This window comes from Embleya sp. NPDC127516 (assembly GCF_044765325.1).
Classification (GTDB): Bacteria; Actinomycetota; Actinomycetes; order Streptomycetales; family Streptomycetaceae; genus Embleya.
The window spans coordinates 1-56,034 of record NZ_JBIWJT010000015.1 but is presented as its reverse complement, the minus strand read 5'-3'; the positions used below and the strand labels follow the sequence as shown (position 1 = coordinate 56,034).

Here is a 56,034-nt window from a genome sequence, read left to right as displayed (position 1 = left end):
ACCCGATGGTGCGGTCGAGAAGCTCGTCGAACAAGCGGTGCCGGACTGGACGTTCCTGCGCCCGCACGGCTTCATGGCCAACGCCTGGCACTGGATGGCCGACCTGCGCGCCGGCGAAAGCGTGCAGGCGGCCTACGGCGCTGCCGCGACGGCCCCGATCCACGAAGCCGACCTCGCGGCAGTGGCGGCACTGGCATTGACCGAGCCGCACCACAGCGGACGCCGCTACGTCCTGACCGGCCCTGCGGTGATCACCCAGGCCGAACAGCTCGCCGCCCTCGCGGAGGCAACAGGACTTCCGCTGTCCTGGGAGGAGCTCTCCCCCGCCGCGGCACGCGAACGCATGCGGGCCGTGGGCCGGCCCCCACAGGTGGTCGACAAGGTCCTGGACTATCAGGCGCGACGAGTGCAGTTTCCCGAGGAAGTGCTGCCTACCCTGGCAGAGTTGACCGGCCGCCCAGGCCGCACCTTCGCCACTTGGGCCGCCGAGCACACCCCAGCCCTCCGCGCCGCGCTCAAGGGCTGACGGGTGACGGGTGACGGGTGAGGGGTGACGTCGACCGTCGGCGATCGACCGGGCCGGCACGACGCCCCGAAGGAAGCAAGGCCGATCGGATCGGGAGCGTGGTGGAAGCGGCCGTGACGCTGCCCGGGCTCCCCCGGACGGTGTACATGTGGCGCCCCCGGCCGGCCCGCACCGGCGGTGACGGCGGACGGCAAACGGCGGACGGCGGACGGCGGCTCCATCGCGGCCACCGGAGACGTGCGACGCTCCACGACCCGCCGCACCCGCCCGACACCTCCGGCGCGACCGGACTGCCGTCGGAGCTGGGCTGTGCCGGGATGATTGCCTGCCTGGCGGGCGTCGTCGCGGTCACAATGCTGTGGAGAAGACCGCGACCGACGTGACATCGGCTCCGTTCGATTCGGCACGCGAGGAACCGATGGCGTTCGTCGCGACCGTACAGACCGCACCAACACAGGTCACGACCACAGCGCACCATGGAGGAAGACACAGTGCAGCGCATCGGCATCATCGGAGTGGGCGAGATCGGCCGGGCCATCGTCGAGGGCCTGCGCGACGGGGGCGATGCGTCGCCGGACGTCTTCCTTTCTCCGCGAGGGGCCCGCACCGCAGCCGAACTCTCCGAACGCTTCGAAGGCGTCCATGTGTGCGCCGACAACCAGGAGGTGCTGGACCGCTCCGAGCTGGTGATCATCGCCGTACGCCGCCAAGACCACCACGAGGCGCTCGCCGGGCTGAAGGTGAACAACGACAGGACCGTGGTCAACCTGATGGCCGGCGTCGCCACCGACGACCTGCGCCGAACCCTCGTCACCGGCGCCCCGATCGTCCGCGCCATCCCGCTGCCCGCCGTGCGCGAGCGCCGCTCCGTCACCGTGACCTGCCCCTCGCACCCGCTGGTGGACTCTCTCTTCGACCAGCTGGGCGGAGCGCTCCCCGTCGCGGACGAGGACGCTTTCAACGCCTTCTCCGCACTGACCGGGACGCTCACCGCCCACTACGCCTACCTCGCCACACTCACCTCGTGGGCCACCGGCCACGGCATCGCCGCCGACGCCGCCGACCGGTACGTGCGCGGCCTCTTCCGGAACGTCGGCCGCTCCCTGGGCGACGAGAGCCGCCCTCTGCACCAACTCGCCGCCGACCACGAGACGCCCAAGGGGAGCAACGAGCGCATCCGCACCACCTGGTTCGATCCGGCCAACGCCGCAGCCCTCGAGAAGGCCCTGGACGACCTCCTCGCCGATCTGACGTAAGAGCAGCCGGCTGGGACATGCGTCCGGACCGGAAGCGGCGACTCCCCCACACGCCTCTCGCCAACGGTCGATCGTGAGAATCGGCCCCGCTCCGCCACCGACGACGAGGCGGTCGGGACCCCCGGGTGGCGGGAGCGCCCCAACCGGACGGCCGACCGAGGGCCTCGTACAGGAGTACGACGCGTTCCCGGTCGGTTTCCGGCACCGAGGACGCGGACGCGTGACAGGCCGCGAACGCCGCCTGCAGGCCGTACGAGCGCCTCCGCCGGCGCCTCCTGTGCGACGTCCTCGGCGAGTTCGAAGTCGGCGATGTAGCGGGCCGGCGCGCTGACGATCCGCGCGGACTCGATCCGCCGGACGGCCTCGGTGGCCCGCCGAGCCGACTCGGCGCTCGGCGGGCCCCCGGTCCCGTCGTGCGTCGGAGACGGCCGGTCCGCTCGCGCCACGACTGCTCCCCGATGATCCAGGCGATGACAGGGCCACAGGCGGTGTCGCTCTGCTGAAGTATCCTTCCCGCCACCGCACACCGACTGGGAGGATCAAGAGAATTGACCGGCCTGTCTGCTTTCCCGCTGCCCTTTCATGCTTCCCGTTCCATATCGTTCGCGACACCCCGAACGCTGCGGGAACTTCAGATGATGCAGTGCAGCGCACACATCCGGGCGAAGCCGGGGTGGTTCGCCAAGATGAACGATGCCGACATCGTCGCCAGGTGGACGCAGGAAGCGGTCGCCCAGGGCCTCACCGAAGCACAGGTTCGTTACGTGCTTGCCGAACTCCTGCACTACGCCGCGTTGCGGGACGAACGAACCGGCGTCGAGGTGTCCGCCGTCGACGGGGTGTGGCAGTCGGACACGCTGATCGACGACAAGCTCCGATCCCGGCTGCGCGAGGCGGTTCGGGCTCTGGAACAGGTCCCCGAAGCAGAACAGGACTGGCATCCCGGATCCGACGGCCAGGTACTGGATCTGGTCCATCCCTCACTGTTCTGCCTGGTGAGAGGGGTGAGCGAGGCGCCCGAGCGGGCTTGGCAGAACCCGACGAGCCGCTACTCGAAGTACGAGGTCTCGGAGAAATTCCAGTGGCTACCCACGGACGTCGACGTCAGTGACGACGGCGATGTCGCCTTCCGTTCGTACGTCAACAACGTCCACCCCGACACTCATCGTGAACTGGCCGCCGTACTACCGGACTTGTTGGCTCGCCTGCGCCCGCTGCTGGAGAACGTACTCACCGATCTGCGCCATCCGCGACCCCTGCGGATCGAGGCCGATCCCTACGGGTGGTACGACTCGGAGCCGGAGCCTCCGGACGAGTCCTCCTACAGTGATGAGGACGCCTACGACGAAGCCGTTCACGCATGGGAAGCGGCTCAGGACGACTGGTGGGAAAACCGCCGTCCGGTCGTCCCGGACGCCCCGGCCTTCACCCCTCCCCGGTTGCCCGATGAATCCGCCCGAGTCGACCTGCGCGGCCGCCGTCTCCAGGTCATCGTCAAGCTCGCCACCATTCATCTCACCCCGGACAAGCCCGAATACCCGGGCGGTTCTTGGCATGTCGAGGGAATGATGAACGAGCGGATCGTCTCTACCGCCATCTACTACTGGGACAGCGAGAACATCACCGAAAGCAGGCTGAGCTTCCGGGCGGCTCTCGACGACCCGCGCTACGAACAGAACGACGACAACGGCGTGCGTGACGTCTACGGCTTGGAGGACGAAGACGCACTGAACCAGATGCTGGGATTCGCATCGACCCCAGCGGGCCGCTGTCTGGCGTTCCCCAACATCCTGCAACACCGCGTCGGCTCATTCCGGCTCACGGATCCCACCCGCCCGGGATATCGCAAAATTCTCGCGTTCTTCCTGGTCGACCCGTCGCAAAGGATCGTCTCGACATCCGATGTGCCGCCGCAACAACCATGGTCCGACACCTCGACCATGACGCTCGAACAGGCCAGGAACCACCGCGAACAACTCATGCAGGAACGCAAGTTCTTCGTCGACGAACACAACGAGCAGATCTACGAACGACAATTCTCCCTCTGCGAGCACTGAACCTTTCCGTCCGGAATGGGTGACCACCGGGGAGGGCCGGTAGGCGTCCGGGCCCGGCACCCTCGCGCCGACCGGCAGCGGCACGTCACGACCGGCAGACGGCGAGGCGTCGCCGACCGCGGTCCGTCGGCGGGCATTTCGGTGACGCCGGTCCCGGAACGCCCGCCCGGCGCCCGGGTCGCACGCCGCGGGAGCGTGGTCAGCGGACGACGTCGAAGACGTTCTTCTGCAGACCGTTGGCGTACGCCTCGTGCTCGACCAGCTTCAGCTTCTGGGTGTCCTTGTCCGTGGCGCTGAACAGGCGCTTGCCCGCGCCGAGCAGGAGCGGGAACACGAGCAGGTGGTAGCGGTCGATCAGGCCCGCGTCCGACAGGGCCTGGTTCAAGGTCGCGCTGCCGTGCACGATGATCGGTCCGCCGTCGGTCTCCTTGAGCGCGGCGACGTCCTCAAGGGAGCGCAGGATCGTGGTCTCGCCCCAGTTCGACACCAGGTCGCCCTCGGACAGCGTGGTGGAGACGACGTACTTCGGCATCACCTTGTAGTCGGCGAAGTCCTCCATGTCCGGCCACACCGCGCTGAACGCCTGATAGCTGACCCGGCCCAGCATCATCGCCGCGGCCTCCTGCTGCTCACGGCCCTTGATCTCGAACGCCTCGGGAAGGAACTCGATGTCCTTGAAGGTCCATCCGGAGTTGCGGTAGCCGGGCTCGCCGCCCGGGGCCTCCACGACGCCGTCGAGCGAGATGAACGCCGTGCTGATCAAAGTGCGCATCGAGGGTTCCTTGGTGTCTCGTGCCGGTTCTCGGCGGGTTCGGTCGGTGCGTGCTCATGTCGCGGCGCACCGGTCATCATCTTGGACTGTGGTCCGCGGGGAAACTCATCGGCGCCCACCCAATCTCTCCATGCGCCCGGCGGCGGACGACGTGCGCGGGGTACGGGCCTTCGACGCCACCCCGGCCCGGACGCGGCAGCCGCTGTGCGATTCGGGGATGGTGAGGGACGAGCGGATGGGCGTATGGATGATCGGTCGAGTGTGCGTCCGACTCCACGTCGGCCTATCACCAGTGGGACCGTACCGGGTGACGACCGCGCGGCGCTTGCGTGAATAGCGGCGATCACCTCGTGTCGTGACATGACCCGCCGGCGAACTCTCGTTGTCCCAACAGGGAACTCTCGCTGCGAGGCGATGTTGGTTTCGTCCTATGGTCTCCGACCCCGAGGTCGGCAACACCAAGGCCGGGGCCGCGGCCTCGACGCTTCCGCAGTGGACCGGCCAGGTCGAGGCGATGTCCGAGGTCGACGGCGCGTCGCTGACCATCTCGACCGGCGACCTGACTGTCACCGACTACGTACGCTCGCCGTCGGCCCGTCGAGCGCCGACCACTCCGTCGACGCCGGACAGGCGCAGGGGCGTGGCACCGTCTGGACCACGGATCCGGCCGCGCTGCTCGACCACCGTGCCGCGCTGCCCGTGGCGCTGCTCGTCGCCGCGATCGTGGGCGCCTTCCATGCCTGCGCGCCGGGTCACGGGAAGATGCTTGCGGCAGGTTTCCTCCTCGGCGGTCGGTCCCGAGCGCGACATGCGCTGTGGCTGGGCGTCATCGTCGCGACCATGCACACCGCGTCGGTGGCCGCGCTCGCCGTCGGGTGGTGGCTCGCCGCCGAGAGCGCCCCGGACGTCGCCGCACTGACGAGCCGGCTTCAACTGATCGCCGCGCTGGTCGTGGTCGGCGTGGGAGTGAACCTTCTCCGACGCCACCGGTCCACCCTCACCCACCGACACGGCCACGATCACACGCACGGGCACGGCCACAGCCACAGCCACAGCCACAAGGACGGACACGGCCACGGCCACACGCACGGGCACGGGCACAGTCATGTCGTCTCCACCGCGTCGCTGCTCACCAGGCGCGGCCTCGTGCCGCTCGGCACATCCGGCGGCCTGCCGCCCTCGCCCTCCGCGTTCCTCGTGCTGTCAGCGGGCTGCTCACCGGCCGATTCGGTGTCGCGCTCCTGATGGTGGCGGTCTTCGGCGTCGGTATGGCGCTGACTCTCACCGGCGTCGGGCCGGCCGTACTACGGGGACGCGACGCGCTACTGGCTCAGGCATCCAAGTCGGCGAAGCTGCGCGCATGGACCCTGCGACTGCCGGTTGCCGCAGCCTCGGCCGTCGCGGCCGGTGGTGCCGTGGCCTCCGCGATGCGGCGGGGCACGTCCTGGCCCCGTGACGTGCGGCGATCTTCACCGGCCCGCGCTCGCACCGCGCGTGCACGCCGTGGATCAGTCGCCGCTCTGCATGGCTTCCTCGGCCCGTTTCGCCATTTCGTCCTCGGGGACGTCCTCGACGTGCGAGGCGACGCTCCAGCGGTGGCCGAAGGGGTCCTCGAACTGGCCGGCTCGGTCGCCGTAGAACTCGTTCTTCACCGCCCGGAGTTCCGTGGCGCCGTTGGCGAGGGCACTCGCGAAGACCGCGTCGACGTCCTCGACGTACACGTGCAGGGTCACCGGCGTGCCACCCACCGCCTTCGGGCTGCGGAAGCCCATGTCCGGGTACTCGTCCGCGAGCATGACGATCGAGTTGCCGAGTTGGAGTTCGGCGTGGCCGATCTTGCCACCGGGCGCGGGCATTCTCATGCGCTCGGTCGCGCCGAGGACGGAGACGTAGAAGTCGATCGCGGCCGCTGCTCCGTCGACGCAGAGGTAGGGCGTAACGCGCGGGTAGTCCTCGGGCACAGGTTTGACGCTCACGGTTCCCGCCTATCCAATCAATGGCAGATGGCCGACAGTTCGGCACGACAGTCGACCCGGGCAAGGTGTCATGCCGGGTATAGCCGACATATCGGATCAGCCTGACATGCGGCACGGCAACGTGTGGCCAGGCACGCCGTGTGCCGAACCTTCATTCATCGATTGCCCCCGAAGGCCGCCATCGTGGCCGCACACGCCCTCCACCGGCAGTCGCGACGGCGAGGGACGCCATCCACCCGCCACCTGCCACCCGCCACCGACGGCCGGACATGGCCCGGTCACAGGTCTACTCGACCAGTAGGGGCGGCATCATCCTGATGGCCGAATCCCCCGCCGACGCCCTGGGCCCGGACGGCATCAGGGTCAACGAGAAGTTCGCGAACCGCTACAAGGAGCCGCGACCCAGGCCACCGCCTCGCGATGTGCGTCTTCGCCGTCCGGCCCCGGTAACGCGCCGCGCACACACCCGCGCCCGCGCGGGGAACTTCGGGCGCTTTCAGACGGACCCCGAGGCCCATCCGTCCGGAGTCGCACTCGGGTGCGTCCTCGGATCCGGCCGACGCCGACTTCCGCGAAAGCGTCACGACAGTTCGGGCGCAGCTTCCCGGACGGGATCCGCGGATTCGGGGTGGCCCGGACCGCCGGCCGATGCGGCGTCACGCAGCGCCGCCTCGACCCGGCGGTTGCCGGTCATGGTCGCCGTGACGGCGGTCATGGCGAGCAGGAGGCCGGCGGCGGCGTAGAGCGGGGTGCGTATGTCGTACGCGGTGGCCAGCCAGCCGCCGAGGAAGGCGCCGAACGGGGCCGCGCACATGCCGAGCATGCGGGAGGTGGAGGCGACCCGGCCCATCAGGTGAGCGGGGACGATCGCCTGCCGAAGGGAGGGCCCGAGCACCATCGTGGCGCCCATGCCCGCCCCGCAGATGGCGAGCGCGAGCCCGGCCACGTACGGATTCGGGGCGGCGGCAAGCCCCAGGATGGCAAGCCCCTCCACCGCTGCCGTGCAGGTCAGCGCGGTGCCGGTGCCGAGTCGCCGGCCGAGGAAGGAGGCGATCGCGGCACCGAGCAGACCGCCGGTGGCCTCTGCCGTCAGGAGCAGGCCGTAGCCGAACGTGTCGATGCCGAGACGCTCGTGCGCGAAGAGGGCGAGTACGGTCTCCACGGCGAGGAAGGCGACGTTCCCGACCGCCGGACGAAGCGCGAGTCCGAGCAGCAACCGGTCCCGGAAAACGTACGAGGCCCCGGCCCGCGCCTGTCGAAGCAGCGACTCGCGGGCCTGCGGTACGGGCCGCGGCACGGCGGGCAGCGACCGAACGAGCAGTGCGGAGAGCGCGAACGACACCGCGTCGGCGACCAGCGGAACCGCCCGCCCGAGTGCGAGCAGCGCACTGCCCGCGGGCGGCCCCGCGAAGCCGGACGCAGCGGTCTGGGCGCCGCGCAGGCGGGAGTTGGCACGCTCCAGCAGTACGGGGTCGCGGCCGAGCAGATCCGGCAGGTAGGCCGTGGCGGCCGTGTCGAAGAAGAGTCCGCCGAGGCCGAGCAGGAAGGCGACGGCCGCGAGCAACGGAACGCTCAGCACGTCCAGCATGGCCGCCGCCACCGGTATCGCGAGCAGCACCGCACGCGCCGCGTCCGCGACCCACATCGTGCGCCGACGGTCCCAGCGGTCCACCAGCGCACCCCCGAGCACCCCGAAGAGCAGCCACGGCAGCGTCCCGGCGGCCGTGACGACGGCGAACGCCATCGGATCCCGCGTCAACGTCAACGCGAGCAGCGGCAGCGCGGCGTGCATCACCCCGTCACCGAGCGAGGACACCGTCTGCGCGGTCCACAGCCGTCCGAACCCCGTCGGCAACTTCCCAACATCCGAGGTCACTTGGCATCGCCCTCGGCTTGCTATCGCGGCGCCGGCCGGAACAGCGCGAAGGCGAGCGACACGTCCGGCAGCGACGGATCGGACAGCTCCCGATCCTCGTCCGCCAGTGCCTGCAGCCGCGCCCCCAGCTCCGCGAACTGCTCACCGGTGAGCCGCAGATGCGCCATCCGTACATGCCGCTCGGCATCCACCGGTGCCGCCTCCAGGTCCGCCACCACATGCCGCATCAGCACATCCGGCTGCCTCGCCCCCGGATCCGGCAGCACGATCGCCTGCGCGGCCATCGCGTAGTACCGCTCGGTGACCCCCCGCACCTTCCGCGTCCGCACCACCTTCACCAGGCCGGCCCGCTCGAGCAGCCGCACGTGATAGCTGGAACTCCCCTTCGCGAGGCCCACCCGCGCGGCGATCTGCGTGATCGTCGCCGGCTCGAAGCGGAGCACGGCCATGATCCGGTGGCGCGTGAGATTGGAGACGGCACGCAGCTGCTCCTCGGTGGTGACGTGAAGCGACTCGGGAAGATCATCGGCAGGCATGCGCCCAATGGTCAACGATTCTTGACCATTGGGCAAAGGGATTCCGTACGGTCCTTCGGAATCCCCCGTCCGACGCCGAGCCCCAACGGAACGGCCCTCGGTGATCACGCCGTCATGGACCCCACCCATCCGAGCGGCTGCGCGCCTGCCGGTAGTCGATGCCCGGCCATCCCACTCGGCGAAGTCCCAGTCGTGTTCGGTGCCGTGGACGAGTTCGTGGAGGCCCGAGCGGAAGAAGCTCGGAAGGCCGCGGGCGCGCGGGGGCTTTCCCACCGCATTTGCAGTCCCGATTGCGCGAGGATGCGCCCACGCGCGTGCCCGCGTAGGACAATTTCCTCACCCGGAGCACACACCGGTACCCGCGGAATCGAAAAGGCACCCGCACATCCGCTTCAGTGCACCACCGCAGGTCGGAGGGTAACTCTCCCGACTCTCCACTGCGACACACGTATCGTCGGACAAACCCTGCTCCCGGCACACCGCCCACAGAAAGACGGAAACTCATGCCCTCCGCGCGTAAACGATTGACCGCGGCGGCGGTGGCCCCGCTGCTGCTGTTCGCCGTCGGCTGTTCCGACGACTCCGGCAACTCCGGCAACAACGCGGACGGCAAGAGCGGTTCGCCGACGACCAGTGCCACGACCGGATCCTCCAACACCAGTGCCCCCGGTTCCCCGCAGGCGTCCGGGTCCGGCACCCCCGCGCCGTCCGGCAGCGGCACGTCACGACCGTCGGATGGCAAGGGCTCACCGGCCAAGACGCTCAACGCGGCGCAGCTCAGGGCGGCATTCGTGGTCGCCGCCGACCTCCCGTCCACCGGCTGGCGGGTTACGACGCCGGAGGTCGAGGAGCCGGACGTGTCGACCGTCGACAAGCCTGCCTGCCAGCCCATCATGGACCTGATGGGCGGAGGCGGCGCGACCCATGCCTCCGTCGCACACATCAGCGGCGAGCTGACCCCGCCGGGCGCGGCGAAGTCGCAGTACGCGTTCTCCCTCGCCTCGTATCAACCGGGCGCGGCCGAGAAGCTGTTGAAGGACGCCAAGGCGGCTCTCCCCTCATGCGGCACCTTCCGCTACGGCACACCGTCGCTGACGTACCACGTAACGCCGTTGCCGACCCCGAACGCCGGTGACGAAAGCATCGCCTTCAAGGTCTCTTCCGACTTCGGCCTCAGCGCCAGGATGACCACGACCCGCGCCGGTTACGTCATCGTGCAGGGCGCCTCGCAAAACGCCGACCAGGAGCTGCCACCGGGCGTCCACAAGGCACAAACCGACAAGGTCACGGCGGCACAGCGCGGTTGAGACGTCGTCTCGTTCGGAGTACCGGCGGTGGCGGACGAGTGCAGCGACAGGCGCGCCCGGGTCACCATCGCCACCGCGCCCGGCCATCGGTGGTCCCCGACGGCCGGCGACGCCGACCAGGGTCGAACCACCCCCGGACGCCGTGTCGCCGGCCGATCGCGTCGGCGCCCGCCGGCCCGGGACGGGACGCGGACGCGTTGGGCCCGGAGCTTGCGCCGCGCTACGCGTACGCCGACGCCCGGCACTTGGTGTCGGCCGCGACGGCCCACGCCCGGTTGGCCGACCTCGACGCGGCTCCGGCGGGGGTACACCGCCTCGACCGTCAGCCGCGCTCCACCTCGACGCGAGGCAGCAGCCGATCCAGCCACGCCGGCATCCACCAGGCCCAGCGGCCGAGGAGTTGCATCATCGCCGGTACGACAAGGCACCGGATGACCACCGCGTCCACGAAGATGGCCACCGCCATGCCGAACCCGATCTGCTGGAGCATCCGCTCCGGACTGAGCATGAAGGCACCGAAGACGGCGACCATGATGGCCCCGGCCGCGGTGATCACCGAGCCGGTGTGGGCGAGGCCCTCCCGGACCGCGAACGCGCTGTCACGGGTCCGGGTCCACTCTTCGCGGATGCGCGAGACCAGAAAGATCTCGTAGTCCATCGACAGCCCGAACACGATCGCGAAGATGGTCACCGGGATGTATGCCTCGACCGGACCGGGTTCGATGCCGAACATGCCACGCTGGAACACCAACGCGATGGCCCCCAGGGCGGCCCCGATGCTCAGCAGGTTCAGCAACGCCGCCTTGATCGGGATCAACACCGAACGGAACACCACCATCAGCAACAGCACCGACAGGCCGACCACGATCGCGACGAACAGCGGCATCCGTCGGGCCACCTTGTCGGCATAGTCCTCGGTCACCGCGGTGGCTCCGCCCACCAGGTACCGCGCCCCCGTCTGCGTGGACAGGCCCGGCAGCACGTCGTCTCGCAGCGTCGAGACCAGCTCCGAGGTCCGTTCGTCCTGCGGCGCCGAAACCGGATGCACGATCACGGTGGCGACCGCGCCGTCGCGGGTGACCATCGGCGTTCCCGCGGCCCGCACCCCCGGGGTCTCGCCCAGTACCCGGCGCGCGGTCGCGCCCGCCTGCTCCGCACCGGCGTTCCCGCCGTCCACCACGACGATCAACGGACCGTTGAAACCGGGACCGAACCCCTGCGCGAGCAGATCGTAGGCGCGGCGGCTCGTGGTGTCCGGCGCGTCGTTGCCCGCGTCGGCGAACCCCAGCCGCAAGGTCAGCGCCGGCGCGGCAAGTGCGCCGAGCCCGAGCACGCCGACCAGCAGGGCCACCATCGGCCGTCGCTGCACCGCGTTCGCGATCGCGCGCCACATCGCGCCTTCGGGCCTGCGGCCACGCGCGGCGCGCTTGGCCGCCCGTACCGTGAACTGCCGCGCGAAGCGCTCCCCGAACACACCGAGCAGGGCGGGCAGCAGGGTGAGCGCCGCGAGCATGGTCACCAAGACCGTCAACGCCACACACAACGCCATGCCCTGCAACGACCCCAGGCCCAGGGCGACCAGCCCCAGCAGGGCGAGGATGACCGTACAGCCGGCGAAGAACACGGTCCGACCCGCGGCTTCGAGCGCCGTCTTGGTGGCCGGCTCCGGCGCTACGCCGCGCACCAGTTCGGCGCGGTAGCGGACGAAGATCAGCAACGCGTAGTCGATCCCGACGCCCAACCCGACGAGCATCATCACGTACGGCGTGTAGTCGGCGATCGTGAACAGCCGCGACGCCAGGATGATCACGCCCAGGGTGGAGCCGACCGCGAACAGCGCGGTCACGATGGGCAGTCCGGCGGCGATGACCGTCCCGAACATCAGCACCAGGACCACCAGCGCCGCCAGGAGGCCCACTCCCTCGGCCGCACCACCCTGCCCCTGACCCATCAACCGCGCTGCACCACCGCCCAGTTCGACCCGGAGCCCATCCCCCGCGACTCGCCGCGCGACGTCGTCGACGCGCTCGCCGTCGGCTTTGGTCACCTGGTCCGAAGGCGTGCTCAGAATCACCGTCGCATACCCGATCGTGCCGTCGGGGGCGATCGACGCGGGATCGTCATAGAGACCGAATACGGCTGCCACATTCGGGAGTTCGGCCACCTCGGCCAACATGCCGCGGACCCGCTCGGCGGTCGCCGGAGCCCGCAGACCGCGCTCGTCGCGCAGGACGATCTGTACGCTCTCGCCCGCCTGCTCGGAACCGTGCGCCGCGAGCAGGTCGGCCGCGCGTTGCGAGTCGGTGCCCGAGAGGGAGAAATCCTGGCGGTAGTCCTCACCCACGAACGAGGCGGCGCCCCAGACTCCGATGAGCACGGCAAGCCACAGCACGAGCGCGAGCCGGCTGCGACGCAAGGCCAGGCCGGCGATTCGGGCGAATATGCCCTCTCTGGGCGTTACTTCTGTTGTCTCTTCGGTGATGGTCATGATCTCTCCGGTCTCTCCCGGTCTCTGCGGCTCTCCGGCTCTCCGGCTCTCCGGCTCTCCGGGCGTGCGAAAGCAGCCCACGGGCGAGCCGTGGGGTCGATCTGTGCTGGGGTCGATGCGGGGATCAGTCCGGCGGAGGTGGAACGGACGCCAGTTTGTGCGGGTTGCGGACCACGTCGATGGCCGTGATCCGTCCCGCGTCCACCGTGAAGGCGGCCACCGAGAGCACGCCGTCCATGCCGCGCAGCAGCAGGCCGGGCGAGCCGTTGACGTCGGTGGGCCGCACCTCGTCGAGCGGATGCCGGGTGAAGTCGAGCATCAGCCCGGCCACCTTCTCGGCTCCGCGCACGGCGTGACGCAATGCCGTGACCACGCCGCCGCCGTCGCCTCGGCACACCACATCGGGGTCGAGCAACGTCACCAGCCCCTTCAGATCGCCCTCCCGGCACGCGGCCAGGAACGCGGCCACCAACTCCCGCTGTTCGGCCGCGGTGGGCGGAAAGCGTGGTCGGGCGGTCGCCACGTCCCGGCGAGCGCGCGAGGCGAGTTGGCGTACGGCGGCCGGGGTACGGCCGACCACGTCCGCGATGTCGTCGAAGGGCAGCCCGAAGACGTCGTGTAGCAGGAACGCGGTGCGCTGTGCGGGGGAAAGCTGCTCCAGGACGACCAACAAGGCCATACTCACCGACTCGTCGAGGGTGACGCGGTCCGCGGGATCGAGCGCCTCGGGCCGAGCGACCAACGGTTCCGGCAGCCACGTCCCGACGTACCGCTCCCGCCGCGCGCGAGCGCTGCCGAGCGCGTCCAAGGCCAGTCGGCCGACCGTGGTGATCAGCCATGCGCCCAGGTCGCGGATCGCCGCCGGGTCCGCGATGCCGCGCAGCCGGAACCAGGCCTCCTGGACGCAGTCCTCGGCCTCGCTCATCGACCCGAGCGTCATGTACGCCACCCGCAGCAACCGAGGGCGATGCGCCTCGAATTCGAGCGCGAGCGTGTCCTCGCCGGCCGGGTGCCCCGCCCCCTGTCCGTCGCCGAACCACGCGCTCATACCTGCGGCTCCACCGTCGACCGCGTCTCGAGCGAGCCGGCACGGCGTGCAACGTCCGCATGCTCGGCGACGGCCGGCCGTCTCGAACGCGCGGTCCGGTCGAGCGCATCGGTCGGCGGTACCGGCAGCGCCGTCGCCCACCGCCCGCTACTCCCGCGTCCGTGCACGCATCGGGCCGGTTCGCCCGTGTGGGCGATGTCGGTGACATCGGCGAAGGCCCCGACCGGCTCCGGCATCGCGACGGTTCGCGCCGGGATCGGACGACCCTGGGAAGATCCTCGACCGGGCGCACGCACCCCACCACCGCACGGACGTGGTTCGTCGATCATGCGGCGGCCTGTGCGCCCGTTTCCCCTGGCAACTGCGATTCTCATGCCCTCCAGACGACGCAGGTCCAAGGAGTGTGACATCGGCTCCGGAGACGACTCTTGGAACCGTCCGAATCCCAGTGGTGATCAAATCTCGTGGTGTTGACGCGGGAGGTAGGGGCTGAAGTGGTCTGCGACTGTCTCTGCGATCGCAGCGGCATCGCGGGAACCGTCGACTTCGATCACGCGGATGCCGAGTTGATGGGCGGTGTGGACGGCGTCCTTGGCAACGAGGTGATCCCGGGCGAGGCGGTTGGCCTGGGCTCGGACCGGATCGCTGACGCGGTGCCCGAGCGAGGCGGCTCGGGGAAGTTCTCGGAGTTGGTGTCGGCGGAACTCCGGCGTGGGCACCATGACGACCATCCGACGCGGTGAGTCGATGATGGGTGCGACGAGTTCGGGACGCAGTCCCCAGCCCTCGGCGATGATCGGGTGGCCCGAGACGAGTGCGCGCAGGTCGTCCAGGGCCCACTCGAACCGGTACGGGAAGCCGGCCAGGGTTTCGGTGGCCATCTCTTCCGGAGCGGAGTGGACCCACACCTTGTCCGGGTCGGGCTCGGTGGCGGGCTCTCCGAGGCTCAGGCGACGGGCGATCCGGCGATCGTTGTGACCGCGAGCGTCGTGGTAGTCGTAGTGATAGACGGTGACGCGGTACCGGACGGCCAGGAGCCGGGCCACTGTCGACTTTCCGGCCCATTGGCCGCCGCCGATCCACAATGCTCGGTGCAACGTCCCCAAGGGGTCCGGGACTTCGCTGCCCGCAAGGGAGCCATGGCTGGTCATCTGCTGTCCTCCTGCGTTGAGGTGCGGCGGCTGACTTCGGCTGCGTAGGTGACCCGGTCACCCGCGAAGAGACGTTGCCAGGCGAACGGCCACGTCGGTGCGGATACCCGAGGTGCGGGCGAGTATCGGCGGGAATTCCCGGTGGCGAGCTGCGAGAGCGCGGTGCCGCGAGCCTGCTCGGGCCGAATCCCGAGCCGGTCGAGCCGCACGTCGTTGACCACCGCCTCCACGCGCCTCACCGCGGGTCGTGGAGCCTCGTCTTCCGGTTGTGGGCATCGGGACGGTGGCCGTTGGCGGACGTCGTCGAGTTGGCCCGGGTCGAGGGTATCGGCGACGGCAAGGCCCCGTCATCGTCACCGAACTCGGCCATCCGGCGGAGACGTTGAACATCCCATCGACCGGCGTCGCGCCCCCGGAATCTGACACGGCAACACGGATACGACCTGCTGCGGGTGTTCGGGCGCGTGGGCCACACCACCCGCCTGGGCCAGGCGTTCGCCGCGGACGGGCGGATCGAGAAGCCCTGTGTGGAGGCGCCGGGCCGGGAGACCGCAGCCGGGCGGGATCGATACGTCAGCTGGGCGGGGTCAAGACGTCCCGTCCCGGGGGACGCGAACGCGCGGCTTGGCCGGGCCGGGAACCGGCCATACGCGCGGCCGCGAAGGCGGAGGGTGGACCGACGCGGCCCCGTCGGTTTTCGCCGGCGGGGCCGCGTCGGAGGTCGGTGGTTCTACGGCGACGACATGGCGAGCCGCCACCAAGTCGCCGACGACCCGGCAGCCCGCCATGCGCGACGACGAGCCGAACGGGCGCTGCGGCGCTCGATGTTCGTTGTTACGTGTTGAGGCTGGTGTGGTTCCACCAGCCTTGGCGCCCGGCGGTGAAGGTGACCTCGCGGGTCCCGATCAGGCCCTCGTAGGGCTTGCCCTTGACCAGGGGGCTCGTGTTGACCACGCCTTTCGGGTCCTTGATGGCGGGGATGGTGACGGCGGCGGCGTGGTCGAGGTCGCTCTGCTGGAACCCTGCGGGCTGCGTGGTGGTGATGACCTCGTCCCAGTTCGGCGAGGCGGCGAGCTGGTGGGCCAGGTGGATCTCGGATCCCTCGCCGAAGGCGAGGTAGGTGAGGTTTTCGGGGTAGCCGGTGGCGTCGAGCGGCTTGTAGTGGACGACGTCCTGCTTGCGGCAGGTGGCGGTGGTCTCGTCGAGGATCTTGGTGAAGGTGCGATTGCCGGAGCTGTCCACGGTCACCCGCTCGAGTTCCACGGGCAGCGAGTCGCGGGTGCCGTCGACGATCTCCTTGAGAGGCCAATGGCCCTCGGAGAACAGGGAGTAGTACACCCGCTGGTCCTCGTGGTTCGCGAGGTCGTCGAGGTACTTCTTCCGCAGGCCCCCGTCCAGGCCGAACTTGTTGATCATCTGGAAGGCGTGGACGGGGACACGGTAGAGCGCGAGGTGGTAGGCGAAGATCGTCCCGGTGCCGATGAGCAGGAACCGGTGGCCGTGGCGGGGGGCGGCGTCGGCGTCGGACACGGAGATGACGTCGGTGGTGGTCATGCGGGCACTCCTGGGGGTGGGATCGGATCGGGTCGGGTGTTCGCTCGGCCGTCGACGGGATCCGTCGGGCCGGCGGTGTGGCGGCGGTGCCAGAAGGCGTGCCGGGGCCATCGGTGTTCGAGGCCGTAGAAGGTGCGCCGGTTGCGCAGGTGGACGCCGGTGATCGTGTCGAGTTCGGCGGCGTAGCGGGTGAGGGCGGTGCGGTCGCCGCCGAGGTGGTCGTGGACCGCCTGGCCGGCCCGCATGCCGGTGTACAGGGCGGTGATGATGCCCTGCGACGACAGCGGGTCGAAGGCGGCGGCGGCGTCGCCGGCGGCGACCCAGCCGTCGCCGTGGACGGCGTCCAGGCGGACGGTGTGGGCGGGCGCGCGCCGTACGGCGGCGGCCGGCCACGGGTGCGCGGACACCCGGGCGCCGGTGTGGCGGGTGCGGGCCACGTCGGTGAGCAGGCCGGTATCGCCCGTCCGGGCGCCCGGCAGGTCCGCGTCGGTGTACCGGGCGAGCAGCCGGTGGCCGGCGGGCAGCAGCGCCGTGTACCACCAGCCGTCCGGCGATGCCTCCACGAGGGTCGAGGCGTCGGGGGTGGGCGTGGTCGATGGGGGCAGGGTCAGGCAGAGCGCGACCAGCCGGTCGTGGACCACCCGGCGGGCGCCGGCCGCGGTGGCCAGGCCCGCTCGGCGGCCGGTGGCGTCGACCAACCAGCGGCAGCGCACGGTGCGGCGCCGGCCGGGGCCGCGCAGCTCAACGCTCCAAGTGCCGTCGCCGGAGCGGCCGGCGGGCCGGGCCGTGGTGTGGTCGGCCACTTCGCTGCCGAGGAGGCGGGCGCGCTCGCGCAGTTCCCGATCGAAGCGGCCGCGGTCGAGGTGCCAGCCGTGGCCGTGCGGGTCCAGGATGGTGTCCTGGGCGGCGAGGTCGTCCGAGCCCCAGGCCGACAGGTTCGCGTAGCAGGGCAGATGGTGGCGTTCGTCGAGGACGTCCTGCGTGCCGAGGTCGCGAAGCAGGACCCGGGCGGCGGCCGGTAGCGCCTCGCCGACGGGCGGCGGTCCGGTGGCGGCGTCCGCGAGCAGGACGGTGCGGCCCGCGCGGCCCAGTGCCAGGGCGGCGGCGGCGCCCGCCGGGCCGCCGCCGGCGACCACCACGTCGTACACGGTCGCGGTGGCCGCCGGACGATCGGTGTGGTCCACCGTCACGAACGGCTCTCGTGGCGGCCGGCGCCGTTGGCGGCGTCCTCCCCGAAGGGGTCGAGCTTGTCGATGTAGCCGACGGTGATGTTCTCGGGGGCGAGGCCGATGTGCTCGGCGAGGGCGGACAGCGCCGCACCCTGGGCGTCGGCGGCAGCGGTCTGCGGTACATGCAGGGTGACCAGATTCCGCTCGTCCGGCACCCCTTCGAGGGCGAAGCCGGGCACGGACTCGACCTGGACGTGTTGCGGGTACTTGTTGTCGCCGACGGTGTAGCGGCGGGTCTCCACCACGCCGAAGTGGTGCCACTCCGCGGCGGCCTGCTTCAACTGCTCCTTGTAGGTGCCGTGCAGACCGCGCAGCCAGGAGGCCCGATTGTTGAACGCCGCCTCGCGCTCGTCCTCCGAGGGGGTCGGGCCGCCCTCCTTGTTCACGATCCGGAAGTCGCGCTCGGTCAGCACGTGGTTGGGCACCCGGGCGGGCCAGAAGGTCGGCAGGTGAGGGTCGTACCGGGGGCCCAGGCCGGCGGTGGACTCGTAGCCCGAGCGGCAACTGGCGGTGTCCGTCTGCCAGGGGATGGCCATCCACCGGGTCAGGCCGCCCGGGCCCTGCGCGTGTAGCGGGCCGTCGGCGGCCAGCGCCTTCTCGGGAGTGAGTTCCGCGCCGTAGTCGGGCTCCGCCTGTCCCTCGGCGCGGTGCAGGATGCGGAACGGTTCGGCGAACATCGTCGCGTGCCGAATCGGCCAGGTGATCTCGCAGCCGGGGTGGAAGGCGTCGGCGAGGCAGAAGTCGAGAGCGGCGCGGTCCAGGAGCCCGGGCTGATCGGCGAGGGATGCCTTCTCCAGGTGGCTGGGGAAGCCGCTCCAGGGGGTGTCGACGAATTCGCCGTTGGACCACTTGAGCAGCATGTCCATCTGGAGGGCCGACAGGGTCATGTACTGCCGCGGTGACTTGGGGCGGCTGGCCATGCCGTCGCCGTAGAACCACGGCCAGGTCATCGGCGCGAGTCCGTCCCGCTCGTAGTTGCGCATGGCGGTGTACACCTGGCGGCGCAGCTCGCGGTAGGTGTTGCCCGGCTTGGAGAGGCGCCGCAGCACCTCGGTGGTGGTGAAGTCCTCCGGGCCGGCGAATCCGAAGTGGGTGGCGAAGCCCTTGTTGACCCACTGCAGGTCGCCGAAGCGCCGCAGGAGGGGCTCGATGTGCTGTTTGAAGGACACCTGGACGGGGCGGGGCAGTTTGCCCTTGTTGACGAAGACGTCGAGGAGCAGGTCGTAGACGGTGCGCACGGTCTTGATATCCGGTGCGTAGTTGGGCGGGCCCACCACGACCCAGGCGGGCTTGACCTCGATGGGGCGGCCGTCCAGGGTGAGCGTGGCGGTGACCGGGCCGTCCGAGATGTCGTCGTACCAGCCGTCGTTGTTGCCGAACGAGTGCAGTTCCTCGTTGTTCTTCGCGCCGGACCGGCCGGAGCCGCCGAGCACCACGAGCCGGCCGCGCTCGTCGGTGTGCATCCGGCCCAGCGGGACGGCGATGCCCTGGAACGCGCCGCCGGTGAACTCCACGCTCTGGCCGGTGCCGGCGCGCAGGGTCTTGCGGCCGGGATCGATGACCAGGCTGCGACGATCGATGCCCTTGTTGCGCCTCGGCGTGCTGTGGCCCTGCATGTCGGGGATGTCGAGGGCGAGGCTGAACTCGTACCAGGCGGCCTTCTGGTTCGCGACGTGGACGCCCCACTCGATCGCGACTCCGGCGTCGGTGGCCGTCAGTTCGCGTACGACGTTGCCGGCGCTGTCGTAGCCGTAGAGGCGGAAACGGGCCGCCTGGCGCTTGAAGGCACCGGTGTCGTCCTTGAGGGAGCCGGCCGGCATCGGATCCGGGTCCGGTGTCTCGGGGCCGTAGTACCAGCCGTCGTCGCGGGTGCTGTTGCCCACCCGGGCCACTCCGATCGCGGGGTGGATCTTCGCGTAGGCGATGTCGTTACTCATGGTGGTTGCGGGTTCCTTCCGAGATGGTGAAGGTCGCAGGGTCGTCGTGGCGCACCGGTGGGTGACCGGGTGAGCGGGTGACGAGGCGGCGGGCCGGGCTGGATGCGGCAGTTCGCGGGCCGGGAGCGCGCCCACGGTCGGCCGGGAGAGGGCGGCACATCATTCAGATTGACAGCTCGCGTACGATCCATCCCTTTCGAGTGAAGGCTGTTCGTGTACTTCACCCGGATGGCGCGCACCCGCCGTGTCGACGGGCGGCCGGTGCACGAGAGTGCGGCGCGGCGGTCCGACCGGGCCGGTCGAGTATTCGAAAGTCGCCCATCAGGAGGGTCGTAGGTGTGCGCGGTACGGCTCACGCGCAATCGTGTGTCGCGGGAACACCGCCATCGGTGGCGCCCGCGCTTCCCTCGGACGCACAACCTCCATCGCCGTGGCCGCCGGGCCTGCGTCCGCGCAGGCCGGGCCCCGGTGGCGGCTGTACAACTACCTCAAGGGCCGGTGGCGGCTGCATGACTACCTCAAGGGGAAGTTGGGCCGGATGGCGGTGCGAACAGCACGGTGATGGCCAGGCCCCTTCGGGGCGTGCGCTGGTGGCGAGGGTGGCGTGGTGAGCTTGGGCGACGGCGTCGAGCGCAGGGTTTCGGTGTCGGCACCGCCGTGCGCGACTCGGCCGCCGGCATCGGGGGCGTCCTCGGCCTGCTGCACATCGTCCCGATCATCGCCCGGACCAGGGGCGACCCGGGCTGGCAGCGCCTGCTCGTGAGCATCGCGCCGATGAGCGCGGGGCTGGGCGTCCAGAGCACCACCGATTCCGGCAGCCTGCCCATCCGCCCCTGGGCCGGCCTCGGCGTGACCGCCGCGTGGGCCGCTGCGGCACTGCTGACCGGCGGACTCCTGCTACGCAAACGCGATACCCAGCCGCCCCTGCCGTCAGGCGACACCGAGCGAGCATCACCGCCCCCGCCGATCGCCGCACCTGTACCGGCCCAGTCGCTCGGCGGCTGACGGCGGTCTCCCGCCATACCTGTTCCTCGCCGGCGTCACGGCCGTACGCGCCGGTCGCGGCGGGCGGGCGGCGGCGGCGGGGTGCGTGACGATAGCGGTGGCGGTCGAAGTCCGCGTGGCAAGCCATCGGTTCGACGGTGCGGACGCGTCTCGCCGGCGGCGGCACACGCGGCCTCCATCGACAGGGGCAGGCACTCCTCCACGCCGGGCACGTGGTGGCGCGGGTGCCGGAAGACGGCGCCGGCGCGTCGCAGTTCGCCGAGGCGGGTGGCCGGGTGGCTTGAGGCACCCGATATGTCAGGGTCAGTGAGGATATCCGACCCGCCGAAGCCCTCGGGGCGGTGCGATTGCCCGGGGCTCGCGGCCGTACGGCGGCAGGCAACTATCTGTTGGGATCTCGGGGTTTGTCTGTGCTTGTGCTCACAATTGGATCTTTGTGTTGTACAAGATCCTTTCGATACCCCATTCTTGGTCATCCTGGGTGGGGACCCCGGGGGGAACGGTTGATTCGCTTCTCGGCGAGCTGATGCTCGTCGGCCTTTCGTGCTGCCCGAACGCCGGTCACGGCTTCGGGATTCGCGCGTGCGCTCCTGAGCGATTTCTTCCATTCGCCATGATTCGATCGGGAGCGCGACGGCGAGATGAACAACATGGGGTACGCGAGCGGCGTGCCCGGCGGGCGGCACCGAGGACGTGCCGAACAGCCGATTGCGGCGGACCACCCGACGGAGATCCTGGCGCCGATTCGCGATGAGCCGCGCCCGGTCCCGACCTTCGCGCCGACTCCCACCGGAGAGCGTCCCCGGCGACACCGGGCGCGCAAGGCCGAGCCGTTCCGGCTCAGGACCAAGCGCCGGCGTCGTCGTTCGCTGCCGGCCGTGGACGTGCTCTCGATGCGTATCACCGCACTGGTGCCCGCGCACAACGAGGAAGCGCAGATCGGCGAGACCATCCAGTCCCTGTACGGTCAGCGTCGACCGCCGGAGACGATCATCGTCATCGCGGACAACTGCACCGACCGGACCGTCGAGATCGCCCGCGGCATGGGTGTGCAGGTCTACGAGACCGTCGACAACAAGCACAAGAAGGCCGGCGGCCTCAATCAGGTCATCGATCACATCCTGCCGAACCTCGGACCGGCCGACGCGATCCTGGTGATGGACGCCGATTCCACCCTCGGACCGGAGTTCCTCAGCCACGGCCTGGAGCGGCTGGCGACCGGCGAGTTCGGAGCGGTCGGCGGCACGTTCACCGGCAAGCCGGGCGGGGGTTTCGTCGGCATGCTGCAACGCAACGAGTACGCCCGCTATGTCCGTGATGTCGAGCGGCTTCAGGGCAAAGCCCTCGTACTCACCGGGACGGCCACACTCTTTCGCGCGCTGACCCTCCAGGAGGTCGTCGCGGCCCGGGCCACCGGTGAACTTCCCGGCGCGGCGCACGTGTACGACACCCGCGTGCTCACCGAGGACAACGAACTCACGCTGGGCATCCTGCACCTGGGTCTGCGTATCGTCTGCCCGCCCAAGTGCACGCTGATGACCGAGGTCATGGGCACCTGGTCGGACCTGTTCAAACAGCGACTGCGCTGGAAGCGCGGCGCCTTGGAGAACCTGACCGACTACGGGTGGACACACATCACCCGCACCTACTGGGGACGACAGGTGCTCTCGTTGATCGGCTTGCTGATCATCGTGATCTATCTCGGTTCGCTGCTGCTGTCCCTCGTCCTCACCGGACACGTGCGTATTCAGCCCGTGTGGATGGTGGTGACTTTGATCTTCTCCGTGGAACGCGCCGTGAGCGTCCGCAAACGCGGACCACTGCAAGTGGTACTCGGCGCGCTCATCGTGGTCGAGATGGCCTTCGACCTCTACCTGCAAGCGGCCCAGGCTCAGGCGTTCTGGGACGCGATCCGAAGAAAAGAAAGGAAATGGTGACCATGTATCACGCAAGTACGGGAGCGGCCGCAGCCGGCGCCGGAGGCGCTCTGGCCGCGACCGGCGCGAACGTCATGTGGGCGCTCGTGGCAGCGTTCACGCTGTTCAGTGCGGGCCTCGCGCTCAAGCGGATCCTGCCCGCGCGCACTCGCTGACGTTCGACCTGCGGTCGGCCTTCCGCCCCGGGGGCAACCGGTAAACCGTTCCCGGCCGCACCCGGCGGCGGGCGGCCGACCGCAGGGCCACCATCCTTCGATGGTGGCCGGGTTCGTGATGATGTCGAATCTTCGAAAGGAAGTCCGAGATGAAGTCCAGCGTGCGAGTGCGCGCGTGGGCGGCCGGGGCGATGGTCGCGGTGGCGGGTCTGATCCTGGGCCCGACGACGGCCGCGCACGCCGATCCCGCGCCCCCCGCCCCATGCTCCGCCGGCTATGCGGCGATCTCGTTCGACGACGGCCCCTCGACCCTGACCCCCGCCTACGTCCAGGCACTGAACGACGCCGGTTGGGTCAAGGCGACCTTCTTCCTGACCGGGGCCCACGCCCTGGACTACCCGCAGTACGTCGCGCAGATCGCCGCCGGCGGCCACTGGATCGGCAACCACTCCTTCTCCCACCCCTTCCTGGACGACCTGGGCGAGCCCGACGCGTTCAACGAACTCCTGGGTACGAACCAGATCCTCCAGTCCCAGACCGGCCACGCACCGACGCTGTTCCGCCCGCCGTACGGCCGGACCAACGCGGGAATCCGCCAGGACGCGACCACACTCGGCATGACCGAGGTGCTGTGGACCACCGACTCGTTCGACTACAACGGCATCTCCACCGACGACATCGTGGCCAACGCCCTCCAGGTCGGCCCGGGCGGCATCATCCTGCTGCACGAGGGCTACCAAAGCACCCTCGCCGCGATCCCGCGCATCGTCGACGGGCTGGCCGAGCGCGGACTGTGCGCGGGCAGGATCGTGCCGTCGACGACACCGGTCCAGGCATGGCCCGGCGCCACCTACTACGCGACCGCCGCGCACTGGTGACACCACCGCCGAGTTCGGCGCCGGCCGCGCAACCAGGATCGGCCCGCGCCGAATTCGGTGAACGCCCCTCCCGGATATCGGGGTACGGCCTGCCTCCGCGTTCGTAATCACGGTGGCGAAAGTCCCGCGCTCGTACCGTTGCACGGCGCCGGGCGGCCACCCACCGCTTGGAGCACCGCCGCCCTTCCGGTTCCGGCCGGCCACCGGCTCGACCGCCTCCTCGCCGTCGAACACGCGCGAACGCATCCCGGTCGTACCCCCGCCGCGATAATGGTCGACATGGACGAGGTCGAGGTCGTCGTGGCCCATCACGAGCGCGCGACCCTGCGCGTCGGCGACGTGTTCCTGAAGATCGACGCGGATCGCACGCGCACCGACGTCGAGGTCGAGGCGATGGCTGCGGCGCCGATACGGACCCCCGAAGTCCTGTGGCGCAAGCCGCCCGTGCTCGCGCTCGCCGCGGTCCCGGGAACGGCACTGGGCCGCCTCGGCGAGCCGTCGACCGCGTCGTCCGCGGCGTGGGTCGCGGCGGGTGCCGCCGTACGGATGCTGCACGACGCGCCGCTGCCGCCATGGCCCGGTCGCAGCCTCGAGGAAATCGCGTCGCACCTCGACCGCGAATGCGAGTGGCTCCTCACCAACGGCGTCCTTCCCGCCGACCTGGTCACGCGCAACCGCCGGGTCGCCGAGGCCGCGCTCCGGCCGTGGACACCGGTGTTCACGCACGGCGACCTGCAGGTCGCCCACGTCTTCGTCGACGGTGACGAGATCACCGGCGTCATCGACTGGTCCGAGGCGAGCCGGGGCGATGCCCTGTACGACCTCGCCACCCTGACGCTCGGACACGAGGAGCACCTCGGCGACGTCGTCGCCGGCTACGGCACCGACGTCGACCTCGACGTGATCCGCGCGTGGTGGTCGCTGCGAAGCCTGCTCGCGATCCGCTGGCTGGTCGAGCACGGCTTCGACCCGTCCGCGCCGGGCTGCGAGGTCGACGTGCTGAGATCCCGGATGTGAAGCTGCGCGAGGCCGACCGCTACCGCCGACATGACCCGGCGCGGAATCACGGCCCTCGCCCCGGACAACCCCAACCCGCGCGGCATCGTCGAGACCGCGACCCGCGGCGGCGAACACCGAGGGATCGTCCCAACGTTCGTCGCCGGCTCCTCGAAAGCCGGCCGACCGGGCCCGGTCGCACACAACCGTGTCGAGGCGTTCCACCCCGAGTTCGGGCCGGAGCGTTCGACCGCATCCGCGGGTGACCCCGGTGGGCCAAGTGGAGGTGCCGGCTCGGCTGCCGGCGACGCCCGCTCGGTGACGGTCACCGTCGACGACGGGACACCGATCGTGTGCTCGTTGCCGGTCGACCACCCGGAAGACCCCGCCGCGTCCGTGCGATCGCCGGGGCGGGGACCGAGGGAGTGGTTCCTGCGCCGGCGCGGCCCGATCCTGTCGGTTCTGGGCGCGGCGGTGGTGGCGATGGTGATCGGGGTGGTCTCCTCGATCATGACGCCGGCGTCACCGTCGCGGCCGGAACCGAACGCCATCGGCGACCCTCGCTCGGCAGACCCCTGCGCGCTCCTCGAGCCGACCTCGTTGTCCGCCTACGGCACGGTCGTCCTGGACCCCGCCTACGGCGGGTTCGACAGATGCGATCTTCTCGTCGATGCTCCCGACGCCGGCCGGATCGCCGACGTCAAGGTCGACTTCTCCGCCGGGGGCCAGGAACTCGGGTCCAACACGCACACCCGACGAGTCGGCGGTTTCACCGTCGTCCTGGAACCCAACAGCGGCAAACGCGAGTGCACGCAGCTCGTGCGTCTGGGGGCGGACAGACAACTCGCGATCGTCGCCAAGCAGTTGGGATCCCGTCCGGCCGACCTGTGCGCGATAGCCGACATCACCACCGCCCGCGCGATCCCCGTCATGGAACGCGGCCCGATCCCGAGGCGCCCCTCCGCATCGGCCAAGGAGTCGCTGGCCCGACTCGACGCCTGCGCGATGCTCGATCCCGCCACCCTGGACACGCTTTCGGGCATCGACCCCTCGGAGCCGGACGCCGGATTCGCGAACTGGAGCTGCCGCCGGCGCAGCACCGTCGACAACGGCGGTGTCGAGGTCCGGTTCGACCAGAACGTGCCACTGACCGCGCAAGACGGCCTGCCGAGGCGACTGGGCGACAGAAAGGCTTTCGTGAGCCCCGGGGACGGGGACGACGCCTACTGCGTCGTCAAGGTGGAACACCGAACGTACGTGAACGTTCGCGAGCTTCCCGTCGCCGAGGTGGTCGAGCTCAAGGTGTCGGGGCCACGCCTCAAGGAGAGCCTCTGCGACACCGCCGTCGAACTCGCCGCCGCAGTGGTCGGGAAGTTGCCGAAAATCTGACCGGTGGGCGTCGGTGGGTCCGTCCACGCAGCGTCGGCGGGGGTGTGGTCGGCGCACGCGGGCGGCCTCATCCGGGCCGTGCCGGTCGTCGGGCTCGGCATGCGTCGACGTCGCGGGTCCGGGTACACGCGCGGGATGGAGACCTTCGAGGTGCTGATCTATCCGTACAACGTGCAGGACATGCCGCCGACGGCCCGGGGGCCGGCCGTGCGGTCGGCGACGGTCCGTGCCACCGGAGAGAAGGGAGCAACCGGCCATCCACGCTACGCGGGTGACGACGTACAAGCCGACATCGATCCGGTCACCAGAACGGTCGAGGCCATCACCGTGGACGGCGCCGAACTCGAGGACGGCTGGTCCGCGCAGATCGCCGACGCCTAACACAGCCCGCACGCCTCCGCGACGCCACGCGTTCCTGCGTTGGGGCCGGCCTGATCGCCGGCACCGCCGCGGCGGTGCCGGTACTCGGTGCGGCTCCGGCCGGCGCGGCCGACGCACAGCCCCCGCTCCCGCTCTCGCGGAACACCCTCGCCGACTCCGATCTGCACTTCAAGGCGGCCGGTTCGCCGAGGGCGACCGAGGCTACACGCGGGTGCTGCGCTCCGACCCCGACAACGCCCACGCCCTGGCTCGGCGCGGCAGCATCCCCCTGCCGTACATACCGGTTCGCCCCGGCGACCACGCACGGGAACCGAGCCGTACATAGGCGCGTACGTGCGTGTGTTCGCGTTCGGGGTAGGTGCCGGCGATGGATCCCATGGATTTGTCGTATGCGGTCATAGGTATCGGAGCGCTCTTGGCCGGGGTGATGCCCCGGCTCGTGGCGCGGCGCCCGCTGTCCCTGCCGATCGCCTTTCTCCTGCTCGGAATGCTCGTATTCGTGGTGCCTTCGCCGCTGCCGGATCCGGACCCCTTGGCGGATCCGACCCTGACCGCGCACGTCACCGAGCTCGGCGTGGTCGTGGCGCTGATGGGCGCGGGCCTCAAACTCGATCGACCGTTCGGCCGGAACCGGTGGTCGTCGACGGGGCGTCTGCTGCTGATCGCCATGCCGTTGGGGATCCTGTCCATCGCGCTGCTCGGCTGGTGGGCCCTGGGCCTGGCCCCGGCCGGAGCCCTGCTGATCGGCGCCGCACTCGCGCCCACCGATCCCGTGCTGGCCTCGGACGTGCAAGTGGGCGAGCCCAGTGAAGAGGAGGATTCCGAGGACGACGTGCGCTTCACACTCACCTCCGAGGCAGGGCTCAACGACGGACTCGCCTTCCCGTTCGTCTACGCGGCCATCGCCATGGCCACGGTAGGCGCGGCTCCGGGCGCCTGGATGGGCCACTGGCTGGCAGTCGACGTGGCGTACAAGCTCACCGCCGGGCTCGCCCTCGGCCTGGGTACCGGTTGGCTCATCGGCCGCCTGAGCTTCCGTCCGCGCGCTCGGTCGCTGCGGCTGGCCGAGCACGCGGAAGGCTTCGTCGCGCTTGCCGCGACGTTCCTTTCCTATGGCGTCACCGAGGTCGCGGGCGGCTACGGCTTCGTCGCGGTGTTCGTGTGCGCGTGCACGATCCGGGCCTCCGAGCGGGCGAGCGGCTACCACACCGTGCTGCACGACTTCATCGAACAGATCGAACGCCTGCTCACCGTCGGCATCCTCCTGCTGTTCGGCGGCGCGATCGTCGGCGGTCTGCTCGGGCCACTCACGTGGCAGGCGGTGGCCCTCGCGGCGGCCGTGGTCTTCGTCGTCCGCCCGGTGACCGGCCTGGTCGCCCTCGCGGGATCCTCACTGGCCCGATCCGAGCGGGGCGTGATCGCGTTCTTCGGCATCCGCGGCATCGGCTCGTTCTACTACGTGTCGTACGCGCTTGCCGAAGCGGAGTTCGCCCGGGCGGACCTGATCTGGGCCACCACCGGCCTGGTCGTGGTCATCTCCGTCGTCACGCACGGGATCACCGCTTCTCCGGTCATGACCTGGTTCGACAACCGGGTTCCGACCGACGCGGACATCCCGTTCGCGTCCACCCCAACCGATTCGGCTCCCACCGTTCCAGGTGCCGGCTCCCACCAAGCCCCCGAGCCCGCCGAGTAGGTGAACCCGACTGCGGGGGACGACACCACGGGGCCCGGAGCCCCCGGTGCCGTTGCACACGGCGACAATACGGCCGGCCGGGTCGGTTCGGGGGCGTCCGCCGCGGTGAACAGCGGCGATGTGATCACGCAGTCGGCCGGCGCGCGGTGGTCGGCGCACGACATCACGGTGCCGTACTCCCCCCGAGCACGCCTTCCACCGGCACGCCCGGCCGCGCGCCGGTGGCCACCTCGCGGGTACACCGCGCGATCGGCGCGCCCGGGTTCGCGCCGCCGGGGTTTCCGCCGGTGCTGGTGCGGGGTCCGGTGCTCGCTCTTCGGATGGCTGCCCTCGGATGGGGCCGTTACGAGCCGGCGCACGCCGTGAACGCGAGGGCGTAGCACAGGACGTCCTCGCCGACCGCCGCCGGCAGTGCGGGAATTCCGGTATTCGTGGCCGCTTCGCGCCATGCTGCGCCCAGGACGGCGCCGCCCACCGAGGCACCCGCTCCCACGAGGGCCGCGAGAGTCACCCCACCGCGCGTACGACGGGCCAACATCGCGGCAGCCGTCGCTCCCAGCAAAACACGCGGAGCCAGGCCCGGCAGGCTCAGTCGCGACGGGGCGTCGGAGCGCTTGTCCGCGACGAGTTCGCCGATCGCGGCCGAGCCGACCGCGAGCCGGGAAAGCCTGCCCGCGCCGCGGGTGGTCAAGCGAACGGCCGTGACCCCGGCCTGGCTTCGGCCGCCGCTGGCCGCGCCCACCAGGAAGGCCCTTACGAGGGCACTCACTTGGAGTCCATCATCGCGAGCGCCGCGTATGTCGTGAAGCCGTACGCGACGTGCGGCACGATATCGGCGAGCCAGTCGGTCCTCGACCACGCACGCGGGTCCGACACCCGCAGCCCGGCCATCGGGCCGTTGGCGGCGATCATCGCGACGGCGCCCACGAGCAGCGAACCCGCCCAGATCGGCGGTCGTAGGCCGATGCCGCGCAGCAGGCCGAAAGCGGCGCCGACGCCGACGCCGGTCACGATGCCCGACAGCGCACCGAGCCCGGTCAATCGGTTCACGCGCGTGTCGGAGTCGCCTTCGACGGGGTGCCCGATTCGGCGCGCGATGGTGGCGATCGTGCGCTGTGGCGTCTCACTGGCCGGGCGCACCCGGCCGGCCATGTCGGCGTAGGTGACCGCATCGAGGGCGGTCGTGCCGGCCGCGCCCGCAGCGGCACCCCGCAGGATCCCTGAAAACATGTCCACCCGTTGCCCGCGCGCCGCATTCACAAACCGTCGTCGGCCACCCACGCGGCCGGGGCTCGGGCGCCGGGGTCGCCCCGCGTCCGGCGGCGACAACCGCGGGTACCCGACCGGCCTCCACCGCGGCGTGGGCGAACGTCACCCGTGCGGCTCGCGGCCGACACCGCCGCCGGCCCGGCGGCGCGGTCCCCCGTTCGTCTGCATCGTTCTCCCGCGTCGGTGTGGGCAGCGATCCTTTCGGGGCGGGCGATACGCGCCGAACGCGAGACGATCGTCCGTCGCCGGATTCGGCCTCCTCCGTCACCGCTTCCTCCCCGGACTCCGATGACGAGGACGCACGCCCTCGACCGCGGCCGTCGGCGACCCTTGGGCTGCACGCAGGAGGTCAGGTGACCTCCCAGGCCGCCTCGATCATCCGGAAGATCTCGTCCACGGCGGCCTGCGGGTCGGCCGCCTCCCGGGCCAGCGAATAGGCGTCGACCACGAACCTCGCGATCGTTCGGCAGGCCGTCGTGCTCTGTGACAGGTCGGGATCGGCGGCGAGGGCCGTGGCCAGCGAGTCCGCATGGCGCAAGCGCATCGACTCCTCGTACTCCCGCAGGGCACGTGACTCGTCGATCATGCGGTAGATCGGGGCGGTGCCGGCACCCGTGCAGTGCCGGACCATGGCCCGGATCTCGCGGCGCAGTGCGGGGATGAGCGGTTCGTGCGGTGCGCGGTTGGTGACCGCCTGCGTGAGGCGTTGTTCGAAGTTGTCGTCCTGCTCGAACACCAGGGCCTCTTTGGAGGCGAAGTGGGAGAAGAGCGTGGTGACGGCCACGTCCGCCTCGGCGGCCACATCGCGGATGCCCACCGCGTCGTATCCGCGTTCCAGGAAGAGCCGCAGGGCGGTGTCGGCGATCTTCTGGCGGGTGGCGGCCTTCTTGCGTTCGCGGCGTCCGGTCGGCACGGTCATGCCGCTGACACTATCAAATCCAAAGGAGTAACAGTTTCAAAACCATAACCGTTAGTGCTACGGTCGGCCGCATGAAGAAAGTGAGCTTCGCCGAGTTCGGCGGTCCGGACGTACTGCAACTCATCGACGCCGAGGAGCCCCACGCGGGCCCCGGCCGCATACGCATCGCCGTACGGGCGGCGGGTGTCAACCCCGTCGACTGGCGGATCCGTGAGGGGCAGATCCTCGGCGCCCATCCGACCGTGTTGCCCTCCGGCGTCGGGCTGGACGCCTCCGGCGTCGTGGACGAGGTCGGCGAGGGCGTCGAAGGAGTCGAGGTCGGCGACCACGTGTTCGGCGAAGGCTCCAGCACCTACGCCGAGTTCGCCGTGTTGTCGGCCTGGGCGCGGATGCCCGAGGGCCTCACGTTCGAAGAGGCCGCCGGGTACCCCTCCGTGGTGGAGACCGCGCTGCGCATCATCCGCGAGGTCGGCGTGCAGCCCGGGCAGACGCTGCTGGCCTGCGGCGCGTCCGGGGGAGTCGGCTCGGCGGTGCTACAGATCGCCCGGGACCGCGGCATCACGGTGATCGGCACGGCCGGGGCCGCGAACCAGGACTATCTGCGCGGCCTGGGCGCCCTCGCCACGACGTACGGCGAGGGCTGGGTCGAGCGGGTGCGGCAGCTCGGCCGTGTCGACGCAGCCCTCGATCTGTCCGGCTCGGGCGTGATCCGCGAGCTGGTCGAGCTGATCGGGGACCCGCAAAAGGTGATCTCCATCGCCGACCTCGACGCGCCGGAGTTCGGCGTGCGATTCTCCGGCGTCGCCGGGAGCGTGCCGGACGCGCTCGCCGAGGCCATCGACCTCATCTCGCGGGGAAGGCTCCACATTCCGGTCGAGAAGTCGTACACGCTCGCCGAGGCCGCGGCGGCGCACATCGACAGCCGAACCGGTCACAGTCGGGGGCGCCGGGTCATCGTCGTCTGAGCCGTTTCCCGCCCGGTAGCACGGCCCGGCAAGCTGCCCGGCCTCATCCCGGAGAGCGCCCCAGCGATACGGCTCCGCCGACGTCGCCCACACCCCACTCCCAAGCGGGAGGCGACAGTGCCGCAGAAGTGGGCGGCCGGCGGCTCTCCTGCCGAACGACCGCTATTCATAAGGAGGTTGCCCGTGTTTGCGGTGCAATACCACCGCTACGGCGGTTCCGAGGTCCTGTGCCTGGAGGAGGTCGAAGAGCCGCATGCCGGGCCCGGTCAGGTCCGTATCGAGGTCCGTGCCACCGGCGTCACCCCGGTTGACTGGTACCTGCGTTCAGGGATGCTGCGGGACATCGCCGGCCTGGACTTCCCCCACATCCCCGGCATGGATGCGGCCGGAATGGTCGACGAGGTGGGAGAGGGAGTGACCGGCACCGCCGTGGGCGACGAGGTCTTCGGCCTCGTCCCCTTCGTGGACAAAGGAGGCGCCGCGGCCCAGTACGCCGTGCTGGAAGCATGGGCGCCGAAGCCCAGGTCGTGGTCTTTCGAGGAAGCGGGCGGCGCCGCGGGCAACATCGACACCGCCACGCGCGTACTGGAGGCGCTGGAAGCCGCGGAGGGCATGACCCTGCTGATCGAGGGTGCCGCCGGAGGCGTCGGCACCCTCACCGCGCAACTCGCCCAGGCCCGCGGCCTCACCGTGATCGGCACCGCGAGCCAAGGCAACCACGGCTTCCTCGACCGACTCGGCGTCGTACCGGTCACCTACGGGGCGGGGCTGGCCGATCGCCTTGCCCCCCTGGCTCCGCGCGGCATCGACGTGGTTCTGGACGCGGCCGGTAAGGGCTCTCTTGCCGATCTGGTGGCCATCACCGGCGACCCGCACCGCGTGGTGACCATCGCGGACTTCGACGCCGACCGACACGGCGTGCGCTTCTCCCGCTCCGAAGCAGGGGAGTCGCCGGGCTGGGCAGGGCTACCACTGGCGGCCGATCTCGCCGACCGCGGCCGCCTCACCGTCCCGCTGCACGCGGTGTTCCCGCTGAAGGAGGCCGCCACGGCCCACGACGTCAGCGCCACCGGCCACGCGCGCGGCAAGATCGTCATCACCGTGCCCTGAACAGCCGTTGGGCCCGGTCGCACTCGCTCCCTACCACCTGGCGACCGGGTCCCGACCGCCGGCCCACGAAGTTCCTCTCCCGGCCGGGACCTGTCGGCACGGTCCGGCTCACCGGACCCGACGACGAGGCGATCGGTGGGAAACCACCCGCACGGACACCGCACTACGCGCTCGTGTTGACGCAGGCGAGCACGAGACGTTGTCGGCCTGGACGCGTCATCGGTCGAGCGACTCGGCGTCGTCGCGGCCTCCGCGCCCGTGGATCAGCCGGCGGTAATCCCCGGTAGTTCGCTATCCGGCCGACAGACGGTAGCTCACGACTCCGAACTGCACATGATCACCCGGCCGCACGGACACCGGGCCCATGATGCGCAGCCCGTTGACGTGCGTACCGTTCATCGAACCCAGGTCCTCCAGGACCCAACCGTCGTCCCGTACACACAATCGCGCATGCCTGCGCGAGACGGAATCGTGCGCGAGGCGAAGATCGGCGCGGTGGCTGCGTCCGATCTGCATGGCAGCCGAACCCGGATCCGGCAGTCGCAGTCCGGGCGCGCGCGTCTCCACCGTGCGGGAGACCCGCGGCGCCCCGGACACGAGGGCGTTCAGCCGCGTCGCCGCGCGGCGCAGCAGTCTCCGCAACCACGGGTCGTCCGCGGGCAAATCCGCGATCATCTCGTCGACTTCGACGCGGTTGCGGGCATTGAGCACGATCAGCATGCGGTGCATGAACGTTTCGTGTGACAGCCGCCCCGATCCGGCGCCGTCGCGCAGCACGCCCAACGCGCGTTCTCGCTCGGCCTCCGACAATCGGATCAGCTGGAACTCACGCGACGACATGGGGAGATTTTCGCCGGCGCTCGACGACCGTGTCCATACCCGCGTGTCGCAACCCTGTCGCAAACCTCGGACCGTCCAGCCGGTGGTGGCGGCCGGATAGTAAGACGAACACCCGGGCCCGGTCCGGCAATCACACTCTTGCTCCGTTTCATCCTGCGCCCTGCCCATCCCCTGCGGCCGTGACGGGTTCTCCCCCTGCCGCCGTGACGGGTTCCTCCGGTCCCGCGGGCAGGTACGAATACGACTTCTACACGCTGCGCTGCGCGGAGGGGCAGTGCGGCCGGCTTCCTCGACGAGGACGTCCTCCCCCAGTGACGAGTGCGGCAGTACTCCCCTCCACGTGGTGATCGCGACGTGCGCGGCGGGCATGCCGCTGCCGGCGAGTTCCTTGTGCCGGTCGAGCGTCCGGTTGCGCAGGGCCGCAGCGGCGTTGGCGGGGCCGCGAGCGTTGCCGACGGACTACCGGAGCCGGCCCGACGACTTCAGCGCAGCCGGCACCCGCCGATCTCGCCCGCGCTCCCAACTCCGGGGAAAATGCCCGGCGTTGGCTGCCGCTGCGACGGCGCCGCCACCGCGGTGACACCGACCCGTCAGGCATCACTCCCCTGATGAACACGCGAGGCAGGAGCGGGCGTTCTCCGGACCGTCCCCGGCGGAAGAACCAGCGCCAGGACCGCGGCCAGGAGATAGAGCCCGATCACCACGCCCATCCCGATCACCGCGGATTCCACCCCGTCGTGTCCGCCTTCGAGCCGGCCGAAGTAGACGGTCCCGATCAGCGCGACGCCCGCCGCCACACCGACCTGAATCGAGGTGTTGATCAGCGCGGACGCAGCGCCGGCCTCGGCCTCGGGCACCTTCGCCAGAACGATGGTGAGCAGCGTGCCGGCGACCATGGCCATGCCGAGCCCGGCAACGACCAGGCCGGGGATCAACTGCCAGGGCGCGATGCCGGTGCCGTACCGATCGACGCAGAGCACGATCAGCGCCATTCCGGCCGCCATGACCAGCGCGCCGAGGATCACCACCGTGCGGCCCAGCGGCATCAGTCGTGGTGCGAAGCCCGAGCCGATACCGACCCCGATGGTGAAGGGGATCATCGACAGCGCGGTGCGCAGTGGGGAGTATCCGGCGGCGGTCTGGAGGTGCACTGTGAGCACCAACGTGTACGCGGTCCCGCAGAAGAAGAGCACGGCCACCGAGAGTCCGCCGATTACGCTGCGGTGACGGAACAGGGCCGGATCCACCAGAGGCGATCCCCCGCGGCGAGCAAGGATCCGCTCGTGTCGGACGAACAGCCACAACAGGAGGGGGCAGGCGGCCGTTACCGTCAGGATCCACAGCGGCCATCCCAACGGGCGCCCCTCGACCAAGGGGTAGAGCAGGGCGAGCAGGCCCGCCGTGGCGATGGCGGTGCCGCGTACGTCCGCGGACAGTGCCTGCTCGGAGCGGGATTCCCGGGTGAGTACGACGGCGCCGATGAACGCCGCGATGCCGATCGGGATGTTGACGAGGAAGATCGGTCGCCAGCCGAGGCCGAACAGGTCGGCGTCGAGCAGTACTCCGCCCAGCAGCGGGCCCCCGAGACCGCCGAGGGCGAAGCACATGCCGTACATCGACATCGCCTTGGCATGCTCGGACTTGGGGAACTCGACCTGGAGCATGGCAAGGACCTGCGGCACCATCAAGGCCGCGGCCACGCCTTGGAGTACGCGCGCCGCGATCAACATCTGCGGTCCGGTGGCCGAGGCCGCCAAAGCGGAGGTGGCGACGAAGCTCCCGAGCCCGGCGAGATACACCCGACGGCGCCCGTACATGTCGCCGAGCCGGCCCCCGGTGATCATGGCGGCGGCGAACGCGAGGGTGTATCCGGCGATCGCCCACTCCACCTGTGCCGACGAGGCGCCCAGGTCGTCGCGCAACGACGGCAGTGCCACGTTGAGCACGGTCGCGTCGATCATGTCCATCAACACGGCGGCCAGCGTCACGACGAGCGCGGCCCATCGACGCGGGCTGTAGCGCGGATCCGCCACCGGGTCCTCGTGTCTCGTGCTCGGATCCTGCGTGGAGCTCGGATCCTGCGTGGAGCTGGGCATGGGGGGCTCCCTGATTTCGGCGTGCCGTCGTTCGACACACATCGCGTTGTACGCAAGGTCGCTTCGGCGCGGGAAGGCACGTCAAGACCGCCCGGTCTCGCGGGCCTTCGTGTCGCCGGTACAGCAGGTTTCGGAGTGGCGCCGCGGCTCTCAGGCTCAGGGCCGAGCAGTCGGCCCAGTCCTGCGGAGGCCGACTGCCCTGGGTTGTTGCGGCCGGGGCCGCGCCGGCGCATCGTCGATCGGCCGACGCTGCGGGGGCATCGGCCGATCGGTGGTTTCGCAATCTGCGTCCCGGGAGGCTGGGCGCGGATCATCGCCGCGGCCCGGCGCCGGCCCGTGTCCTCATCCGTTGTCGAAGGGGGGCCACGGCGTTCGGTGCCCTGGCTCGACCCGGCGCGAGGCAGTCGATCCGCGAAGCGTTACGGCAACGAACCCGGACCGGGACGTCGCCGGCCCGATCGGCTCGGGAGAGCCCGGTCGGCGGACGGCCCGCCCAAGAAGCCTTTACGCTCTGTCCTCATCGGTTGCCGCAGTCTCGATCCGGCGGAGCTCCACCACCGGGATCACCCGCGACGTTCCGGCCTGATAGACCGCGAAGGCCGGATCGCGGTCGCACTGGGCCGCGAAGAGGCGGTCGCGTTCGGCGCCCGCAAGGGGTATCGCCTCTGCGGCGTAGGTCTCGACGACGGCACGCCCCGCGTCGTCGATGCCCACCTCGACGGCGACCTGTGGCCGCGCGAGCAGATTGTGATACCAGTCGGGATGGTTTGGACCGCCCGCGTTCGACGCGAAGATCAAGGTCCGGTCGCCATCGGATGCCCGTACCACGGGGTTGGTGCGCGGGCGGCCGGTGCGCGCGCCGACCGTGGTGAGCAGGACGAGAGACGCGCCCTCGAACATTCCGCCCACCCGACCACCGTTGGCGCGGAACTCCGCGATGACGTGTGCGTTGAAATCCGCTGGTCCCGGGTGTTGCTCCGACATGGGATGCCTCTCGGCTAGCATCGACAGGAGAAAGCCTTTGCTTTGCAAGCAAAGACATTGAGAAACTACGGAGCGCGGTGACGGATGTCAAGGAATCGATCGAGCCCCCGACGCGCCCGGACCGGCGGCCTCGCCCGCAGGGGCCTGACGGGGCGCGCGTCGGGTCGATCAACCTCGGTACGAGGACGGTCTCTCGCTCCCGGGCCAAAGCTCCACCCGCTGGGTGAAGTTGAGCAGGACCTTGACCGGCGGCGTGCGGTCGCGGTTCACCGTGAGCCTGCCGAAAACCGCCGGAGGAACCTCTGGGGTGAGGGTGACGGATCCTCCCGGGGCGAGCCGGACGTCCCACTCCCAGGCACCCGACTCGAACGGGGGTGTCCGCCCCGGCCGTACGGTGCAGGCTGAGCGTGGTGACCACGCCGGCGGTCCAGGCGAAGTCCACGGTGAACCCGCCGCGTACCCCAACGCCCTCGACACTGCCGGACGCCTGCCAGGCGGCGGGAACGGCCGGCAGGAGTTCGACGAGACCGGGCCGCGCGGAACGCGAGGATGCAGCCGTTGGTACTGGTGAAGCCGACCTTTCCGGCCACGGCTCCGATCATCATGGATCTGCGAATGGACGAGGTGGCCGACGTCATCCGGGCCGCAGCTCGCCCCGAGTTCCACTGCCTGCCGGTCGAGGACCGCCGCCCCCACCACCGCCGCATGAAGCGCGAGCCGCCGTCTTGAAAACAAACCGACCGCGTGGACACGCGGCAGACGGTCGCGGCAGCAGCCGCCGACCGTGCACGACGCAGCTGGGACGGCACGCTCACGGACTTTCTCGCCGCTCTCGATCCCGGAAGCGCCCACGACTGGGTGCGCGCGGCCCTCGGCGAGCCCACCGGTACGAACCGCTGACCTCCCGGCGTGCACCACCTACGGCATCGTCGACCCCGGCGGGCCGGACATCCGCCACCCTGACCGTCGAAGTCGATCTCCACGGACGCGAGTTCGCGAGCGGCTTCGGGCGCTCACGTCGACCGTGACACACCACCGGGGGTCGGCACGACGTCGCCCGCGCCGAGACCGGGCAAGGACGTTTCCCGAACCGACCCACGGATCAACGCCCGAGCCGGTCGCGCGCCGGTCGCGCATCGGCAACCTTCGCGTGCGCGCGGGCGAACGCGACCCGAGCGCGAAGAGGTGCCGTGGACGCGAGAGGCGATCCGGACGATACTGACCAGTGAATCCATACCGGGCCGATTCTCTTCAGGTCGACCACGGACCGTGGGGAACCGAGGCTGTGGTGTCCGTTCGACCGCGTGAGGAACTACTGGCGGCGGCGTTCGTGGATCTCGCGGACACGCTGGTGCGGGATTTCGACGTCATCAACTTTCTGCACACCCTCGCCGAGCACTGCGTCGAACTGCTGGACGTGGCGGCGGCCGGGGTCATGCTGGCCACGCCCGACGGCCGGGTCGTGGAAGCCGCCGCGTCCGATGAACGCACCCGCGGCCTGGAGTTGGCGAGCATCGAGTGGGACGAAGGGCCGTGCCGGGACTGCTGCCACACCGGCGCCCCGGTCTCCGACGTCGCGCTGGATACCCACAGGGCACGAGAACGATGGCCACGCTTCACCCCGCACGCGCTGGCCATGGGCTTCACCTCCGTGGTCGCCGCCCCGCTGCGCCTGCACGAGACCACGATCGGCGCCCTCAACCTCTTCCGGGACCGCTCCGGCCCACTCGATCAGGCGCAACTGCGCCTGGGACAGGCCCTGGCCGACACCGCCACCATCGGCGTGCTGCAACACCGGGCCGTACACGAGCAGATGACCGTGGCCACCCAATTGCAGGCCACCCTGGACAGCCGGATCGTGGTGGAGCAGGCCAACGGCTTCCTCGCCCACCACCGCGGCATCGGGGTCGACCAGGCGTTCCGGCTGCTGCGCGACCACGCCCACGCCCACGGCGTCCGACTCACCGACGTCGCCCGGGCGATCCTGGACGGCACCGCGGATCCGGCCGCCCTGCTCGGTCCCGGTGCCTGACACACCGCCGGGTGGTGCCACCGCCGCCAGGCAGCGGGATCCGCGATGACCTCGGTGCCACAGCGCGCGATGGCCCGATACCTGCTCGGCCAACAGGCCCGAGCGGGCCCCGGCCTGGGCCCGCTCCCCCTGCCCGAGTGCGCCGACTCCCTCGGCCTGGACGGACTGGCCTTCCTCCTCGCCCCCACCGGTCCACCCCCCGAACTCCTGCAATCCTGCGGCAACTTGACCGCGCCGCTGGAGGACCTGCAACTCACCCAGGGCCAAGGACCCAGCACCGACGCAGCCCGCGGCACACTCTTCCTCGCCGCCGAACTCTCCACGATCTCACCGACCCGCTGGCCCGGACTGCTCCCCGCCATCATGGACCTCGGCGTGCACGCGGTCTTCGCCTTCCCCCTACGAGTGGGAGTGATCGTCCTGGGCGTACTCACCGGCCACCGCGCCGCGTCCGGCCCGATGAACCCCGGTCAACTCACCGACGCGTTCGTCCTGGCCGGATCCCTGGGCTCTCTCCTGATCGGCGCCGCCGCGCACCCCGACGCCCCCACCGCGCTGCTCGCCGAGGGCCAGGGCCTGCACTTCGCCGAGGTCCACCAAGCCACCGGCATGGTCAGCGCACAACTGGGCATCACGCCCGCCCAAGCCCTGGTGCGACTGCGCGCGTACGCCTTCGGCCACGACACGCCCCTCTTGGAGACCGCCCGAGCCGTCCTCGACCGCCGACTGCGCTTCCACACCGAGGACGACGACGACACGAGAGCCGGCCGCCCCTGACCGCAGGAAGCCCTCCCGGCACGCCCGAAACCCCAAAGCCCCGCCGCGAACCTTCGGACCCGACTCGGATCCATCCCAAGAGGACGACATGACGCCCATCGAAACGACCCGAGACCCGACCACCTCGAACATCACCGCGCAACCGTCGGCCGCCGTGTCCGATCCGGAGCGACTCGCGGCGGTGACCGCGGGCGGCCTGCTCGACAGCCTGCCGGAGGAGTTCTTCGACGATCTCGCCCGCCTGGCCCTGACCATCACCGGCGCCCGCGCGGCGTTCCTCACCGTCGCCGACTCCGAGCGCGCGTTCTGGAAGAGCGCGATCGGCATCGACCCCGACGCCGCCGCCCGCGAGAACCGGCTCGCGGACAGCCCCTGCCACCTGTTGATCACCACCCGCGCACCCCTGATCGCCGAGGACGCCCGCTACGCGCCCCGCGTCGACGGCTTCGAGGTCCTGTCCGCGGCGCGGATCGGAGCCTGGGCGGGCTACCCCCTCTTCTCCACCGAAGGACACGTCCTCGGCGGCTTCTACGTCGTCGACACTCATCCGCGCCCCTTCACCACCGCCCAACTCCAGGCACTGCAGACCGTGGCCCGCGCGGCCTCCTCCGAGATCGCCCTGCGCCAGGCCCTGACCCGGGAACGCGACGCCGGCCGCGCCTCCGCCGCACTCGCCCGAACCCTCCAGGACAACCTCCTGCCACCACGCCTGCCCACCGTCACGGGCCTGGACGTCGCCGCGATATACCTGGCCGCCGACGTCACCGGCACCGATGTCGTCGGCGACTTCTACGACCTCTTCCACACCCGCGGCAACGACTGGTGCGCAGTCATGGGCGACGTCTGCGGCAAAGGCATCGAAGCCGCCAAGATCACCGCACTGGCCCACTACACGATCCGCACCGAGGCCACCCAACACCCCGCCCCCGCCAAGGTCCTGCACCGCCTGCACCAAGCCCTGGTCGAGCAACGCACCGACGACCGCTTCCTCAGCGCCGCCCTCGCCCTCCTGCGCCCGGGTCCCGACGGCATCAGCGGTCGTCTCTCCAGCGCGGGCCACCCGCCCCCGCTCATCCGCCGCGCCGACGGAGGCGTCGAGGAAGTCCACTGCCCCGGCACCCTCGTCGGCGCCTTCATCAACGACGTCCGCCTGACCGAGACCCGCTTCCGACTCGCCCACGGCGACGCGCTGCTCCTGTACACCGACGGCATCACCGAAGCCCGCGCCGGACGCGGACACCCCATGTTCGGCGAACAACGCCTCGCCGCAACCCTCGGCGCCACCCGTGGCCTGGACGCCACCGCGACGGTGAACCACCTCTCCCGCGCGGTCGCCGACCACGCCAGAGGCCACGCCTCCGACGACACCGCCCTCATGCTCCTCCGCGCCCCACCCCTGTGACGTGAACCGTCCCCCGCACGGTCCCGCACCACGTCGGACACATCGCGCGGCACCGGAGGTCGACACCGTGTCCGACAGGCATGGCCACGCGGGACGGCCGGATCGGGTGCGTGTACCGCGTCACCGTCGACCGCAACGGCTTTGGTGGCCGGTCTCATCGACGTCCCGCCCCGCGAGAATCGAGAAACTCACCATCACGGGAGGGGACCCCGCGCTCGACGAGTCGATGCTGCCGCCCGACCACCGACGCCGGGTGTCGCCACCGAGCTGATCGCCCACCTGCCCACGCGGTGCGACGGGGCGCGGCACAAGCGGACCGCCTGCCGCCGCCGATCGACATCCTGGTCGGATCGACGCCCAGCGCCGTCGCGTGCTCGCGCAGCCACAACCATGCCGCGATGGCGTCCTCCAGCGGGACGGGGTACGGGTATTCGGGCGCCAGTCGGTAGTCCGCGGAGACCACCACGCAGTCCGCGAGGGCGGCGAGGTTGCCGCATCCGGGGTCGAAGTGCTCGATGATTCCCAGCCACCAGGCGCCGCCGTGCCGGAACATGTGTGGCGGGCGGCCGCCGGCCGGGGCGTCGCCGAGCCGCCGAAATTTCGGGTGGTCGGCAGCCAGTGGTTCTGTCCATCCTGTCCGTATGGGAGACAGAGCCAACGTCATCGTGGTCCGTGAGAACGGCACGCACGAGCTGTACCGGACCGGCTGGGCGGTCGGGATCGACCTCGACCTGCTGGACGGGCCGGAGGCCGTACTCGCCCTGCTTCCCGAACTCCGCCGGGACGACCGGTGGTTGGACGACACCATGGCCCAAGGCGGGGTACTGCTCGACCTCGGCCGGAGGGTGCTGCTGTTCTTCGCCTGGGACGGACCGAGCACCGAACTCCGGCACCGCGCGGCCACCTTCGCACTGATCCGGGCGGCGTGGCAGGGCTGGGAGGTCGACTGGCTGTACGACGGCGCGGCCGAACTGCGCGGGTACGTCGGGCTGGATCCGGAGTACGTCCGCTGCCGCGAATCCGCCCTCTCCGTGGCCCCGTTCCTCACCCCCGAGGACGAGGACCCGGCCTGGCCGGACCCGGACGATGTGGTGGTCACGGTCGGCACCGACCACTGCCACATCGCCTCCGGCGTCTTCGACCACCCCGTCCGCGAGGGCACCTCCCTGTTCGACCGCCTGGCGGACGCCCCCGAGCACGGAGTGTGTCACCTGCGCGTGAACTCCGGCATCCACCTGGATCCGGCTCGCCGCCGCATGGGGTGGTGGTCCCTCTCTTCCTGCCCGCAGGCATACGAGGTACCGAAGCTGTGGCCGGGCTGGACGGTGGAGTTCTGGCAGGACGACTGGGAACGGCACGTGCGGGCCTGCGACGGCCGCTTCTCCCCGGCACCGTTCGACGCCGGGGCGGAGGCCGGGGCCACGGTGCTCGCCGCGGCGGAGGAGCGCCGGATGCAACGGGCCCGTCATCGCGCCCGGGTCGCTCACCCGCGGACCACACCGGCCCGTCCCCCGGCCGGCTGACCCCGCGTCAACAGCCGCGGGCGCGACGGGCCGACGGTATCGACCGACTGGTTTCGGTGGAATCCAGCGGTGTCCGTGGCCCGGCGGGATCGAGGAGATGCCGCAGTACGAGGTGAGGGCCCGTTCCACGCCGCACCGACGCGAACACACACCCGCCGCGAACTCCGCCCCGCCCGCAGGCCCGAATCCGCCGCATGTCCGCGCCTACAACATGCTCCCGTCGGGCACGTCGGACGACGCGTAACGAAGTCCTGCCAGGCGAGTGCGGCGCCTGTGACGGTCTCCGACCCACCGGTGAGCCAGCCGCACCGCGGGAGGGAACAGCTTGCGGATTGCCTGCTGTCGGTCGGGCGGCATGTCGTCGATGAGCCAGGCGCACAGCGCCACTCCGCTGGTGACTCCGAGGGGGTGGCGTTGGGCGGCGTCCAGGTCCGCCCACTCGCCTGCGGTGATGACGTTCGCGGCGAGCGGCAGGACGACTGCCTGCTCGTAGTCGAGGTAACCCGTCAGTGCCGTGTCCAGGTCGGCCATGTATTCGGCCGTGCGGCTCGCCGGCCCACGACCGGTCAGGCAGTCGTCGACGGTCGCCGCGAGCAGGGTGATACGGCGACGCCGGCGCTCCATTTCGGCGGCGACGAGCTCGTGGTGGGGGCCGGGAAGCTGCCGCTTGCGAAGAACGGGCCAGAGCACGGCGGCATCGGCGTCGAGAGTGGTGGTCAGGTGGCGCAGGAACCTGTTCCAGCCCGGCGAGACCACCGGAGGACACATGAGCGACCGGATGACGAGACGGTGCAGGTCTCGGCGCAGCGCGTCGTGCACGGCCCGGATCAGCAGCAGGTCGGAATTCGGACGGTGGGCGGGCACATCGTCGCGTGTACGGGCGAGCTGTGGCGTCGGGCGCATGCGGGTTTCTCCCGGTTCCGGGGTCACTGGTCGGACCCGGACCCGTGCCCGGCGGAAATCTCTCCGTGGCCGTGCGGCGCACCGACTCCGGCCAGGCCCTGCGCGGCTGATGGCTTGCGGATCTGATCCGCGAAGTACCAGTGGGACAGGCGCGCGCGCAGCCGCTGGGTCGGTTTCGCCCGGCGGATCACGCCGTTCTCGTCCGCGGGCGGATCGAGTTCGATGGGCTCGTACTGTTCGTGGGCGGTGAGGACGTGTCGCGCTGCGGCGTCCAGCGGCTCGTGGATCTCGATGAACTCGCCGTGCGGGAGCTTCTTGATGACACCGGTCTCGCGTCCGTGCAGGACCTTGTCGCGGTCGCGGCGTTGCAGGCCCTTGCACCAGCGAACGGTGACGTTGTACGTGAGCACCGGTGCGACGAAGAAGGCGATCCGTCCCGTCCAGGTGATCGTGTTGATAGACAGATGGAAGTGTGTGGCGATGATGTCGTTGCTGCCGCACACCCACAGCACGCCATAGGCGGCGATCCAGGCGGCGCCGAGCCCGGTACGGACCGGCATGTTCCGCGGCCGGTCCAACAGATGGTGTTCACGTTTGTCGCCGGTGATCCACGCTTCGATCCAGGGGTACGCACCCAGGAGGACGAAGAGCACGCCGGGGACGATGACGGCGGGAATCAGGATGTTGAAACTGACCGTGTGGCCCCACGCGGTCCATTCCCAGTTCGGCATGATGCGCAGGGCGCCCTCGAGGAACCCGATGTACCAGTCGGGTTGGGATCCCGCGGTGATCTGCCCCGGGTTGTACGGCCCGTACGACCAGATGGGGTTGATCTGGACCAGGCCGCCGAGCAGCGCCATGACGCCGAAGACGATGAAGAAGAAGCCGCCTGCCTTGGCGACGTAGACCGGCACGAACGGCTGCCCCACGACGTTGCCTTCGGTACGTCCGGGACCGGGGAACTGGGTGTGCTTGTGGTAGAAGACGAGGATGAGGTGGATGGTCACCAGCGCCACCATGAGGGCGGGCACCAGCAGCACGTGCAACGTGAACAGCCGTGGGATGGCGTCGTCGCCGGGGAACTCACCGCCGAAGAGGAAGAACTGGAGATAGGTGCCGACCACGGGGATCGCCAGAACGACGCCGTCCGCGACGCGCAGTCCCGTACCGGAGAGCAGATCGTCCGGCAGCGAGTAGCCGGCGAAGCCGTTGAGCATCGCCAGCACCAGCAGGAGGAAGCCGAACAGCCAGTTGACGTCGCGCGGTTTGCGGAACGAACCGGTGAAGAAGTGCCGGAACATGTGCACGAACAACGCCGCGATGAAGACCAGCGCGGCCCAGTGATGGATCTGACGGACCATCAGGCCGCCGCGGACGTCGAAGCTGATGTCCAGGGTCGAGGCGTACGCCTGCGACATGTGCACGCCCTGCAACGGCATGTAGGAGCCGTCGTAGACGACCTCCTGCGCGCTCGGCTGGAAGAAGAACGTCAGGAACACGCCGGACAACAGCAACGTGACGAAGCTGTAGAGCGCGACCTCCCCCAGCATGAAGGACCAGTGGTCCGGGAAGACTTTTCGGATGTACTTGCCGCCGCCGCGGTACAGACCCAGTCTCGCGTCGAGGGCGTCGGCGGCGCGCACGGCCCTGTTGTCCGGAATGGAACCGTGGGCGGCTTCGCCGTTCTTGCCGACGTTGATCGTCGATTTTTCGGCACTCATGCGAGGTCTACCTCTCCCGTCTCCCGCGCTCTCGGGACATGACGTCGTCCTCCCTCGTGCGTCGCGCGCGATGTGGATCTTTCGCCCGCGCCTTGCTGCCCCTTGAGACACCGCCGTTCCGGTGCCTGTGACAGCGCCGTCGTGTGACGTGCGCCACCGATCGTGGATTCGGAGGCAGGGAAGGGACGCGCGGCCCGCGCCCGCGGCGCAAGAGGGACACGGAGTGGTCCGTCGTCGACGCGATGCAGCCCGGCGGAGTCGGGCCGGACGGCCGCGCGGTGCGCAAGCGGTCGCGTTGAGTGACCGCGCCGTCGGGTGATTCGCCCGACGGTCGCGGCGGACGAGATGTCGGTGAGCCGGGTCCGGTCTCGCCGATGTGCCAGGGGAGTTGCGCCGCGGGTCCCGAAGCCGCACGATGCCGGCCGCGCTCAAGCGTCGGCCACAGAACCTCGGTTCAGGGAACAGGCCCCTCCACCTGGCGCCGCCGAACCACGCGTGCGAACGCGTCGGGGCGTCGGTGGACGGGGTACGAGACGCGCGACGTCGCGGTGGTCGGGTGGGATCCGGGCGGGTCTACTCCGAGACTTCGATGTACCGACCGTCCTCGCCGTTCAGGACGCTCCGCTCGTGGTGTTCCACGGGGTCGGTCCAAACCGTGCGTTCCCGGGGATCGGACAGGTCGACCGCGACGCCCGCGGGTTCCAGGTGCTCGCTCAGCCGTTGTTGCATGGTGTCGCCGATGTAGTGGTGGCGTAGGGACAGTGACCGCAGGTGGGTGAGGGGTTGTCCGTCGAGCAGGGCCTGGACGCCGGTGTCGTCGAGAGTTCCCATCGACAGGTCGAGGGAGGTCAGTCGAGCGAGTACGGGCGCGCCGGCGACGGCGGCGGCGATGTCGTTCTGGGTCGGGCTGTTCATCAGGCCCAGGTGCCGCAGTCCGCACACCGCTGCCGGCCGCGCACACTAACCGGCCGCCCCGACAACGCACCCGACACACGGACCCGACGCGATGCCGGGCTCGGACCCGGCCTCCCCGTCGGCGCACGCACCCCACCCGGACTCCGCGCACTCGCCACCCGCTGCGCCATCCGCCGAACCGCGGCACGAAGCGGACGTCCGTCGGACGAATCCTCCCTCGCCTCATGGAGCCTGGCCCGCTCGGTGGTCGAGCGGTCGGGCGGCTTCGACACCGAACCCGCCGACATCGAGGCGGTCGCCGCCCACGCCGGTGGCAACCACATGTCGTTGGTGGAGCGGTTCTTCCGGGCCGACCGACCGACCATGCCCACACTCGCAACCGGAGGGCCGCCGCGGCGACGGGACACCTCGCCGGATGTACATCGCCCCCTCCGGCCGCTCGGACGTCGGCCTTCTATGGCAGCAGGGTGGGCATCCGCTCCCCGAGCACTACGACGCCGACCACCTCCTCGGCCGAGCAACGGCCCACCCACACGGGGTACGCGCCGTCCCCGGTCCGTGAACACGCGGCCGGTCGGTGACATCGCCGCGAGCAACGGGAACCACGGCACGGGCATAGGACCGTGACCGTGACCGCCCGGCGGATGGGCACGCCCGCGCATCGGCATGGAGCATGGCGGTATGCCTGTGCCGAGAGCGCCGGTCGGCCGGGAAGGGCTCGTGCTCAGGCTGCCTGGAGCAGTTCTTCGGTCAGGATGCGGCGGTACGCGGCGAGTCGGCCGGGACGGCCGACCGTCACCGCGCCGACGAGGTGCCCCGCGCGGTGGTACGTGACCTCCAGCTTGCGGCCGAGGAGGTCGTACCGAGCGACTCGGTGCTCGTCGGCGAGGGCCGGCAGGCCGACGGCGCGCAGCGTGGACCCGTGCAGGTCGGACCAGAAGGACGGCACCGCGGTGAACGGCCGGGCGTCGTCGCGGCGGAGCAGGGTGCGCGCGGCCGCCGCGGCTTGTTCGGCGGCGTTGCTCCAGTGGCCGAGCGCGATCGACGCGCCGTCGGCGAGTGGGTGCGGCCACATCGCGACGTCGCCCGCCGCGACCACGTTCGGCAGCGACGCACCGTTTTCGTGCAGCACCCGCAGGCACGGGTCGCATGCCAAGCCCCCGGCCACCAGCAGGCCCGATCCGGCGAGCCACCCGGTGTTGGGCTCGGCGCCCAGGGCGAGGACGGCGAGGTCGCCGTCGATGGTGTCGCCGTCCGAGAGGACGACCTGGGTCAGGGCGGGATTCCCGGTGAAGCCCAGCGCGGTCCGATGGGTCACCAGGGCGATTCCGGCGCCTCGGTGCAACTCGGCAACGTAGGCGCCGACCTGCTCCCCCACCAGGCGGGCCAACGGCTGGGCGGTCGACACCACCAGGGTGACGTCGAGCCCGCGACCGCGGGCGGCCGCGGCGATCTCGCTGCCCAGGAAGCCGCCGCCGACCACGGTGATCCGCCGGCCCGCACGCAGTTCGGTCCGCAGTGCCGCCGCGTCGTCGCGCCCGCGCAGGATGTGGACCCCGTCGGGGACGTGGCCGGCCGGATGGGTCCGAGCGGCGGCACCGGTGGCGATGACCAGTCCGTCGTAGTCGAGTTCGCGGCCGTCGGCCAGTCGGACCGTGCGGCCCACCGGATCGAGGGCCTCGGCCGGGGTGCCGAGCAGCCAGGTCGCGTCGAGGTCGGGCGGGATCGGCAGGTCGCCGTCCTCGGGCCGCGCCGCATCGGTCAGTTGCCGCTTGGACAACGGCGGCCGGTCGTAGGGGAGATGGGGCTCGGCGCCGACAAGGGTCAGAGTGCCGCGAAACCCTTCGGCGCGCAGCGCCTGTGCGGCGCGCAGGCCCGCCAGTGACGCGCCCACGATCACGATGCGCCTCATGCGCTGTCCTCGGCGATGGTGATGGCGCGGACCGGGCACATCGAGGCGGCGGTGCGGACGTGCTCGGCCAGGGCGGCGGGGGGTTCCGCGTCGTAGACGAGATAGTCGTCGTCGTCGAAGGCGAACACGTCCGGTGCGGCGAAGACGCATTGGCCATGGCTCTCGCACACCGTCATGTCCACGGTGATACGCATGGGCGAACTCCCTTACAGGGTCAGGCGACAGGGGGATTGAAACGCGAGTACTCCGGGGCGCTCCAGCGCAGCCGCACGGCATCGGCGATCTCGACCACGTCGTGCACGGTGAACTCGACGAGGCGCTGGGCGCCCGGGACGGCGGCGATCTCGTCCGTGTCCCAGACGGTGCGTGCCGTACCGGACAGGTGCAGCGACGAACCGTTGTCCCAGCCGGGGACGAACAGGCCGGCGGCCGGGTGGGATTCGAGGTTGCCGAGCGTGAGGAACATGGCGTTGCCGAGGTAGTCGGGCCAGCGCAGCAGGGTCGGCGACAGTACTTGGACGAAACCCGGATTCCCGCCGCGGTGCGAGGCGTCCGCGTTGCCGGACCCGTCGGACGTGGCGACGAAGAAGGTGTCGGTGGCGCGGACGATGTCCTGCTGCCCGGTGGTGAGCGCGGTGCCCCGGCGGACCGCACGCGCGCGTGTCGCGCCGCCGGGGGTGTCGACGATTCGGGCGTCGCGCCTTTGGATGTATTTGGGACAGTTGGCGATGACCTGGTCCAAGTCGACCCTCAGCCCGCCGTCCGCCGGGGTGGAGTGCCCGTTGACCCGCATGCGACGGCGGGTCGCGGGCTCGATGGCGATCATGCCGACCCGAGCCGGGCCGGAGAGCAGTTCGGCCAGCGGGTCCTCGGGGATCGGCAGCGCGTCCACGATCAGGGTGCCCGGGTGGGGAACCCGCAGGAATCCCGGGGCGCCGGTCAGTTGCGTCGCCCAGATGCGTCCCTCGCGGTCCGTGCCGCCGACGATGATCACGGGTTGGTCGGCGAGGAACGCCGCGGCGACCGGTGGGATCGTGTCGCCGATTCCGGCCAGCGCGTGTGATGCCTGACGGGTCAGACCGGCGCGCTCTTGGACGGCGATCTCTCCGGGTTCGTAATGGGTTGCCACGGCGTTCCTCCCGAATCGGTGTTGCGGTTGGCTGTTGCGGCGCGACCGCCGCGCGGGTTTAGAAGAAGCCGCAGGTCGGCGCGCCCTCGGTGGGCGCGTCGGACGGGTCGGCGCCGGTCGGGGCGTAGATCTCCAGACGAATGCCGTCCGGGTCGGTGAAGAAGATGCCGCCCGACGTGCCGTTCTCGCCGTGCGGTACCACGCCGTCGTACGCGAACTGCGCGTCGAGGCCGCGCAGGATCTGCTCGACGGCCTTCACCTCGTCGATGGTCTCGACCTGGAACGACAGGTGGTGCAGGCCGGCCCGGTCGGCCGGGAACGCCCCCTCGCTCTGCTGCCACAGGGTGACCAGCAGCTTCCCGTCGCGGCCCAGGAAGGCGAACCGGCGGTCGGCCTCCTTGCCCTCGGCCGCGACGTCGAACCCGAACACGGCTTTGTAGAACGACACGGAACGGTCGAGGTCGGTGACGTTGAGGCCGACGTGGCCGGTCTGCAGTGCCTTGATGGTGCTCATCTCGTCCTTGCTCCTCGGATGGTGATGGGTGGAGGCGATCGGAAAGAGCCTACCTAATGCTCACAGCAGTCTCTACCCATTAGAATGGGAAATCTGTTCCCGGGGATGGCCGCCTACGGTGTGACGACGACGCGGCCTCGGGTCGCGGGGTGTTCGGCGGCCTCGTGGGCCTGGACGATGTCGTCGAGGGCGAAGCGCCGGACGTCGGGAAAGCACAGGTCCCCCGCGCACAGTGCGGCGGTGAGCTCCACCGCGGCGGCGTGGTTGGCGTGGTCCGGGAAATCGTCGTTGCCCAGGAAGTGCACGGTGACGTTCTTGACCGCAAGCAACCGGAACGGCACCGGGGCCGGGCTGCGGCCGCTCGCATAGGTCGCGATGGTCCCGCCGTACGCGAGCGTCTCCAACCACGTCGCGAGGTTGTCGGTGAACGCGCAATCGGCGACGCGGTGGACGCCGTCCGGCGCCAACTCGCGGATCCGTCGGGCGACCTGACCGGACGTCAGGTCGACGGCGTGATGCGCCCCCGCAGCCAACGCCCGGGCGACCTGGGCCCCCTGGCGCACCGCCGCGACCACCGTGGCCCCCGCGCGCCGGCCCACCGCGAGGGAGCTGCGGCCGACCGAGCCCAGCGCACCGGTGACCACGACCGTCTGCCCGGTCACCGTCCCGTCACCGAGGATCGCCCGGTGACCGGTGATGCCCGGCCTGCCCAACCCCGCCGCCTGGTCGAACGGGATCCCCGCCGGCAGCGGAACAGCCTGCTGGTCGGGCACAACGGTGTACTCGGCGGCGGTGCCGAACGGCCGGTAGGACTGCGCGAGGTAGACCCAGACGCGCTCCCCCAGCCGGCGCGCGTCGACACCCCGCCCCACCGCGTCGATGACTCCCGCGCCGTCGTCGTGGGGGACGACCCGGGGAAACCGCATGACCGACTTCGGCGTCCCCTGCCGCTTGCGGGTGTCGCACCGATGCACTGCGGAGACGGCGACCCGGACCCGGACCTCGCCCGGCGCGGGGAACGGTGTCGGCAACTCGCCGAGGATCAGGACATCGCGGGCCGGACCGTGGCGCTCGTACCAGGCCGCTCGCACAACGGCTCACCGCACGCCGGCCGTGCGGTGCGTGTCGGCGCGCGGGGCCGACGGCGGCGTCGAGTCGTACGACGTGCCGCGCAGGCTTTCGCAGCGCGCGAAGAGCTTCGCGATGCGCGTGGTGGGGTCGTTCACAACAGGGTTCCGTTTCGCTCGGGAAGCTACGCGGCACGTCCCGTCGGGCGGCACCGTTGCGGGCCGACCGCGGTTCGCCGCGGCTCGTTCTGTGACTCTTCGACCGTATGGTCGCCACCCCGACCGGAGGAGGGACCCGGCATGCCACCGAAGGGACGGCACATGCCAACGAGACGGCCACCATCGACGCGGGACCGATCGTGATCTAGCCTCGGACACTGTGCTCAACGGAACCGTCTCCGCCCGCATGGGGCGCTTCATGGTCGACGCCGCGCGCCAGGCGGGGATGGATCCGGCCAGGCTGATACGACTACCCGACGTCGGCGACACCGTCCTGGCCGACGAGTTCGCTCGGGTGTCCACACCCACCGCACTCCTGCTGTGGGAACAGATCGTCCTCGGACGCCCCGCGGTGCACGCCGGCATGCACGCCGTGCAACTGGCCCCGATGGGTACCTTCGGTGTGTGGGACTACCTGTTCACATCCGGCGCGACACTCGCGGAATCGCTTCGCACCGGCTGCGGCTACGTCACGGTCATCGGGGATCCGGGCGCGGAGAAGCTGCACGTGACCGACGACGGCCGCCTGTTCACCGTGACGCACTCCACCGGCCCCGCCGAACCCGATGTGGTCGCCGCCGTCGAGCAGTTCGTCCTGCCGTTGATCAACCGCCGGGCAACCGAGGGGCTGCGGCGTCCCGTCGTCCCGGTGCGCGTCACCTTCCGACACCGACCGCCGAACACGCTCGGGCCGCTGACCGATCTCCTGGGCACCCGGAACATCGAGTTCGGCGCCCAGGTCAACTCGATCACCTACCTCGCCGAGGACGCGCACGCCCCGATGCCGCAAACCCAGCCGGGCCTACAGGATGTCCTGTGCAGCCACGCGGACATGACCATCGCATCGGCCAAGCCGGTCCTCGGCTGGCACGGCACCTTCCGCACCACGCTCCGCGCGACCTTCCACGACCCCGACCTGTCCCTGGCCTCGGTCGCCCGGCGGATGGCACTCAGCCCGCGGACGCTGCAACGCCGACTCGGCGAGCTCGGCACCACGTGGCGCGACGAAGTGGAAGCGGTGCGCGAGGAACTCGCCATGGACCTCATCCGCGACAGCGACATCCCCATGCGAACGATCGCGGCCCGCGCGCGCTTCAGCGACGCGCGTGCCCTGCGCCGCGCCGTCCACCGCTGGCACGGCACCACCCCGGGCGACCTGCGGCGGCGTCACGAACACCCGGCGCGCCCGGGCCGCGAGGACGGATCCGCGGAACCGCCGACCGATCCGCCCCCGCCCGACCCACGCGCGTGATCCGCACCGGGCCCGCACCGGTGGCGGCGTCCAGCGCGTAGACGTCCTCGCGGCCGAATACGAAACGCTCTTCAACCCCGCAGCGCACGCTCACACCATCGGCCGGGTCCCCCGACTGTTCGACCACCACCTACCGCCCAAAGCGGAACCCGGCGCTAGGGTGCGAATTGCAGGCCCTGGACCGCCGTCACGTACCAGTCTCCCGGGGCTTGGGACTTCCTCCTGGCCACTGCCTGGCTGTTGGTGTCGAGGGTGTTGTACTGGGTGCCCCGCCACCCGGTGGTGAGGTCGGCCAAGGGAACGGCGCCGAAGAGTCGGCCGACGCCCGAGGCGTCGTAGGCCCGCGCGGAATAGAGTTCCTGGTCCTGCGGGACCTGCGCCTGGATGTTGGTGTTGCAGGCCCTCTCGACGAACTCGACGTCCTGGACCTCCTGGTAGACGCAGTGGGCGCCGTTCTGCTGGTCCAGCACGCGCGACCAGGCGTTGCCGACGGTCTTCATCTGTTGACGCACGACGTCCTGCCTGAGGTCGATGCCGGTCTCCTCGAAGAACTCGATCCGACCCGCGGTGATCACGTCGGCTGCGGTGACGGAGCCTCCGGGAATGACGAGTTGCCCCGAGCCGTTCAGAACGGTGGGCTGGGTGGGGTTGCCGCCGAAGCGGGACCCGTACACGTTCTTCCAGGCAACCAGGACCCGGTATTGCCTGGGGTTGGTGGTGGGGATGTCGTAGATCAGGTGGTAGGCGTACATGTCTTCACCTCTCACTCGGCGAGTTGCGGTCCTGGTGGCGCGGGCCCGTCTGCATGCGCCCGATCCGCTGCCGGCGCGACAGTCGGGGTCCGGCGTCCGCATCGTCGCGGTCCGAGCCGCAGGGGCGGATGGCTTGCCCGGAGCTGTCGCCCTCAGTCGTCCGTGTCTGTGACCAGGACCGCGTATCGCGCCGCGTCCTTGGCGTCGACGCCCTTCGGCAGGGTCGACGACGCGATGTCCATGTGCTGCTCGATGGTCTCGCCACCGCCGTTCTCGGCCGGGCGGGCCAGGGTGTAGGCGTCGGCGACCGGATCGGGCCGGTCCACATCGTACGAACCGTCGTCACGCCGGATCGCCCGGGCCGGCGGCCCCTGAAACGGTTCCGACCCCAGCACCGGCCTACCGTTGTCCCTCATCGCAAGCCCCCCGGCTCGATGGGTGCGTCTCGGTACGAAACAACCGATACGACGTCAAGCACGTTCACTCTAGGCACCCCACCCATAGCTCTGCAGCCGTATGGATACACGGGTGAGGTTTGGCGTAAATCCGTACGTTGCCACCCGAAGTGGCCGGATCTACCGCTATCCCTATGACCGAGCCTCACCCCCGATGATTGAGGGCCCCGGGGGCGGATGCCGGCGAGGCGGATGGACCCGGGGCGCGGGCCGGGTCGCGTGCACCGTGCCCGGCACGGTTGCCGACATCCGACCCGGACGCGGCCCGGCGCGTTCGTCGCCGAGCACCACGATCTGTTCGTCCACCATCGAGCGCGCGGTACCCACCCGACCAAGTCCGACATGACGCGATCATTCCCCGGCCCCCTGCCGAACCGGATCCTGCTCCGACTCCCGGGCTACGACGTCCCGTTCGGCCGCCCGGCGCCCGGTCGATCCGCCTCCGCCTCCCCACCGGACGAGCGGGCGGGCCGCGCCACGGTGCCGGGGGTCGGGGCCGGGGCTGCGGGTGGGGCTGGGGCTGGGGCTGGGGCTTCGAACCGGTAACTGCGCTCCACCCGAGCGACACGCACCTCGTAGGAGGCGTACCAGCGCTCTCGTCCCAGCCGCTGGGCGTGTCGGTGCTCAGCATTGTCACGCCAGGCTTTCAGCGACTCCTCGTCCGCGTAGTACACGAGGGTCAAGTCGCGACCGTCGGCGGTGCGGGCCGACTCCCGTCCCAGGTAGCCCGGTTGTTTCTCCGCGAGTTCGAGCATCCTCGCTTCGGATCGCGTGTAATTCTCCGAGTCCTCTCCGGACAGGACGGTGCTCAGAATTGCCACGTAATACGGTGGGGCCGGCCAACCGCTTCCCAGATTCTCGATGATGACGACTCTCCCAACTCACGTCGGTCCGCACGTTCCCGGCAGCAGGGGCCGAGCTTCGATATTTCATCGCGTCGGTGCGGCCAAGAATTCCCCAAGCCGAGGCCGGCCGGGAGGGACGCACCGGTCGGCAACGAGGTGATGACGGCTGCCGGGCACCAGGCCGGCGCTCAAGTCACCATGCCGAGGAAGGCACCGCGTCGCCGGCGGGAATCGGACCTCGTGTTCTGCCCGCGCGGTCGTGCGGTGTCGTCCCGCTCTTGTTCGTGAGCACCGGAAAGGTCACTGGCGGCCGTTCGGAGCGGACCCGATCACGGCGCAGGCTCACGCGGCACACCGTCCTCCCCGGCGACGTCGTGTCGAGAATGGCGTCCAGGGTTCGCCGGGAACTGAACTCAGGGTTCGGCTATGGCTCACCCTTGCGATGTCCGTCTCGGTGCATCCGGGATAGCCGCCGGCCGGAAGTGCCGCATGGGAGGTGGGTTCGTAAGAGTTCGGAAAGATGTGGAGGGCTCCGTCCGAGTCGGTTCCTCCGCTTGACTGTTCGGTGTCGCTGTCGGACTTCGAACGTCGGGGGATCAGCCATGACGCGAGTGTTGCGGGTGTTGGCCAAGCCGTGGGTGTCGGGGCTGTTGGTCGCGGGAGCGGTCGCGGTCGGGTTCGGGTTCTACTGGTTCCAGCCGTGGAAGTTGTGGGTGGACGACACGGTCGACGAGACGCTGCCGCCGGTCGCGGCGGCGCCGCCCGTTCAGGTCGGGCTGCCGGCGTCCTCGGCCGGATCGACCGACTCGACCGCATCGGCTCCGGTCACCTCCGCTGCCCCCGCCGGGCCGGGCACGCTCGCCACCGGTGAGTTCATCAGCCACGAACACGCCACATCGGGCAGTGCGCGGATCGTGCGCCTCGCCGACGGCTCGCGCATTTTGCGTCTGGAGGATCTCGACACCAGCAACGGACCGGCCCTGCGGGTGTGGCTGACCGACGCACCGGTCAAGCCGGGCAAGGACGGCTGGCGGGTGTTCGACGACAGCACCCATGTGAACCTCGGCGAACTCAAGGGCAACAAGGGCAACCAGAACTACACCCTGCCCGCCGACCTCGACCTTGCCCGCTACACGAGCGTCTCCATCTGGTGCGATCGGTTCGACGTCTCTTTCGGAGCGGCGGCACTGACCCCGCCGGCGTGACCGGTGCCCGGCGAGTTCCTCGGTACCTCACGCCGCGCGGCGCGCGCATCGTGTTCATGGGCCGGGGCACAGTCCTCCAGCGCTGGGCCGAAGCCCTCGGGGCCCTGCCGGTACGGGGGTTGCCGACCACCGGCCCGGCCATGGGCCCGGCAACCGTCCGTGCAGCCGGCAACGTCCCGGTCACCGCGTCGATGGCGCGGCCGTTCTCGCGCAGGGCGTTGAGGGTGGTGAACAGGGTTTGGTGGGCGGGGCGGTGCAGGTCGTGAGGGTTGATGCCGACGTAGTCGACGGTCGGGTGGGTGTCAGTCGTCTGCCTTGAGCCCGGACGGCTCCTGGGTGGAGGTGTAGTCCGCAACCAGGTTCGCGTCCGCTGCGTGGACGAGCAGGGTGCCGTCGGCGACCACGTTGGCGCACAAGTCCGGATCGTAGTGGTGGTCCGGCAGCAGGCGTGGGCGGCCGGCGGGGGTCGCAAGGCGGCGGGTCAGGAGCAGGGGCATGGCCATGGGCAACCTCCGGATGCGTCGGGTGGTGGTGGTGGTGCGAACTGCTGCGCGTTTCATGGAGACCGAGTCGGCTCGGCCTCGGAGGGGCGCGCGCGGTTCGCGCAGTCGGTGTGCGGGTTTCGCACTCGCCGCGACACCGGGTGTTCGGTGACCACAGTGGGGCCGGACACCGTCTGCGCGGCCGTTGTCGGGTGGGGTGTTTTGGGGAGAGTTATGGCTATGGTGAGGCCGCCGTGGTGGTTGGCGGTGGTGGTTATTCGGGCTGCGTGGGCGTGGACTATGGCTTGGACTATGGCTTGGACTATGGACAGGCCCAGGCCGGAGCCCTTGGCGGAGCCCGTGCGGTTGGGGCGGAAGCGGCGGAAGGGTTCGTAGAGTTCGGGGATGCGGTCGGCGGGGATGACCGGGCCGGTGTTGCGGACGCGGAGGGAGCCGGCCGAGACGCCGACCGTGACGAAGCCGCCCGGGTGGTTGTGACGTACCGCGTTCTCGACCAGGTTGGTGACCAACTGGCGCAGCAGCAGGGGGTCGCCGGAGACCACGCCGCCGGCCAGGTTCGCGTCGACTCGTACGCC

Annotated in this window: 57 protein-coding genes and 1 pseudogene (1 of these 58 only partly in view); 24 read left to right on the top strand and 34 right to left on the bottom strand. The window is 70.5% G+C overall.

From position 1 onward, the window contains the following. From ACIRL2_RS27790 to ACIRL2_RS27780, 3 genes are all read left to right on the top strand, one after another. Window positions 1–526 carry the 3' portion of an SDR family oxidoreductase gene (locus ACIRL2_RS27790; protein ID WP_402235414.1) on the top strand. The gene continues 338 nt to the left of window position 1, outside the view, so only the last 526 of its 864 coding nucleotides appear in the window; the start codon falls outside the window, past its left edge; its stop codon occupies window positions 524–526. A 476-nt stretch (window positions 527–1,002) separates the two neighbouring features. Beyond that, complete coding sequence (locus tag ACIRL2_RS27785; RefSeq protein ID WP_395868769.1) at window positions 1,003–1,782, top strand: NAD(P)-binding domain-containing protein; 780 nt, start codon at window positions 1,003–1,005, stop codon at window positions 1,780–1,782. 548 nt (window positions 1,783–2,330) lie between these two features. Next, window positions 2,331–3,839, top strand: coding sequence for a DUF4246 domain-containing protein (locus ACIRL2_RS27780; RefSeq protein ID WP_402235411.1), 1,509 nt, complete (start codon window positions 2,331–2,333; stop codon window positions 3,837–3,839). Window positions 3,840–4,038: 199 nt separating this feature from the next. Here the strand turns inward: ACIRL2_RS27780 and ACIRL2_RS27775 are convergent, their stop codons facing one another. Beyond that, window positions 4,039–4,611 carry a dihydrofolate reductase family protein gene (locus ACIRL2_RS27775; RefSeq protein ID WP_395868773.1) on the bottom strand — a complete coding sequence of 191 codons (573 nt, stop codon included), beginning with the start codon at window positions 4,609–4,611 and terminating at the stop codon, window positions 4,039–4,041. Window positions 4,612–5,184: 573 nt separating this feature from the next. Beyond that, window positions 5,185–5,367, bottom strand: a complete 183-nt coding sequence (locus ACIRL2_RS27770) for a hypothetical protein (protein ID WP_395868775.1) — start codon at window positions 5,365–5,367, stop codon at window positions 5,185–5,187. A gap of 6 nt (window positions 5,368–5,373) precedes the next feature. On the opposite strand from ACIRL2_RS27770, the gene ACIRL2_RS27765 reads away from it, so the two are divergent. Next, window positions 5,374–5,856, top strand: coding sequence for a hypothetical protein (locus ACIRL2_RS27765; RefSeq protein WP_402235407.1), 483 nt, complete (start codon window positions 5,374–5,376; stop codon window positions 5,854–5,856). Between the two features lie 263 nt (window positions 5,857–6,119). Here ACIRL2_RS27765 and ACIRL2_RS27760 read toward each other — a convergent pair whose 3' ends face one another. The 3 genes from ACIRL2_RS27760 to ACIRL2_RS27750 all read right to left on the bottom strand — a co-directional run bounded on the left by ACIRL2_RS27760 (window position 6,120) and on the right by ACIRL2_RS27750 (window position 8,999). After that, window positions 6,120–6,587 (bottom strand): VOC family protein, encoded by a 468-nt coding sequence (locus tag ACIRL2_RS27760; protein ID WP_395868779.1) that lies wholly within the window; start codon window positions 6,585–6,587, stop codon window positions 6,120–6,122. Between the two features lie 580 nt (window positions 6,588–7,167). Beyond that, on the bottom strand, window positions 7,168–8,442 hold the full coding sequence (locus ACIRL2_RS27755) for an MFS transporter (RefSeq protein ID WP_402235404.1): 1,275 nt from the start codon (window positions 8,440–8,442) through the stop codon (window positions 7,168–7,170). Between the two features lie 41 nt (window positions 8,443–8,483). Beyond that, window positions 8,484–8,999 carry an ArsR/SmtB family transcription factor gene (locus tag ACIRL2_RS27750; RefSeq protein WP_402235403.1) on the bottom strand — a complete coding sequence of 172 codons (516 nt, stop codon included), beginning with the start codon at window positions 8,997–8,999 and terminating at the stop codon, window positions 8,484–8,486. Window positions 9,000–9,502: 503 nt separating this feature from the next. Here ACIRL2_RS27750 and ACIRL2_RS27745 point away from each other — a divergent pair. After that, window positions 9,503–10,306, top strand: a complete 804-nt coding sequence (locus ACIRL2_RS27745; protein ID WP_402235401.1) for a hypothetical protein — start codon at window positions 9,503–9,505, stop codon at window positions 10,304–10,306. Window positions 10,307–10,628: 322 nt separating this feature from the next. On the opposite strand, the gene ACIRL2_RS27740 is transcribed toward ACIRL2_RS27745, so the two are convergent. From ACIRL2_RS27740 to ACIRL2_RS27710, 7 genes are all read right to left on the bottom strand, one after another. Then, complete coding sequence (locus ACIRL2_RS27740) at window positions 10,629–12,794, bottom strand: MMPL family transporter (RefSeq protein ID WP_402235399.1); 2,166 nt, start codon at window positions 12,792–12,794, stop codon at window positions 10,629–10,631. A 124-nt stretch (window positions 12,795–12,918) separates the two neighbouring features. Further along, a complete protein-coding gene (gene sigJ, locus ACIRL2_RS27735) occupies window positions 12,919–13,842 on the bottom strand; it encodes an RNA polymerase sigma factor SigJ (protein ID WP_395868789.1) in 924 nt (307 codons plus the stop codon). Window positions 13,843–14,297: 455 nt separating this feature from the next. Continuing rightward, on the bottom strand, window positions 14,298–14,993 hold the full coding sequence (locus ACIRL2_RS27730; RefSeq protein WP_402235397.1) for a hypothetical protein: 696 nt from the start codon (window positions 14,991–14,993) through the stop codon (window positions 14,298–14,300). Then, on the bottom strand, window positions 14,990–15,232 hold the full coding sequence (locus ACIRL2_RS27725; RefSeq protein WP_402235394.1) for a hypothetical protein: 243 nt from the start codon (window positions 15,230–15,232) through the stop codon (window positions 14,990–14,992). Before ACIRL2_RS27725 ends, ACIRL2_RS27730 begins: the two co-directional genes overlap by 4 nt. Window positions 15,233–15,827: 595 nt before the next feature. Further along, on the bottom strand, window positions 15,828–16,547 hold the full coding sequence (locus tag ACIRL2_RS27720) for a hypothetical protein (RefSeq protein ID WP_395868793.1): 720 nt from the start codon (window positions 16,545–16,547) through the stop codon (window positions 15,828–15,830). Then, window positions 16,544–17,737 (bottom strand): FAD-dependent monooxygenase, encoded by a 1,194-nt coding sequence (locus ACIRL2_RS27715; protein ID WP_402235392.1) that lies wholly within the window; start codon window positions 17,735–17,737, stop codon window positions 16,544–16,546. Before ACIRL2_RS27715 ends, ACIRL2_RS27720 begins: the two co-directional genes overlap by 4 nt. Beyond that, window positions 17,734–19,713: a LodA/GoxA family CTQ-dependent oxidase gene (locus ACIRL2_RS27710; protein ID WP_402235389.1), complete on the bottom strand. Its 1,980-nt coding sequence runs from the start codon at window positions 19,711–19,713 to the stop codon at window positions 17,734–17,736. Before ACIRL2_RS27710 ends, ACIRL2_RS27715 begins: the two co-directional genes overlap by 4 nt. 430 nt (window positions 19,714–20,143) lie before the next feature. Between ACIRL2_RS27710 and ACIRL2_RS27705 the strand changes: the two genes are divergently transcribed. From ACIRL2_RS27705 to ACIRL2_RS27665, 9 genes are all read left to right on the top strand, one after another. After that, window positions 20,144–20,275: a hypothetical protein gene (locus ACIRL2_RS27705; RefSeq protein ID WP_402235387.1), complete on the top strand. Its 132-nt coding sequence runs from the start codon at window positions 20,144–20,146 to the stop codon at window positions 20,273–20,275. A 95-nt stretch (window positions 20,276–20,370) separates the two neighbouring features. Further along, complete coding sequence (locus ACIRL2_RS27700) at window positions 20,371–20,718, top strand: hypothetical protein (RefSeq protein WP_402235385.1); 348 nt, start codon at window positions 20,371–20,373, stop codon at window positions 20,716–20,718. A gap of 641 nt (window positions 20,719–21,359) precedes the next feature. After that, window positions 21,360–22,655, top strand: coding sequence for a glycosyltransferase (locus ACIRL2_RS27695; protein ID WP_395868800.1), 1,296 nt, complete (start codon window positions 21,360–21,362; stop codon window positions 22,653–22,655). A 2-nt stretch (window positions 22,656–22,657) separates the two neighbouring features. Beyond that, complete coding sequence (locus ACIRL2_RS27690) at window positions 22,658–22,810, top strand: hypothetical protein (RefSeq protein ID WP_331772491.1); 153 nt, start codon at window positions 22,658–22,660, stop codon at window positions 22,808–22,810. A gap of 149 nt (window positions 22,811–22,959) precedes the next feature. Beyond that, window positions 22,960–23,688, top strand: a complete 729-nt coding sequence (locus ACIRL2_RS27685; RefSeq protein ID WP_402235381.1) for a polysaccharide deacetylase family protein — start codon at window positions 22,960–22,962, stop codon at window positions 23,686–23,688. A gap of 279 nt (window positions 23,689–23,967) precedes the next feature. Continuing rightward, window positions 23,968–24,705, top strand: a complete 738-nt coding sequence (locus ACIRL2_RS27680; protein WP_395868804.1) for a phosphotransferase family protein — start codon at window positions 23,968–23,970, stop codon at window positions 24,703–24,705. A 297-nt stretch (window positions 24,706–25,002) separates the two neighbouring features. Then, window positions 25,003–26,073: a hypothetical protein gene (locus ACIRL2_RS27675; protein ID WP_402235377.1), complete on the top strand. Its 1,071-nt coding sequence runs from the start codon at window positions 25,003–25,005 to the stop codon at window positions 26,071–26,073. Window positions 26,074–26,208: 135 nt separating this feature from the next. After that, the gene (locus ACIRL2_RS27670; RefSeq protein ID WP_395868808.1) at window positions 26,209–26,454 is read left to right on the top strand and encodes a hypothetical protein; all 246 of its coding nucleotides are present in this window, start codon (window positions 26,209–26,211) and stop codon (window positions 26,452–26,454) included. Window positions 26,455–26,821: 367 nt separating this feature from the next. Further along, complete coding sequence (locus tag ACIRL2_RS27665; RefSeq protein ID WP_402235375.1) at window positions 26,822–28,150, top strand: cation:proton antiporter; 1,329 nt, start codon at window positions 26,822–26,824, stop codon at window positions 28,148–28,150. Between the two features lie 343 nt (window positions 28,151–28,493). On the opposite strand, the gene ACIRL2_RS27660 is transcribed toward ACIRL2_RS27665, so the two are convergent. The 3 genes from ACIRL2_RS27660 to ACIRL2_RS27650 form a co-directional block, all read right to left on the bottom strand. Next, window positions 28,494–28,919, bottom strand: a complete 426-nt coding sequence (locus ACIRL2_RS27660; protein ID WP_395868814.1) for a hypothetical protein — start codon at window positions 28,917–28,919, stop codon at window positions 28,494–28,496. Further along, entirely contained in the window at window positions 28,916–29,380 is a 465-nt protein-coding gene (locus ACIRL2_RS27655) for a hypothetical protein (protein WP_402235721.1), read from the bottom strand. Before ACIRL2_RS27655 ends, ACIRL2_RS27660 begins: the two co-directional genes overlap by 4 nt. Window positions 29,381–29,768: 388 nt before the next feature. Then, complete coding sequence (locus tag ACIRL2_RS27650) at window positions 29,769–30,338, bottom strand: TetR/AcrR family transcriptional regulator (RefSeq protein ID WP_395868816.1); 570 nt, start codon at window positions 30,336–30,338, stop codon at window positions 29,769–29,771. A 71-nt stretch (window positions 30,339–30,409) separates the two neighbouring features. Here ACIRL2_RS27650 and ACIRL2_RS27645 point away from each other — a divergent pair, with 71 nt between their 5' ends. Together ACIRL2_RS27645 and ACIRL2_RS27640 are read left to right on the top strand one after the other, a co-directional pair. Further along, a complete protein-coding gene (locus tag ACIRL2_RS27645; RefSeq protein WP_402235372.1) occupies window positions 30,410–31,303 on the top strand; it encodes an NADP-dependent oxidoreductase in 894 nt (297 codons plus the stop codon). 183 nt (window positions 31,304–31,486) lie between these two features. Next, a complete protein-coding gene (locus ACIRL2_RS27640; RefSeq protein ID WP_402235370.1) occupies window positions 31,487–32,413 on the top strand; it encodes an NADP-dependent oxidoreductase in 927 nt (308 codons plus the stop codon). 291 nt (window positions 32,414–32,704) lie between these two features. Here the strand turns inward: ACIRL2_RS27640 and ACIRL2_RS27635 are convergent, their stop codons facing one another. From ACIRL2_RS27635 to ACIRL2_RS27620, 4 genes and pseudogenes are all read right to left on the bottom strand, one after another. Then, on the bottom strand, window positions 32,705–33,253 hold the full coding sequence (locus ACIRL2_RS27635; protein ID WP_395868822.1) for an FHA domain-containing protein: 549 nt from the start codon (window positions 33,251–33,253) through the stop codon (window positions 32,705–32,707). Window positions 33,254–33,843: 590 nt separating this feature from the next. Further along, window positions 33,844–35,349: an MFS transporter gene (locus ACIRL2_RS27630; protein ID WP_402235367.1), complete on the bottom strand. Its 1,506-nt coding sequence runs from the start codon at window positions 35,347–35,349 to the stop codon at window positions 33,844–33,846. Window positions 35,350–35,853: 504 nt separating this feature from the next. Further along, a complete protein-coding gene (locus ACIRL2_RS27625) occupies window positions 35,854–36,381 on the bottom strand; it encodes a nitroreductase family deazaflavin-dependent oxidoreductase (protein WP_402235365.1) in 528 nt (175 codons plus the stop codon). 325 nt (window positions 36,382–36,706) lie between these two features. After that, window positions 36,707–36,850 (bottom strand): annotated as a pseudogene (locus ACIRL2_RS27620) (glycoside hydrolase family 95-like protein); the annotation flags it as partial. A 32-nt stretch (window positions 36,851–36,882) separates the two neighbouring features. Here ACIRL2_RS27620 and ACIRL2_RS27615 point away from each other — a divergent pair. The 5 genes from ACIRL2_RS27615 to ACIRL2_RS27595 all read left to right on the top strand — a co-directional run bounded on the left by ACIRL2_RS27615 (window position 36,883) and on the right by ACIRL2_RS27595 (window position 40,544). Continuing rightward, the gene (locus tag ACIRL2_RS27615) at window positions 36,883–37,062 is read left to right on the top strand and encodes a hypothetical protein (RefSeq protein ID WP_402235363.1); all 180 of its coding nucleotides are present in this window, start codon (window positions 36,883–36,885) and stop codon (window positions 37,060–37,062) included. Window positions 37,063–37,077: 15 nt separating this feature from the next. Then, complete coding sequence (locus ACIRL2_RS27610) at window positions 37,078–37,233, top strand: hypothetical protein (protein WP_402235361.1); 156 nt, start codon at window positions 37,078–37,080, stop codon at window positions 37,231–37,233. Between the two features lie 388 nt (window positions 37,234–37,621). Beyond that, the gene (locus ACIRL2_RS27605; protein WP_402235358.1) at window positions 37,622–38,365 is read left to right on the top strand and encodes a GAF and ANTAR domain-containing protein; all 744 of its coding nucleotides are present in this window, start codon (window positions 37,622–37,624) and stop codon (window positions 38,363–38,365) included. A gap of 45 nt (window positions 38,366–38,410) precedes the next feature. Then, window positions 38,411–39,142 (top strand): ANTAR domain-containing protein, encoded by a 732-nt coding sequence (locus ACIRL2_RS27600; protein WP_402235355.1) that lies wholly within the window; start codon window positions 38,411–38,413, stop codon window positions 39,140–39,142. A gap of 88 nt (window positions 39,143–39,230) precedes the next feature. Beyond that, complete coding sequence (locus ACIRL2_RS27595; RefSeq protein WP_402235352.1) at window positions 39,231–40,544, top strand: PP2C family protein-serine/threonine phosphatase; 1,314 nt, start codon at window positions 39,231–39,233, stop codon at window positions 40,542–40,544. Window positions 40,545–40,698: 154 nt separating this feature from the next. Here the strand turns inward: ACIRL2_RS27595 and ACIRL2_RS27590 are convergent, their stop codons facing one another. Next, window positions 40,699–41,097 (bottom strand): alpha/beta hydrolase fold domain-containing protein, encoded by a 399-nt coding sequence (locus ACIRL2_RS27590; RefSeq protein WP_402235349.1) that lies wholly within the window; start codon window positions 41,095–41,097, stop codon window positions 40,699–40,701. Window positions 41,098–41,185: 88 nt separating this feature from the next. Here ACIRL2_RS27590 and ACIRL2_RS27585 point away from each other — a divergent pair, with 88 nt between their 5' ends. Next, window positions 41,186–42,067, top strand: a complete 882-nt coding sequence (locus ACIRL2_RS27585; protein ID WP_402235346.1) for a hypothetical protein — start codon at window positions 41,186–41,188, stop codon at window positions 42,065–42,067. A gap of 204 nt (window positions 42,068–42,271) precedes the next feature. Here the strand turns inward: ACIRL2_RS27585 and ACIRL2_RS27580 are convergent, their stop codons facing one another. The 9 genes from ACIRL2_RS27580 to ACIRL2_RS27540 all read right to left on the bottom strand — a co-directional run bounded on the left by ACIRL2_RS27580 (window position 42,272) and on the right by ACIRL2_RS27540 (window position 50,387). Then, complete coding sequence (locus tag ACIRL2_RS27580) at window positions 42,272–42,970, bottom strand: hypothetical protein (RefSeq protein WP_402235343.1); 699 nt, start codon at window positions 42,968–42,970, stop codon at window positions 42,272–42,274. 23 nt (window positions 42,971–42,993) lie between these two features. Then, a complete protein-coding gene (locus ACIRL2_RS27575) occupies window positions 42,994–44,691 on the bottom strand; it encodes a cytochrome bc complex cytochrome b subunit (protein WP_402235340.1) in 1,698 nt (565 codons plus the stop codon). A 573-nt stretch (window positions 44,692–45,264) separates the two neighbouring features. Next, window positions 45,265–45,606 carry a hypothetical protein gene (locus ACIRL2_RS27570; RefSeq protein ID WP_395868843.1) on the bottom strand — a complete coding sequence of 114 codons (342 nt, stop codon included), beginning with the start codon at window positions 45,604–45,606 and terminating at the stop codon, window positions 45,265–45,267. 724 nt (window positions 45,607–46,330) lie between these two features. Further along, window positions 46,331–47,518: an NAD(P)/FAD-dependent oxidoreductase gene (locus tag ACIRL2_RS27565; RefSeq protein WP_402235337.1), complete on the bottom strand. Its 1,188-nt coding sequence runs from the start codon at window positions 47,516–47,518 to the stop codon at window positions 46,331–46,333. Then, complete coding sequence (locus tag ACIRL2_RS27560; protein ID WP_395868847.1) at window positions 47,515–47,712, bottom strand: ferredoxin; 198 nt, start codon at window positions 47,710–47,712, stop codon at window positions 47,515–47,517. Before ACIRL2_RS27560 ends, ACIRL2_RS27565 begins: the two co-directional genes overlap by 4 nt. A 20-nt stretch (window positions 47,713–47,732) precedes the next feature. Then, the gene (locus tag ACIRL2_RS27555) at window positions 47,733–48,647 is read right to left on the bottom strand and encodes a pyridoxamine 5'-phosphate oxidase family protein (protein ID WP_402235334.1); all 915 of its coding nucleotides are present in this window, start codon (window positions 48,645–48,647) and stop codon (window positions 47,733–47,735) included. 58 nt (window positions 48,648–48,705) lie between these two features. Continuing rightward, window positions 48,706–49,161 carry a VOC family protein gene (locus ACIRL2_RS27550; RefSeq protein WP_395868851.1) on the bottom strand — a complete coding sequence of 152 codons (456 nt, stop codon included), beginning with the start codon at window positions 49,159–49,161 and terminating at the stop codon, window positions 48,706–48,708. A 113-nt stretch (window positions 49,162–49,274) separates the two neighbouring features. Then, window positions 49,275–50,252, bottom strand: a complete 978-nt coding sequence (locus ACIRL2_RS27545) for a zinc-binding dehydrogenase (RefSeq protein ID WP_395868853.1) — start codon at window positions 50,250–50,252, stop codon at window positions 49,275–49,277. Between the two features lie 6 nt (window positions 50,253–50,258). Beyond that, window positions 50,259–50,387, bottom strand: coding sequence for a hypothetical protein (locus ACIRL2_RS27540; protein WP_395868855.1), 129 nt, complete (start codon window positions 50,385–50,387; stop codon window positions 50,259–50,261). Window positions 50,388–50,607: 220 nt separating this feature from the next. Between ACIRL2_RS27540 and ACIRL2_RS27535 the strand changes: the two genes are divergently transcribed. Next, window positions 50,608–51,699, top strand: coding sequence for an AraC family transcriptional regulator ligand-binding domain-containing protein (locus ACIRL2_RS27535; protein ID WP_402235330.1), 1,092 nt, complete (start codon window positions 50,608–50,610; stop codon window positions 51,697–51,699). A gap of 155 nt (window positions 51,700–51,854) precedes the next feature. Here the strand turns inward: ACIRL2_RS27535 and ACIRL2_RS27530 are convergent, their stop codons facing one another. From ACIRL2_RS27530 to ACIRL2_RS27520, 3 genes are all read right to left on the bottom strand, one after another. Next, the gene (locus ACIRL2_RS27530) at window positions 51,855–52,451 is read right to left on the bottom strand and encodes a hypothetical protein (protein ID WP_395868859.1); all 597 of its coding nucleotides are present in this window, start codon (window positions 52,449–52,451) and stop codon (window positions 51,855–51,857) included. Window positions 52,452–52,603: 152 nt separating this feature from the next. After that, window positions 52,604–52,867: a hypothetical protein gene (locus tag ACIRL2_RS27525; RefSeq protein WP_402235329.1), complete on the bottom strand. Its 264-nt coding sequence runs from the start codon at window positions 52,865–52,867 to the stop codon at window positions 52,604–52,606. A gap of 437 nt (window positions 52,868–53,304) precedes the next feature. Further along, complete coding sequence (locus ACIRL2_RS27520) at window positions 53,305–53,727, bottom strand: antibiotic biosynthesis monooxygenase family protein (protein ID WP_402235326.1); 423 nt, start codon at window positions 53,725–53,727, stop codon at window positions 53,305–53,307. A 626-nt stretch (window positions 53,728–54,353) separates the two neighbouring features. Here ACIRL2_RS27520 and ACIRL2_RS27515 point away from each other — a divergent pair. Then, complete coding sequence (locus ACIRL2_RS27515; RefSeq protein ID WP_402235323.1) at window positions 54,354–54,956, top strand: DM13 domain-containing protein; 603 nt, start codon at window positions 54,354–54,356, stop codon at window positions 54,954–54,956. A gap of 302 nt (window positions 54,957–55,258) precedes the next feature. Here the strand turns inward: ACIRL2_RS27515 and ACIRL2_RS27510 are convergent, their stop codons facing one another. Continuing rightward, window positions 55,259–55,459, bottom strand: a complete 201-nt coding sequence (locus tag ACIRL2_RS27510) for a hypothetical protein (protein WP_395868867.1) — start codon at window positions 55,457–55,459, stop codon at window positions 55,259–55,261. A 53-nt stretch (window positions 55,460–55,512) separates the two neighbouring features. Continuing rightward, window positions 55,513–56,034: sensor histidine kinase (locus ACIRL2_RS27505; protein ID WP_402235320.1), on the bottom strand; the 522-nt coding region annotated here is incomplete at its 5' end.

What these genes read in the sequence shown, in the direction of transcription:
- ACIRL2_RS27730 (WP_402235397.1), bottom strand. Translation starts at nt 14,993, where the DNA reads ATGACCAGCCATGGCTCCCTTGCGGGCAGCGAAGTCCCGGACCCCTTG.
- ACIRL2_RS27665 (WP_402235375.1), top strand. Translation starts at nt 26,822, where the DNA reads ATGGATCCCATGGATTTGTCGTATGCGGTCATAGGTATCGGAGCGCTC.
- ACIRL2_RS27680 (WP_395868804.1), top strand. Translation starts at nt 23,968, where the DNA reads ATGGACGAGGTCGAGGTCGTCGTGGCCCATCACGAGCGCGCGACCCTG.
- ACIRL2_RS27785 (WP_395868769.1), top strand. Translation starts at nt 1,003, where the DNA reads ATGGAGGAAGACACAGTGCAGCGCATCGGCATCATCGGAGTGGGCGAG.
- ACIRL2_RS27515 (WP_402235323.1), top strand. Translation starts at nt 54,354, where the DNA reads ATGACGCGAGTGTTGCGGGTGTTGGCCAAGCCGTGGGTGTCGGGGCTG.
- ACIRL2_RS27710 (WP_402235389.1), bottom strand. Translation starts at nt 19,713, where the DNA reads ATGAGTAACGACATCGCCTACGCGAAGATCCACCCCGCGATCGGAGTG.
- ACIRL2_RS27720 (WP_395868793.1), bottom strand. Translation starts at nt 16,547, where the DNA reads ATGACCACCACCGACGTCATCTCCGTGTCCGACGCCGACGCCGCCCCC.
- ACIRL2_RS27650 (WP_395868816.1), bottom strand. Translation starts at nt 30,338, where the DNA reads ATGACCGTGCCGACCGGACGCCGCGAACGCAAGAAGGCCGCCACCCGC.
- ACIRL2_RS27695 (WP_395868800.1), top strand. Translation starts at nt 21,360, where the DNA reads ATGAACAACATGGGGTACGCGAGCGGCGTGCCCGGCGGGCGGCACCGA.
- ACIRL2_RS27565 (WP_402235337.1), bottom strand. Translation starts at nt 47,518, where the DNA reads ATGAGGCGCATCGTGATCGTGGGCGCGTCACTGGCGGGCCTGCGCGCC.
- ACIRL2_RS27615 (WP_402235363.1), top strand. Translation starts at nt 36,883, where the DNA reads ATGCAGCCGTTGGTACTGGTGAAGCCGACCTTTCCGGCCACGGCTCCG.
- ACIRL2_RS27525 (WP_402235329.1), bottom strand. Translation starts at nt 52,867, where the DNA reads ATGAGGGACAACGGTAGGCCGGTGCTGGGGTCGGAACCGTTTCAGGGG.
- ACIRL2_RS27655 (WP_402235721.1), bottom strand. Translation starts at nt 29,380, where the DNA reads ATGTTTTCAGGGATCCTGCGGGGTGCCGCTGCGGGCGCGGCCGGCACG.
- ACIRL2_RS27530 (WP_395868859.1), bottom strand. Translation starts at nt 52,451, where the DNA reads ATGTACGCCTACCACCTGATCTACGACATCCCCACCACCAACCCCAGG.
- ACIRL2_RS27645 (WP_402235372.1), top strand. Translation starts at nt 30,410, where the DNA reads ATGAAGAAAGTGAGCTTCGCCGAGTTCGGCGGTCCGGACGTACTGCAA.
- ACIRL2_RS27740 (WP_402235399.1), bottom strand. Translation starts at nt 12,794, where the DNA reads ATGACCATCACCGAAGAGACAACAGAAGTAACGCCCAGAGAGGGCATA.
- ACIRL2_RS27510 (WP_395868867.1), bottom strand. Translation starts at nt 55,459, where the DNA reads ATGGCCATGCCCCTGCTCCTGACCCGCCGCCTTGCGACCCCCGCCGGC.
- ACIRL2_RS27590 (WP_402235349.1), bottom strand. Translation starts at nt 41,097, where the DNA reads ATGTTCCGGCACGGCGGCGCCTGGTGGCTGGGAATCATCGAGCACTTC.
- ACIRL2_RS27595 (WP_402235352.1), top strand. Translation starts at nt 39,231, where the DNA reads ATGACGCCCATCGAAACGACCCGAGACCCGACCACCTCGAACATCACC.
- ACIRL2_RS27635 (WP_395868822.1), bottom strand. Translation starts at nt 33,253, where the DNA reads ATGTCGTCGCGTGAGTTCCAGCTGATCCGATTGTCGGAGGCCGAGCGA.
- ACIRL2_RS27585 (WP_402235346.1), top strand. Translation starts at nt 41,186, where the DNA reads ATGGGAGACAGAGCCAACGTCATCGTGGTCCGTGAGAACGGCACGCAC.
- ACIRL2_RS27630 (WP_402235367.1), bottom strand. Translation starts at nt 35,349, where the DNA reads ATGCCCAGCTCCACGCAGGATCCGAGCTCCACGCAGGATCCGAGCACG.
- ACIRL2_RS27745 (WP_402235401.1), top strand. Translation starts at nt 9,503, where the DNA reads ATGCCCTCCGCGCGTAAACGATTGACCGCGGCGGCGGTGGCCCCGCTG.
- ACIRL2_RS27575 (WP_402235340.1), bottom strand. Translation starts at nt 44,691, where the DNA reads ATGAGTGCCGAAAAATCGACGATCAACGTCGGCAAGAACGGCGAAGCC.
- sigJ (WP_395868789.1), bottom strand. Translation starts at nt 13,842, where the DNA reads ATGAGCGCGTGGTTCGGCGACGGACAGGGGGCGGGGCACCCGGCCGGC.
- ACIRL2_RS27550 (WP_395868851.1), bottom strand. Translation starts at nt 49,161, where the DNA reads ATGAGCACCATCAAGGCACTGCAGACCGGCCACGTCGGCCTCAACGTC.
- ACIRL2_RS27580 (WP_402235343.1), bottom strand. Translation starts at nt 42,970, where the DNA reads ATGCGCCCGACGCCACAGCTCGCCCGTACACGCGACGATGTGCCCGCC.
- ACIRL2_RS27560 (WP_395868847.1), bottom strand. Translation starts at nt 47,712, where the DNA reads ATGCGTATCACCGTGGACATGACGGTGTGCGAGAGCCATGGCCAATGC.
- ACIRL2_RS27670 (WP_395868808.1), top strand. Translation starts at nt 26,209, where the DNA reads ATGGAGACCTTCGAGGTGCTGATCTATCCGTACAACGTGCAGGACATG.
- ACIRL2_RS27570 (WP_395868843.1), bottom strand. Translation starts at nt 45,606, where the DNA reads ATGAACAGCCCGACCCAGAACGACATCGCCGCCGCCGTCGCCGGCGCG.
- ACIRL2_RS27690 (WP_331772491.1), top strand. Translation starts at nt 22,658, where the DNA reads ATGTATCACGCAAGTACGGGAGCGGCCGCAGCCGGCGCCGGAGGCGCT.
- ACIRL2_RS27775 (WP_395868773.1), bottom strand. Translation starts at nt 4,611, where the DNA reads ATGCGCACTTTGATCAGCACGGCGTTCATCTCGCTCGACGGCGTCGTG.
- ACIRL2_RS27685 (WP_402235381.1), top strand. Translation starts at nt 22,960, where the DNA reads ATGAAGTCCAGCGTGCGAGTGCGCGCGTGGGCGGCCGGGGCGATGGTC.
- ACIRL2_RS27765 (WP_402235407.1), top strand. Translation starts at nt 5,374, where the DNA reads ATGCTTGCGGCAGGTTTCCTCCTCGGCGGTCGGTCCCGAGCGCGACAT.
- ACIRL2_RS27600 (WP_402235355.1), top strand. Translation starts at nt 38,411, where the DNA reads ATGACCTCGGTGCCACAGCGCGCGATGGCCCGATACCTGCTCGGCCAA.
- ACIRL2_RS27750 (WP_402235403.1), bottom strand. Translation starts at nt 8,999, where the DNA reads ATGCCTGCCGATGATCTTCCCGAGTCGCTTCACGTCACCACCGAGGAG.